Annotated in this window: 50 protein-coding genes, 1 tRNA gene, 1 pseudogene and 1 riboswitch (1 of these 53 running past the window's edge); of the genes and pseudogenes, 25 read left to right on the plus strand and 27 right to left on the minus strand. The window is 57.5% G+C overall.

The window, feature by feature from the left end; genetic code table 11:
• The coding region (locus BUC26_RS00005) for a transposase (RefSeq protein WP_208609660.1) at positions 1–300 on the plus strand (300 nt) is incomplete at its 5' end.
• On the opposite strand, the gene BUC26_RS00010 is transcribed toward BUC26_RS00005, so the two are convergent.
• The 12 genes from BUC26_RS00010 to BUC26_RS00065 all read right to left on the minus strand — a co-directional run bounded on the left by BUC26_RS00010 (position 268) and on the right by BUC26_RS00065 (position 11,163).
• A complete protein-coding gene (locus BUC26_RS00010) occupies positions 268–633 on the minus strand; it encodes a hypothetical protein (protein WP_073372785.1) in 366 nt (121 codons plus the stop codon). The genes BUC26_RS00005 and BUC26_RS00010 overlap by 33 nt on opposite strands.
• A gap of 74 nt (positions 634–707) precedes the next feature.
• Entirely contained in the window at positions 708–986 is a 279-nt protein-coding gene (locus tag BUC26_RS00015) for a Mor transcription activator family protein (RefSeq protein ID WP_073372786.1), read from the minus strand.
• A gap of 19 nt (positions 987–1,005) precedes the next feature.
• The gene (locus tag BUC26_RS00020; protein WP_073372787.1) at positions 1,006–2,286 is read right to left on the minus strand and encodes a tyrosine-type recombinase/integrase; all 1,281 of its coding nucleotides are present in this window, start codon (positions 2,284–2,286) and stop codon (positions 1,006–1,008) included.
• Between the two features lies 1 nt (position 2,287).
• Positions 2,288–2,530 (minus strand): hypothetical protein, encoded by a 243-nt coding sequence (locus BUC26_RS00025; RefSeq protein ID WP_073372788.1) that lies wholly within the window; start codon positions 2,528–2,530, stop codon positions 2,288–2,290.
• Entirely contained in the window at positions 2,527–3,126 is a 600-nt protein-coding gene (locus tag BUC26_RS00030; protein ID WP_143165861.1) for a hypothetical protein, read from the minus strand. Before BUC26_RS00030 ends, BUC26_RS00025 begins: the two co-directional genes overlap by 4 nt.
• A 384-nt stretch (positions 3,127–3,510) precedes the next feature.
• Complete coding sequence (locus tag BUC26_RS00035; RefSeq protein ID WP_073372790.1) at positions 3,511–6,312, minus strand: toprim domain-containing protein; 2,802 nt, start codon at positions 6,310–6,312, stop codon at positions 3,511–3,513.
• The gene (locus BUC26_RS00040; protein WP_073372791.1) at positions 6,309–6,827 is read right to left on the minus strand and encodes a hypothetical protein; all 519 of its coding nucleotides are present in this window, start codon (positions 6,825–6,827) and stop codon (positions 6,309–6,311) included. Before BUC26_RS00040 ends, BUC26_RS00035 begins: the two co-directional genes overlap by 4 nt.
• Before the next feature lie 228 nt (positions 6,828–7,055).
• Positions 7,056–7,265 carry a helix-turn-helix transcriptional regulator gene (locus tag BUC26_RS00045; protein ID WP_073372792.1) on the minus strand — a complete coding sequence of 70 codons (210 nt, stop codon included), beginning with the start codon at positions 7,263–7,265 and terminating at the stop codon, positions 7,056–7,058.
• 188 nt (positions 7,266–7,453) lie between these two features.
• A complete protein-coding gene (locus BUC26_RS00050) occupies positions 7,454–8,482 on the minus strand; it encodes a hypothetical protein (RefSeq protein ID WP_073372793.1) in 1,029 nt (342 codons plus the stop codon).
• A gap of 114 nt (positions 8,483–8,596) precedes the next feature.
• Positions 8,597–9,778 (minus strand): tyrosine-type recombinase/integrase, encoded by a 1,182-nt coding sequence (locus tag BUC26_RS00055; protein ID WP_073372794.1) that lies wholly within the window; start codon positions 9,776–9,778, stop codon positions 8,597–8,599.
• 165 nt (positions 9,779–9,943) lie between these two features.
• Positions 9,944–10,033: transfer RNA gene (locus tag BUC26_RS00060), tRNA-Ser, on the minus strand.
• A gap of 137 nt (positions 10,034–10,170) precedes the next feature.
• The gene (locus tag BUC26_RS00065; RefSeq protein ID WP_073372795.1) at positions 10,171–11,163 is read right to left on the minus strand and encodes a sirohydrochlorin cobaltochelatase; all 993 of its coding nucleotides are present in this window, start codon (positions 11,161–11,163) and stop codon (positions 10,171–10,173) included.
• A gap of 116 nt (positions 11,164–11,279) precedes the next feature.
• Positions 11,280–11,466: riboswitch (cobalamin riboswitch) on the minus strand.
• A 214-nt stretch (positions 11,467–11,680) separates the two neighbouring features.
• Between BUC26_RS00065 and BUC26_RS00070 the strand changes: the two genes are divergently transcribed.
• The 11 genes from BUC26_RS00070 (at position 11,681) to BUC26_RS00120 (ending at position 23,698) form a co-directional block, all read left to right on the plus strand.
• Positions 11,681–13,375, plus strand: coding sequence for a uracil-xanthine permease family protein (locus tag BUC26_RS00070; protein WP_073372796.1), 1,695 nt, complete (start codon positions 11,681–11,683; stop codon positions 13,373–13,375).
• A gap of 20 nt (positions 13,376–13,395) precedes the next feature.
• Positions 13,396–14,589 carry a rhodanese-like domain-containing protein gene (locus tag BUC26_RS00075; protein ID WP_073372797.1) on the plus strand — a complete coding sequence of 398 codons (1,194 nt, stop codon included), beginning with the start codon at positions 13,396–13,398 and terminating at the stop codon, positions 14,587–14,589.
• 2 nt (positions 14,590–14,591) lie between these two features.
• The gene (locus BUC26_RS00080) at positions 14,592–15,554 is read left to right on the plus strand and encodes an ABC transporter substrate-binding protein (protein ID WP_143165862.1); all 963 of its coding nucleotides are present in this window, start codon (positions 14,592–14,594) and stop codon (positions 15,552–15,554) included.
• Entirely contained in the window at positions 15,544–18,009 is a 2,466-nt protein-coding gene (locus BUC26_RS00085; RefSeq protein ID WP_073372799.1) for a SpoIIE family protein phosphatase, read from the plus strand. Before BUC26_RS00080 ends, BUC26_RS00085 begins: the two co-directional genes overlap by 11 nt.
• Positions 18,006–18,332, plus strand: a complete 327-nt coding sequence (locus BUC26_RS00090) for an STAS domain-containing protein (protein ID WP_073372800.1) — start codon at positions 18,006–18,008, stop codon at positions 18,330–18,332. The genes BUC26_RS00085 and BUC26_RS00090 overlap by 4 nt, the downstream gene beginning before the upstream one ends.
• Before the next feature lie 148 nt (positions 18,333–18,480).
• Positions 18,481–19,425 carry a metal ABC transporter solute-binding protein, Zn/Mn family gene (locus BUC26_RS00095; RefSeq protein WP_073372801.1) on the plus strand — a complete coding sequence of 315 codons (945 nt, stop codon included), beginning with the start codon at positions 18,481–18,483 and terminating at the stop codon, positions 19,423–19,425.
• Positions 19,426–19,431: 6 nt separating this feature from the next.
• Complete coding sequence (locus tag BUC26_RS00100; protein ID WP_073372802.1) at positions 19,432–19,935, plus strand: hypothetical protein; 504 nt, start codon at positions 19,432–19,434, stop codon at positions 19,933–19,935.
• Positions 19,925–20,686 (plus strand): metal ABC transporter ATP-binding protein, encoded by a 762-nt coding sequence (locus BUC26_RS00105; RefSeq protein WP_073372803.1) that lies wholly within the window; start codon positions 19,925–19,927, stop codon positions 20,684–20,686. The genes BUC26_RS00100 and BUC26_RS00105 overlap by 11 nt, the downstream gene beginning before the upstream one ends.
• Positions 20,686–21,942, plus strand: a complete 1,257-nt coding sequence (locus BUC26_RS00110; RefSeq protein ID WP_073372804.1) for a metal ABC transporter permease — start codon at positions 20,686–20,688, stop codon at positions 21,940–21,942. The genes BUC26_RS00105 and BUC26_RS00110 overlap by 1 nt, the downstream gene beginning before the upstream one ends.
• Before the next feature lie 534 nt (positions 21,943–22,476).
• Positions 22,477–22,884, plus strand: coding sequence for a (deoxy)nucleoside triphosphate pyrophosphohydrolase (locus BUC26_RS00115; protein ID WP_073372805.1), 408 nt, complete (start codon positions 22,477–22,479; stop codon positions 22,882–22,884).
• Between the two features lie 325 nt (positions 22,885–23,209).
• Positions 23,210–23,698 carry a ferritin-like domain-containing protein gene (locus BUC26_RS00120; RefSeq protein WP_073372806.1) on the plus strand — a complete coding sequence of 163 codons (489 nt, stop codon included), beginning with the start codon at positions 23,210–23,212 and terminating at the stop codon, positions 23,696–23,698.
• Positions 23,699–23,775: 77 nt separating this feature from the next.
• On the opposite strand, the gene BUC26_RS00125 is transcribed toward BUC26_RS00120, so the two are convergent.
• The 9 genes from BUC26_RS00125 to BUC26_RS00165 form a co-directional block, all read right to left on the minus strand.
• Positions 23,776–24,450 (minus strand): YrbL family protein, encoded by a 675-nt coding sequence (locus BUC26_RS00125; protein WP_073372807.1) that lies wholly within the window; start codon positions 24,448–24,450, stop codon positions 23,776–23,778.
• Positions 24,451–24,453: 3 nt separating this feature from the next.
• Positions 24,454–25,056: a TetR/AcrR family transcriptional regulator gene (locus tag BUC26_RS00130; RefSeq protein ID WP_073372808.1), complete on the minus strand. Its 603-nt coding sequence runs from the start codon at positions 25,054–25,056 to the stop codon at positions 24,454–24,456.
• 81 nt (positions 25,057–25,137) lie between these two features.
• The gene (locus BUC26_RS00135; RefSeq protein ID WP_073372809.1) at positions 25,138–26,301 is read right to left on the minus strand and encodes a sodium ion-translocating decarboxylase subunit beta; all 1,164 of its coding nucleotides are present in this window, start codon (positions 26,299–26,301) and stop codon (positions 25,138–25,140) included.
• Between the two features lie 16 nt (positions 26,302–26,317).
• A complete protein-coding gene (locus BUC26_RS00140) occupies positions 26,318–26,707 on the minus strand; it encodes a biotin/lipoyl-containing protein (RefSeq protein ID WP_073372810.1) in 390 nt (129 codons plus the stop codon).
• Between the two features lie 35 nt (positions 26,708–26,742).
• Complete coding sequence (locus tag BUC26_RS00145) at positions 26,743–27,129, minus strand: OadG family protein (protein ID WP_073372811.1); 387 nt, start codon at positions 27,127–27,129, stop codon at positions 26,743–26,745.
• A gap of 13 nt (positions 27,130–27,142) precedes the next feature.
• Positions 27,143–28,690 carry an acyl-CoA carboxylase subunit beta gene (locus BUC26_RS00150; RefSeq protein ID WP_073372812.1) on the minus strand — a complete coding sequence of 516 codons (1,548 nt, stop codon included), beginning with the start codon at positions 28,688–28,690 and terminating at the stop codon, positions 27,143–27,145.
• A gap of 403 nt (positions 28,691–29,093) precedes the next feature.
• Positions 29,094–30,107, minus strand: a complete 1,014-nt coding sequence (locus BUC26_RS00155) for an arsenic resistance protein (protein WP_073372813.1) — start codon at positions 30,105–30,107, stop codon at positions 29,094–29,096.
• Positions 30,104–30,580 (minus strand): DUF302 domain-containing protein, encoded by a 477-nt coding sequence (locus BUC26_RS00160; protein ID WP_073372814.1) that lies wholly within the window; start codon positions 30,578–30,580, stop codon positions 30,104–30,106. The genes BUC26_RS00155 and BUC26_RS00160 overlap by 4 nt, the downstream gene beginning before the upstream one ends.
• Before the next feature lie 480 nt (positions 30,581–31,060).
• A complete protein-coding gene (locus tag BUC26_RS00165) occupies positions 31,061–32,473 on the minus strand; it encodes a sigma-54 interaction domain-containing protein (RefSeq protein ID WP_073372815.1) in 1,413 nt (470 codons plus the stop codon).
• A 254-nt stretch (positions 32,474–32,727) separates the two neighbouring features.
• Here BUC26_RS00165 and BUC26_RS00170 point away from each other — a divergent pair, with 254 nt between their 5' ends.
• The 5 genes and pseudogenes from BUC26_RS00170 (at position 32,728) to BUC26_RS00190 (ending at position 34,503) form a co-directional block, all read left to right on the plus strand.
• Positions 32,728–33,006, plus strand: coding sequence for a B12-binding domain-containing protein (locus BUC26_RS00170; RefSeq protein WP_073372816.1), 279 nt, complete (start codon positions 32,728–32,730; stop codon positions 33,004–33,006).
• Complete coding sequence (locus BUC26_RS00175; protein WP_073372817.1) at positions 32,979–33,404, plus strand: sensor histidine kinase; 426 nt, start codon at positions 32,979–32,981, stop codon at positions 33,402–33,404. Before BUC26_RS00170 ends, BUC26_RS00175 begins: the two co-directional genes overlap by 28 nt.
• Positions 33,401–33,883 (plus strand): hypothetical protein, encoded by a 483-nt coding sequence (locus BUC26_RS00180; protein ID WP_073372818.1) that lies wholly within the window; start codon positions 33,401–33,403, stop codon positions 33,881–33,883. Before BUC26_RS00175 ends, BUC26_RS00180 begins: the two co-directional genes overlap by 4 nt.
• 36 nt (positions 33,884–33,919) lie before the next feature.
• A pseudogene (locus BUC26_RS00185) lies at positions 33,920–34,333 on the plus strand (response regulator); the annotation flags it as partial.
• Positions 34,312–34,503 carry a hypothetical protein gene (locus BUC26_RS00190; RefSeq protein ID WP_073372820.1) on the plus strand — a complete coding sequence of 64 codons (192 nt, stop codon included), beginning with the start codon at positions 34,312–34,314 and terminating at the stop codon, positions 34,501–34,503. The pseudogene BUC26_RS00185 and the gene BUC26_RS00190, both read left to right, overlap by 22 nt.
• A 124-nt stretch (positions 34,504–34,627) precedes the next feature.
• Here BUC26_RS00190 and BUC26_RS00195 read toward each other — a convergent pair whose 3' ends face one another.
• Positions 34,628–35,293, minus strand: a complete 666-nt coding sequence (locus tag BUC26_RS00195) for a response regulator (protein WP_208609662.1) — start codon at positions 35,291–35,293, stop codon at positions 34,628–34,630.
• Between the two features lie 656 nt (positions 35,294–35,949).
• Here BUC26_RS00195 and BUC26_RS00200 point away from each other — a divergent pair.
• From BUC26_RS00200 to BUC26_RS00235, 6 genes are all read left to right on the plus strand, one after another.
• Positions 35,950–38,001, plus strand: a complete 2,052-nt coding sequence (locus BUC26_RS00200) for a methyl-accepting chemotaxis protein (protein WP_073372822.1) — start codon at positions 35,950–35,952, stop codon at positions 37,999–38,001.
• A 116-nt stretch (positions 38,002–38,117) separates the two neighbouring features.
• Entirely contained in the window at positions 38,118–40,070 is a 1,953-nt protein-coding gene (locus tag BUC26_RS22580) for a chemotaxis protein CheA (protein ID WP_244155744.1), read from the plus strand.
• A 75-nt stretch (positions 40,071–40,145) separates the two neighbouring features.
• Positions 40,146–40,601, plus strand: coding sequence for a chemotaxis protein CheW (locus BUC26_RS00220; protein WP_073372823.1), 456 nt, complete (start codon positions 40,146–40,148; stop codon positions 40,599–40,601).
• A gap of 2 nt (positions 40,602–40,603) precedes the next feature.
• Positions 40,604–40,999, plus strand: a complete 396-nt coding sequence (locus BUC26_RS00225) for a response regulator (RefSeq protein ID WP_073372824.1) — start codon at positions 40,604–40,606, stop codon at positions 40,997–40,999.
• Between the two features lie 54 nt (positions 41,000–41,053).
• A complete protein-coding gene (locus BUC26_RS00230; protein WP_073372825.1) occupies positions 41,054–42,847 on the plus strand; it encodes an MEDS domain-containing protein in 1,794 nt (597 codons plus the stop codon).
• A 177-nt stretch (positions 42,848–43,024) separates the two neighbouring features.
• On the plus strand, positions 43,025–43,723 hold the full coding sequence (locus tag BUC26_RS00235; RefSeq protein WP_073372826.1) for a PilZ domain-containing protein: 699 nt from the start codon (positions 43,025–43,027) through the stop codon (positions 43,721–43,723).
• A gap of 31 nt (positions 43,724–43,754) precedes the next feature.
• Here BUC26_RS00235 and BUC26_RS00240 read toward each other — a convergent pair whose 3' ends face one another.
• Positions 43,755–46,373: a PAS domain S-box protein gene (locus BUC26_RS00240; protein ID WP_073372827.1), complete on the minus strand. Its 2,619-nt coding sequence runs from the start codon at positions 46,371–46,373 to the stop codon at positions 43,755–43,757.
• A 98-nt stretch (positions 46,374–46,471) separates the two neighbouring features.
• On the minus strand, positions 46,472–49,210 hold the full coding sequence (locus BUC26_RS00245; protein ID WP_073372828.1) for a CheR family methyltransferase: 2,739 nt from the start codon (positions 49,208–49,210) through the stop codon (positions 46,472–46,474).
• 343 nt (positions 49,211–49,553) lie between these two features.
• Between BUC26_RS00245 and BUC26_RS00250 the strand changes: the two genes are divergently transcribed.
• Both BUC26_RS00250 and BUC26_RS00255 read left to right on the plus strand, forming a co-directional pair.
• Positions 49,554–50,495 carry an epoxyqueuosine reductase gene (locus BUC26_RS00250; protein WP_208609664.1) on the plus strand — a complete coding sequence of 314 codons (942 nt, stop codon included), beginning with the start codon at positions 49,554–49,556 and terminating at the stop codon, positions 50,493–50,495.
• Positions 50,496–50,658: 163 nt separating this feature from the next.
• The gene (locus BUC26_RS00255) at positions 50,659–53,070 is read left to right on the plus strand and encodes a PAS domain S-box protein (protein WP_073372830.1); all 2,412 of its coding nucleotides are present in this window, start codon (positions 50,659–50,661) and stop codon (positions 53,068–53,070) included.
• Between the two features lie 36 nt (positions 53,071–53,106).
• On the opposite strand, the gene BUC26_RS00260 is transcribed toward BUC26_RS00255, so the two are convergent.
• The 3 genes from BUC26_RS00260 to BUC26_RS00270 all read right to left on the minus strand — a co-directional run.
• Positions 53,107–54,303 carry a multidrug effflux MFS transporter gene (locus BUC26_RS00260; RefSeq protein ID WP_073372831.1) on the minus strand — a complete coding sequence of 399 codons (1,197 nt, stop codon included), beginning with the start codon at positions 54,301–54,303 and terminating at the stop codon, positions 53,107–53,109.
• 90 nt (positions 54,304–54,393) lie between these two features.
• Positions 54,394–56,958: an adenylate/guanylate cyclase domain-containing protein gene (locus BUC26_RS00265; protein ID WP_073372832.1), complete on the minus strand. Its 2,565-nt coding sequence runs from the start codon at positions 56,956–56,958 to the stop codon at positions 54,394–54,396.
• Between the two features lie 314 nt (positions 56,959–57,272).
• On the minus strand, positions 57,273–57,671 hold the 3' end of the coding sequence (locus BUC26_RS00270) for a YbgA family protein (protein WP_073372833.1). 561 nt of this gene lie beyond the right edge of the window; the window shows 399 of its 960 coding nt (coding positions 562–960); the start codon falls outside the window, past its right edge; it ends in the stop codon at positions 57,273–57,275.

Genomic DNA, 57,671 nt, shown 5'->3' on the forward strand with positions numbered 1-57,671 from the left:
GCAACCCCGCAGGCAGCCAAGTGGCGCTTGAGCAATTTTCTACTGTGCATGGCAGAGACCGATTTGACCAGATCACCGGTGTTAAAGCCGATCATCTCCGCAATCGAAACAGTGATCAGGCACCGCCAGGCGATTGAATCACGGTGGCAGTCGGGCCACAGCAATGCTCGCCTGGAAGGCTTGAATAGCATTTTCCAGGCAGCCAAAGCACGGGCCAGAGGGTATCGGAACCCACAGACATTTATCAGCATGATTTACCTGATCGCCTCACCGGTTGGTAATCTGCTCAAATCCACTTGAAACGACGAAGAGCCAAATTTTAATACCTTCAAGCTCGGAAAGTATTTGAGCAGTGGAGCACTCCAACTCTTTTTTTGCCTCCAGGTCCCCACTGAGGTCGCTCTCAACACTTTTTATCGCAGCCTGCAGTTCTGCGCGTTGGCCTTCAAGGTCAATGATGCCCATCATAAACACCGGGTCTTCTGCCCGCGTATTCAACAGTGCCAGCTTGGTTTTAAGCTCATCAAGGTGTGTATCGAGAGAGTCAATGCGGTCAAACTCCACCATGTGTTCTTGATTTTTTTTCAGTTCGGACTCCAGGTAAAGTTTTCTTTCTATACTTTGAGCTTTCATTTCTTCCTCCGCTTGTCCTTTTTTTTAAAACAACCTTGGCACTATTACCAAGCCTTAAAAAAGAGAGATATGAATCAATCTGATGACCCAAGAATTATTTCAACACTACGGGTCGATAAACGGTATTTTCTAGCCAAAAATAGTACACTTTCTCCATTATCATACTCATTGCGAATCTTGTTATTTCTTTTTTTCCTAAAGAGTTGATCAAGGCTTCGTATATAAAGCGAGCATCCACGAAATGAAATTGCGAGTTTGATAGCATTTTCAATCCCGACAATTTCAGCAATAGATTTGAGCTCACCAGGCAATTCATCAATTGCTATTTCACTTGCTATTTCTTCAACATTCATAAACACAACTCCTTGGCTGTCATTTATTCAAAGGACTGTGCATTCCCGGATGATCTTTATAGCTTTGGGCCGAGTGAACATAAATCATTGTGGTATTTATGTCCTGATGACCAGCAAGTTTCTGAATATCATGGAGCTTGACGCCCGCTCTTGCAAGCAAGGTAAATGCTGTATGCCTTAAAGCATGAGGACTCAAAGTCTTCTGTTCCCTGCTGATAGAAGCTTTTTGTAAATATTTTTTAACAATATTTTCCACAGCCTTAACCGATAGTGGCCGATAATTGCGAGATCTCTTTATAACAAATTCGCCATCATTTCTGTCATAAATGAACGGCAAAAAAATTGGCATCCCTCCAGAGCACCTGACTCCATGATTTTTGACTGTTTCAAGCCAATCATCGAAAGCCCGAAGAGCTCTGCCGTTTAAGATAATGGCAGTCTTCGGTCGATTCTGAAAACGTCCTTTCCTATCAATCACCCATACTTTTTGTTGCCCTTTCACCCGTTCCAGCTCCAGGTTGTTGTGTTGCAGCCGGGCTATTTCGTTGGCCCGCAAGCCATAGACCAAAGTGATTAGAAGCATTGCATAATCGCGTTTTCCTATCGCTGTTCTCTTGTCAACCGCCCTTAAGAGCTTCTCTGCCTCAACCGTTGAAAGAACGCTGTAATACCCTTTATCCTTCTTTGGAAAGATCAGCTTGAGCTCTTTAAATACAATTGGATTTTTGAATTTTCTATTTTCACGCTCGACGAACTTAAAAAAGCGATTTAGAGCAATAAATTTATTCCATATGGTAGAGTCCTTACACATTCGTTCCATTCTCAAATAATCACGATACGTGGCAACTTCAGAGCGCGTAATTTCGGCAAGATCTTTGCCAGCCCAGGAAAAAAATAGTTTCACTTGATTTTCATAACTACGCTTAGTGTTTAGTGTGTTTTGCTCAGCAATAAACAAGGCAAGCATTTTTTTAAACTCATCGCTTTTAATTCCCCGGTGAGTTTTGAAATCGCCAAGCTTGCTGATGGGATTTGAAAACCCCTTTACCTGACCTTCGATAAACTTGAAAAAGCCATTCAGAATAGAAAATTTTCGTTTCGTTGTGGCCGGGGTGTGTTCTTCGGCAAGTTTTTCCTGGTACTGCCTAAGAAGCTCAATTTTCACGTGCTCAAGAGAGCTGTTCTTGAAATCAAAAAACTGCTTGATCTCGGAGCGGTATACGCGCTGACTGCCTCCATGGTATTTCTTGAGGTATTTCTCAAAAAGGCGCTTGCCCGTGCCGCCATCAATAAAGGACATGTCAACCCCTGTCGGCACCCTTGGCGTGCCTTTCGATACCTTTTTCAGCACAAATATTGCTGATCGTGGTATCGCTGAGACCGCTGATTTCCGCTAATACCACTTGCGCCACCCCCCGCTGGCGAAGCGCAACTATCTTAGCGTTCCGCTCAACTCTGAAAGGATTATCCTTTTGAACCTGCATGACTTCTTCAGCGCTCAATAGATCGACAAGCTTTTTCGCCTTTTTCGAATAGTCTTTCATTGCTTCGGTCCCTTCCCTTGACTGGTGGCGTCTCGTTCATTCCTGCCTTCAACCATCCGCGTCAAAATATGATAGGTTGCCCTGGCCTGTTCTCGGTCCAATGACCGGATATCTTTTACCTTCCGGTATTTGCGCAGCCAATTTTTTATGCGCTGTTTATCCCATCCCAGGTCCTTGAACAGCAGGCGGATATCCCGGACATGATAAAAACTCGGTAAGCTCGACGTATCCCCTTCGATCTCATTCGAGAAGCGCGGCCGGGCCGGAAACCGCCGTTCGGTTTTCCCTTGCAAGCGGTCAATCAGAAAGATTGCCTCCTGTTTTGATAAGGCCGTGATACTGGCAATGCCGATCAGCTCGGAAACGAGGGCATAAACCCCGGCTTCACCTCCGGGAAATGGAGCGGAATGGAGCTTTTTTATCTGTTCGTTCGTGATTGACTCGAAGAGCTTAATGGGCCTTTTCATGGCTTTTTTCCTGGAAAAAACAGGTAGTGGCGTATGCTCAGAACATTTACACCCTTTACACCCCAGAGGGCTTATCTTTATGATATATCGTTGTTTTTTCGGGGTGTAAATGTCTCTGAGGATGTACACCCCGGCCGATTTTATTTGCCATTTCCTTATTTTGTTTCAAAGCCTTAAGCCCTTCATATACCTTTGCACCCCCAGAAAGAGGATGTACACCCCCTCGGAGGATGTACACCACATGTACACCCCCATTTACACCCCCCCTTTACACCCTTTAAATATAATAATTATAGTTAGATAGTTAATTATGGTGTAAAGGGTGTAAATGTTTTCATATATACGCCACAGTTTTTTTCAGAATCAGCCCTTTTTGTACCACGCTTGTAGTGGTTTTGATAATCATTCCTTGCCTAGCAAACTGTTACCATCGGCTTTTTTGGCCTGACCTTACCTCTTTTTTGGTCAAAATCGGCTGACCCTTCCCTCTTTTTCTAAAACGGATATCCGCTATCATTTTGCCGAATGCCTAACAAATCGCCTAACAAAATGATGTTTCCGTGTCCCCCGATTGATGACGGCGCTTCGTTTAACCGTCCAATCTGCTCGTTCCAATATTTCCAGGGAATCACCTATCCTGGCCCCAAGCTGAGAAGCTGACCGGAATTGATTGGTAATACCCCGTGTTTTTGCCAGATAGTCAAAAGCCCTATACAACTCGCCGGTGGTCGCCTCGAAAATGATTTGCTCAGTCATCCCGGAAGAGTTCTTAAAATCGGCAGCCTTGAGCCCGTATTCCAGTTCAAAGCCGGTGGGCCGAAACTCATATTCAGAAAGCAGCGCCTCAAGCCCGTACAGAATTTTGTTGCTCTCCCGTTCTGTGGCGTAAGAGCGTTCATTCTGTGCCACTATCCATTCGTTGAGGATCATTCTCGCCACTGAAGAGCCTTTTACGTGTCCTGGTCGCGGAATGTATTTGACCACCTCGACAAGGATCAAATAGAGCATGGCGTAAAGCTCATTCAACCTTGATTTTGAGTGGTTCGGGTAATCCGTCCGGATTACTTTCAAGGTGTCGGCCTTTTTCTCTGCGATGTTCGGCAGGATGTCATGAGCGATGATCTTGAAAACGGCGCTCCAGATCAGGTCCCTGGCCTCCCGCAGATCGGCTTCAACGGCCACCGCCTCTTTGAATGCCGGGTTATGAAACCGCTTGTCAAAAAGGATTTCGTTTGTTCGCTCGATCAGTTCCGGCTCAACAAAAGGCTCAATTGAGGTCACGAGAAGCTGAGTGCATGACCGCTCGTAAACGTTGTCAGAATCGCTCCCTGCTTTTCGCTTTTGCCGGGTAATGCCAGTGGCCGCGGTCAACAGAAAATCGCGCTTGCCGCCGCGCACAGCGTCAGATTCGAGGTTATCCGAGATGGTCAGCGGGGAAATCGCGGCCTCGGAAAAATCGGAAGCCGCCGATCCGGTGGTTACGCAATCCTCGCCGTAGATGACGGTTGAAAGCATGGAAGCGGCCGAAGTCTTGCCACAGCCTTTGGTCCCGGAAAACTTGGTGATGCCCCTGGCTTTGATATATTGCAGCAGCACAACATTGAACAGCAGACAGACGACAAAGTAACGATCAGCATTGTCACAGGCGAGATTGTCAAATATATGAGTCTTCAAGCTCGTCATGCCTTTTCGGATATCGGCGTTCGGTATGAAGCGGAGCGGGTGCATTTTCGGCGAGCTCCGGAGCAAAACCCGTTCGGCGTTGGTGCCGTTCGGAACCACTTCTATTTTTCCAGGGCCGATTTTGAGGAGGTTGTTGTACTCGCCGCACAGGTTGAAATAGACCGTGCTTTCCTTGAAGTTCGTGAAAATCCAACCCGGAATAGAGGTGTGATCGCCTTTCAGATAGGCTTGGCTTTCTATGTTCTGGATGATCAGCCGGGCACCATTGGTGGCGGCGTTTATCCCCGCCTCATGGTAGAGCAGGGCCTTGAACGGCGTGTTGTTGCCGATCTGGTAAATCCAGTTGTTAAAGTAGAGATGGCACGCTTCACCGTCGATGAAGAATTTACCGCTGGCCCGGAACCACTCGAAACAAATTTTCCCGTAGGTGTCGAAATCAAACTTGCGCTCTTGCCCTGGCTCGCTGATCCAGGTCGAATAAATATCTTTCAGCGAGCGCAATGGCGGAAAATACCGTTCCGCCCCTTTGAGCAAAGCCTTGAGCGCCGTCACTGGCTCCTTTTGGCCCTTCAGATGGTCGTCGATATCCTTGGCCTCAGGATCAAAACGAACGATCCGCACTTCAACGGCCTGCTCTTGCAGCAGCTTGGCCAAGGTGCCCGGCAGGCACAGCTTTTTGAGCGCCGAACAAACTTTGTCGGTGTAAGTTCTGCCGGCGTCGTCATTGTCGAAGCAGAGATACAGCGTTTTCCCCGGCGCCCAATCGGTCAGGTAGTCAAGCTGTGCCCTGGATATCTGGCCGTTGATGGCGGCAACGTGTTGATAACCGCCCCGGCCATGCACTGACAGCAGGTCGTTTTCCCCCTCAACGAGCAGAACCTCTTTCCCTTTGAAGGCGGGCATGTTGAAGAAAAGGCAACCAGCCCCCCAATGCTCGCCGGGCAGCCGGTACGTGTATTTCTTGCGCCGGTCCTTGGTGGTAAACCCGGCAACCCGGCCCTGAGGGTCAACGTGCGGATAGACGAACAAGCCGCCGATGAAGAAGTCACACAGCGTGCCGTCTTTGTTCTTGACGAGCCCGGAGCCGGTGAGCTGGTCCTCGGCATAGCCGGCGCTTTTCAGGAGTTCATGCAGCCGGCCGTCAGCGTAGCCGACCCGGAAGGCGGCAAGCGTCGCGTCCGTATGCCGCCGAACCTTCTTTTGATAACCGAGTTCCTGACTGTTGCTGAGCAAGGCGTCATGGTAGTAAGCGGCAGCCGCTTCGAAAATGGCGGACTGCTCCGTAGTGCCATCTTTCTCTTTCGCTGAGCGCGTTGTTTTCCTGGTCGCGCCTGCCGTCAGTTCGTAGCCGTGATGCTTGGCCAGGATTTTCAATGCCTCGGCCTTGTCGCACCGGTCGAAGAACTCGATAAAATCGAATACGTCACCGCCGTCTTTCTCGGTCGGGCACTGGTAGCAGTGCCAAATTAAGGCCGGCACTGTAATACGGAAGCAGTCATGCCCCCCGCAAAGAGGGCATGGTGCAATATCAACGGTGTGAGCGCCGACTTTTTTGGAGGTTCCCCCGGTACGGCCGACGATGTAGTCAACCAGGTCGGTCTTTTCCTTGAGCAGGGCGAAATTATCGGTCATGACGCCACCGTCAGCCCTTTCTTGCCCTGTCTGGAGGGTGCCGCCTGCATCAAGTCATGCTGCAGAATGGCTGCTTTCAATTCCTCGGCGGCAGGTTTGAACTCGTTGTCTCCCTCGATAACCGTATCAAGGTCTCGGATAGCCAAAAGCAAGGTTTTTCTGGCGTGCTGGGCGCTTTCGATGGCACCACCGACGACCATCTTCAATCGGGTAGCAGAAAGGCGTAACAAATACTCGTTGCTCTTCTGGTATTGCTCTGCGCAAGCCTGCAACACCCGCTCTTGCTTCTCCAGATAGAGGCTGATCAGCAGGTAAAGCCCGTGTTGCAGCTCGTCAATGTCAGCTTTGTGCGACTGGTTAAACGTGCTGCTGTCGAACTCTGCGAGACGCGCGGTTCTGAGCAATGTGCCAAGCGCACGCAATGCCGCATTGTCTTCGGTTATGATCTCTTGAAGATTAAGAGGGGTAAGGGTGCTGTGGTTGCCGTGTGCTGCTCCATCCTGATTACTAGGCATGGCGTATCCTCCGGAAAATAAAAATGCCCAGACTGTTACCAAGCCTACAACGGCTTCGGGGTCCTCGCGGATACCCCACAGTCTGGGCACATTCAATTTCTGGGAGTCGTGCAAACAAAAATTCCCGGTTTAAGGCGTACGGGAGCCGCCGTTGTAGTTTGGTTCTGGCAGAATACGGCACTTTATTACCAGGCGCAAGCCTTTTGCGCAGGATCACGGCCGGTCGCCTCACGCCGCCATGACCTCACGCTGTGCTATCCGTTCTTCAATCCAGGCGTCTATTTCCTCGGCAACCCAGGCCACCGACCGCCCGAGAGAAACGGACTGCGGAAAGCTGCCCTCCTTCATCCTGGAATAGATGGTCGACCGCTTCAAACCGGTTCGCCGTTCGACCTCCGGCCTTCTGAGCAAGGCTTTACTTTGATTCTGGCTTCGCATGTTTTACCCTCCAATTCCGTTCCGTAGAGAGCCCAGAACGTCCATGTTTGGCTTGGAAGGTAAAGGGGCTTGCGAGAATGGTCAAACCGCCCTGGTCATGAAGGGAGCAGCAGAAAAGCGTCAAGAAAACGTCGGGAAAACGGCAAACCGGTTATGATCGTTTCACCGGATGACAGTAGCGCATCAGGTCATCTTTTTCTTTTTTTGCGGGGTTCTGTCATTTTAAACAGGTGGGCGTCAATATCTTCACGGTAAGCGATTACCCGCTTACCGTCATATCTAACAGCAGGCGTGTACTTGCGTTGCGCTGTAGACACCGATTGTCCGGTATATGCCGCAATCTCCTTCCAACCAATAAGGGGCTTGCCGACTGGCTGCACGGGCGGGCTACCTTCGATTATGTCTGCCTGCTTTTCGTTTGACACGGCGGGACTGCCGAGAGCCCCGGCAGTTTTTATCTCCGGGAAAAACTCCTCTATAAGCACTACCGACGATCTTTTGAGCAACAGATCGTCCTTTGAGATTTCCACTTGACACGCAACATTCATTTTGAGTTCTCGGTTAAACTCGGTTGGAACCTGCGCCATCAAGTTTTCATCAAAGAGGATTGAGCAGTTTGCTTTGCCTGCTCTGTTGTGAGCAAACCCCTTCACACTGCTGCTGTCCGGCATCAAATAGGCAGTAACGAGCAAATCATAACCACATAAATCGGTTATTTTTTTGGAGAGGTCGTCTCCGGCTCTATCCCCGTTGAGACGAAACACGCGTAACTCAGGAAAAAACGCCCAGAAATGGAGAAAATTACCCGGCTGTTCAGAGGGATTGTCCGACAAAAAAGCCGTGAATGCTTCTTGGCGACTAACAGACGGGTATAGCGCTTCCCATTGTTTTCTTATCGTCTCCATATGCCAGTCGGAAAGTGTTTTTTCTGGCCAACAATCTTTCAAAATATCTATCAGTTTGTCTGCTTCACCGGACCCAAACCAACAATCCTCGAAAGCCGCATTAACTTCTTCTGGCAGCTTATCTTCAGGCCATAATTCCTCAAGCAATACTCTCAGAGAAGCATGAGGGAGGCAGTAGGGGATCGGGTCAAGTTCTACGTCATGCCATTCAAAGATTTGGTCCTCGGTGACGTTCGGCCAGCGCTGCCCGGCAAGCTCGGATAATTTAAAAAAACGCTTCGACAATGGAATAGGTGTTTTGAGAAAACCCATGTGTCAACCTCCCTATGGTCAAGCCCTTGCCGTATAACCGAACAGGCAGGCCGTCAGGGTCACGGCTTTTCGGGAGCGACCCTAGCCTGTCCAGGCTCGAAACCTTCATTCAGATCATTTCAGGGCTGCCAAGCCGTCAAGGTAATCAGCCCACGCCTGCATCATTTCCCGGCGTTCCGGCAAATGCTCAGCGTAATTGTAAGCAGCCTTCACGCTGTTTTTTTCCACGTGGGCAAGCTGCCGCTCGATAACGTCAGACTTCCAACCTTGCTCGTGAAGTAAGGTAGACGCCATCGCCCGGAAACCGTGCCCGGTCATTTCGTCCTTGCTGTAGCCAAGCCGCCGCAACGCGGCAAGGATCGTGTTTTCACTCATGGGGCGATCGCCGGTACGCAAAGAAGGGAAAACGTAGCGCCCCGCCCCCGTCAATGGCTCGATTTCGCGCAACACGGCAACAGCCTGACGGGATAGCGGCACGATATGAGGCCGCTTCATTTTCATTTTCTCGGCGGGTATTTTCCACTCGGCTAAATCAAGGTTCATCTCCGACCACTCAGCGTGCCGAAGCTCCCCAGGGCGAACAAAGGTCAGCGGGGCAAACTGCAGGGCGCACCGGGTAGCGACATGCCCTTGATAGCCGGAAATGGCGCGCAGCAGCTCGCCAACCTGTTTCGGGTCGGTGATGGTCGCCATCGACTTGGTCTTGTGGGAAGCAAGCGCCCCGCGCAGATCCGCGCTCGGGTCCCGCTCGGCAAGACCGCAAGCGATAGCGTAACGAAAGACCTGGCTGCAGACCTGTTTTACTCGGTGGGCAAGCTCAACTGCCCCGCGTGCTTCAATGGTTCGCAACACCTCCAACAATTCAGGAGCTGTGATTTCGCTTACCGGCCGCGCTCCGAGCCTTGGAAAAATATTGCCCTCCAATCGGGAGATAACAGTAACCGCATGGCTGTCCACCCACTGTCCCCGTTTTTTCTCGAACCATTCACGGGCCACAGCTTCAAACCGGCTTACCGCCAGCATGTCATTTTTTGCCTTGGCTGCCTTGCGATATTCGCCGGGGTCGATCCCGTCAGCAAGAAGTTTTCTCGCCTCAACGAGCCGGTCACGCGCTTGAGACAACGACACGTCAGGATAGACGCCCAGGGCCAGCGTTTTTCGCTTGCCCTGGAAGCGATAATCGAAGCGAAAATACCGCCCTGTCTGATTAACGAGCACATAGAGCCCGCGCCCATCAGTGAGCTTGTAAGGCTTCTCCTTTGGCCGGGCATTCTTGATGACGGTATCAACGAGCATTTGACGGTATCCAATAAGACGGTTTTTGCGGATACCGTCTATGATACCGTCAAATGTCGCTGGCTGTCAACGGTATTTCTCGGAACTCAGCGGACCGAAAAATAGAGCAAAACTTGATATTTTCTTTTGTTTTTGAGAGCTTTTGGAATCCCTCGGAAGCACTAATGGCGGAGGAGCAGGGATTCGAACCCTGGGTGGAGTTACCCCCACAACGGTTTTCGAGACCGTCCCGTTCAGCCGCTCCGGCACTCCTCCGCGTCTGGCGCACTCGCTATTTACGCCATCGGGCACTCCTTTTTCAAGGTAAAAAACGATTTTACATATATTTCAAACAGTTTCAACAGCTGCCCAACGATGTAATCACAGGAGCCGAGGTCACACCGAAACGAACATCACTTCAAGATGATGTTCCGCTCTTTGGCGACATCGGCGATATGATCGACGAATAATCGGGCAAAGGCGTCGTTTTCGCCGAGTCCGGTCAGTACCGGCTCGACGGTGAAACCTTCCGCGGTCAGGATGCTCTGCCAGGAATCGGCTTCCGGGCCGGCCATATCGTTGACGGCATGGTCGCCGGCGACGATCATGAACGGCTTGAGCATTACTTTTTTCTCGGTGCCGGCTTTGATTGCGGGCAGCAAGTCGCTCAGGGATGGGGAACCTTCGACCACGCCGACATAAGAGACGACATCGGGGTAGGCCTCGCGCAGTTTCTGCTGCACCTCGCCGTAGATGCCGGTGGACCAGTGCTCGTTGCCGTGGCCCATGTAGATCAGGGCTGCGCCCGCCTGCCGGGCTTGCTCGATATCTGCGGCCAGCGTTGCCACCACCGCGTCGATATCGTCGTGATAGGGGTAGCGGTCACCGGGCATGCCGAGTGCCGGCCGACCCATAACCAGCTGGTCGAACGGCCGCCACCGCTCCTTCATGGTCCGGATCGAGGCGAGGGCGTTGACATGCTGCAGCAGGTCGTGGGATTGTTCCATGAAGAACATGTGAGTCGGCTGGACGATGATCCGCCGATACCCGTCTTCCTGCAAATCGCCGATGGTAGCAATGACGTTTTTCACGGCCAGCACCTCTTCCGGGATGCCTTTGTCGAGCCAGACCTGTCGTTCAGCCCGGCGTTTTTTCCAGATCGAACGGATGATGTTGGAAGTGAAGGTGATCCGCACTTCAGTTCCCGGATAGGCGGCCCGAACCGTATCGGCAATGGTGGTGATGGCACCGATCGCCCCGGGCACCGTGGTGCCGAAATAGGCCAGGACAATGGCCGTGTCGTCCTCTTGGCCGTTCTGACCGTGGCCGGCGGCCGCGACCGGATTGGCGGCAACCAGCAACACCCACGAAACAATCAGCCACAGTACTGCACATCTTCTCTTCATAGCTCTCTCCTTGGCTCGTAACCGGTCCGGAGAAAAAAATCCCCGGACCATGATGATGATCCGGGGATGCCCTGGTTTACCCTCGTCTCGCATGCGACAGCCCGTGTCCGCGGGGATGTCGAACCTTCTTTCAGGCAGGTCTTCTGACTTCCGGATCTTTCGTGACGCCGCGCCTTCCCGATGCCGTGGCAGCAGTGGCCTATCTGCAGCGCCCGTCCCCGGTTACAGCGGCGGGCCCGTCCTCGATTTGCACGAGGTTCCCTCTTCATCCACTCATGTGGAACCTGAAAGTCTGGTCCCAGTAATTACCGGGAAGCGTCGATCATGTCAATACCGGCGAGACCGGCCTTTCGCCACGATGCTGTCGTGTCGCCGCGCGTCTCGCCGGCAACGCGGTTTTGGGCAACGGGCAAAAAAAGCACGGAAAGCTGTTGCTATTTCAAGAAGATCTGCGATAGACTTCGAAGCAACGGCAGCGCCCGGCGCTCCCCCTATAGCACGAGGAAGATGCGGTCTCATGAAACCTGCTTCTCTACTCTATGGCCTTGATGCCAAGCCCCCGGTTCCGGTCACTATTCTGCTCGGCCTGCAGCACGTCTGCATTATCGCCATCGGCCTGGTATTTCCGGTTATCCTGGTTCGTCATATCGGCGGCAGCGAGGAGCAGGCCCGCTTCATGGTCAGCATGTCGATGCTGGCCGGTGGTGTTGGCGTCATCGTCCAGAGTCTGCGCCGCGGCCCGGTCGGTTCGGGTTTTTTGATTCCTGCGGTTTGCGGTCCATCGTTTCTGGCCGCATCGCTGCTCTGCGTGAAGACCGGCGGGCTCTCCCTGGTCTTCGGTATGACCATGACCGCAGGTCTCGTCGAAGCCGCCTTTTCCCGGGTCCTGCACCGCCTGCGGGTCCTCTTTCCGCCGGAAATTACCGGCATTATCGTCGCCATGGTCGGCATTTCGGTCATTCGGGTCGCCGGCATCAACCTCTTCGGGCTCCAGAACGGCACCTACAGCCCTTCTGCGGTCATCGTCGGTTTCACCACCCTGGCGGTGATGATCGGTCTCAATGTCTGGACCCGGGGCAACCTGAAACTGTTCTGCATCCTGATTGGCATGACGGTCGGTTATCTGCTCTCTTTTTTCGCCGGCATCCTGACCGTCGAGCAATTGAGCGCTGCGGCCGGCGCCCCGCTGGTCTGGTTTCCGCTAGCCCACCATCCCGGCTGGAGTTTCAGCTGGGCAATGGTGCTGCCGTTCGCCGTTGCCGTCCTCTGCTCGTCGCTGAAGAGCATCGGCGACATTACCACCTGCCAGAAGATCAATCAGGCCGATTGGAAGCGTCCCGACATCGTCTCCATCAAGGGGGGCATCCTGGCAGATGGTATCGGTTGCTTTTCCGCCGGACTGTTCGGCGGTATGGGCCAGTCGACCTCGTCGACCAACATCGGTCTGTCCATCGCCACCGGGGCGACGAGCAGAGTCATCGCGATCAGCACCGGCGTCCTGCTCATTCTCCTTGCCTTTCTGCCGAAACCGGCAGCTATTTTCGCCATCATGCCGGCACCGGTGATCGGCGCCACCCTGGTCTTCGCGCTCGGGTTCATGGTCGTCGCCGGCTTCCAGATCATTATGTCCCGGATGATCGACTCCCGAAAAACCTTTGTCATCGGCCTGTCCATCATCTTCGGCCTGATGGTCGACATGCTCCCTGAGGCCTTTGCCGGCCTGCCGGACTGGCTGCAGCCGGTCTTCGCCTCCTCCCTGTCGGCCTCGGCCCTGTTTGCCGTGCTGCTCCATCTGATCCTGCGCATCGGCATCCGCTCGACGGCCCGCCTCGAAGTGGCGTGCGATGGCTCCGGTGCCGTTGCCGTGCTCGATTTCTTCCAACGCAACGGCGGCGCCTGGGCGGCACGTCCTGAGGTCATCGACAAGGCCGCGGCGGCGACCAGCGAATACTGTGAGCTGGTCGGCACCGATCAGGCCGGACGAACCGCCGCCATCAGCGCCCACTTCGACGAGTTGAACCTGCAAGTCGTCATCGAGCATCCCGCGCCGGCTCCCCGGTTGCCGCAGCAGGCGCCCCCTGCCGAGCTGCTGGTCACGCGTCCAGATCTGTTTGGCGAGCTCGCCGGATTCATGGTACGATCCTATGCCGACAAGGTGCGCAGCAAAACCGACGGAGACCGGGTAACCACCACCCTGTCTTTCGAGCATTGACAGAGTAAGACGGCCATGGCATGACCCACCCTCCCTGCTCCTGCACAAACAGCCCCGCCGCTTCGTTACGAGCGGGCCTCCTGCTGCTGCTGACGATCTGCCTGGCGCTGGTCGCCATCGCCGGTCCGGTCCGGGCCGGTGGTTCCTCGCCGTTTCGCGCCTTTTTTCCGGATGTGGCGACCATCTCGACCACCGAACTGCACGAACGGCTCTTCACCCTGACGCTCATCGATATTCGCAGCCGTTTCGAATTCGAGGTAGTGCATATCGCCCGCTCGATCAATCTTCCTCTGAAAGACGGCAGCTTCGCCGAGCGGATCGAGAGGCTCAAACCGGTACAGGAGAAGATCACCATGGTGCTGATCGGCAACGACCCGGATTGCTCGCGAGCCTTCGAGGCCGCGTTGCTGGCGCGGGCGCGCGGCCTTATCAATGTTCTCGTCTACGATGCCGGGGTGTACTCCTGGCTGCACGCCTATCCGGATCGCTCCCGGCTGATGGGCCGGTCGCCGGCCCGGCTGGAGGAGGTCCTGCCGCTGATCAGCCACCAGTCCCGGCTGGTATCCATCGAGCGCTTTAAACGGCTGGCCGGCGAGCCCGGCGCTGTCGTCATCGATATCAGAAATGTCTATCAACGCCGCCGCGTACCGGCCGGACTCGAGGTGCGCAACATCAGCCTGGAGGCGCTGCTCGCCGCCGTCGGTAACCGCATCTGGGCGAACCGACCGTTGCTGATCTTCGACGAGGATGGCAGCAGGACCCGATGGCTGCAGCTGTTCCTGCGCGCTGGCGGGTTTTTCGATTACGCCTTTCTCGACGGCGGCATGAACGCCCTGCCGCCGTCCGCGCAAAAATCGCTGGACGCCGGCGACGACGAATCGATCTCGATTAACCAGGTGCGCTTGCGTGAATCACTCAACGATCTCTGGGAACTCGGTCAAGCGAACGAATTTTTGAGTTATATCCTCTCCTGCCTGCGCCGGGAGAACATCGCCTTCGTCCCGGCCGGCGAGGCGACCGCCCACCTGGGCATTTCCCGGGAACAGCTGCGCATCTTATCCGAAGAGTTGGCCAGGACCGGACAATTGCGGTTTTTCGAGACGAACGGCAATTTCGTCTACCAAGTCGATCCACTGCTCGCCTGGAAGGGAGCACAAAAAGGGATGGTCTGGAACGAGCGCGTCAACCAGTTCCACCAAGACTCCAGCCAGTGACCATGACCAGGTTTGCACTGCTGCTCATCACGTTCATCCTGTTGCCGCCCGGCACGGCGCTGACCGCCACCCGGCTGGCCCTGCACTGGCAACCGCAGGCCCAGTTTGCCGGGTTTTACCTGGCCGAAGACAAGGGCTTCTACCGGGAAGCGGGGCTTGACCTGACCATCCTACACGGCGGGGCCGACAGCGTCCCGGCCGACCGCCTCAGCTCCGGCGAGGCCCATTTCGCCACGATGTTCCTGGCAACAGCGCTGGAACGGCGGGGTGCCGGCATTCCCCTGGTCAATGTCTGCCAGCTGGTCCAGCGCTCCTCGCTGCTGCTGCTCACCAGGAAGAAAGATGCCATCACCGACATCGCCGATCTGGACGGTCGCCGCGTCGCCGTCTGGGCCAACGAATTCCAGCTGCAGCCATGGGCGCTGTTCCGGCAGCATGACATCGATCCGCTGCTCGTACCGTTCAGCGGCTCCATGGAACTCTTCCTCAAGGAAGCGGTATCGGCGACCCTGGCCATGTGGTACAACGAATATCACACCGTGCAAGCCGCCGGCTATCTTGAAGAAGAACTGCAGCCCTTTTTCTTCAAGGACACCGCCTTCGATTTTCCGGAAGACGGCATCTACTGCCTGGCCGAGACCGTCGAAAACGATCCTGAGACCGTCGCCGCGTTCGTCTCGGCCACCCTGCGCGGCTGGCGCTACGCCTTTGCCCACGAAGAGGAGGCACTGGCCAGCACCGAAGCCCGGATGCGGGCGGCCAACCTGGCGTTTTCAGCCACCCATCAGCGCTGGATGTTGCGCACCATCGAATCCCTGATAGCACCCCCCGACGGACCTGATGAGTTCGGTCGGCTGAGCCGCCGTTCCTTCGATCCGGTCGCTGCCGCCCTGCTGCAGGCCGGATTCACGGACCGATTGCCGTCTTATGAGGTCTTCGTGCGGAGCATCGATTATGTCGATTAAACCGGGCATCACCTTCAAGGCGGTTTCCCTGTTCCTGCTGTTGTCGGTCTCCATCCTGACGGCAGTTCACCTCTACAGCTACCTGGTTTCACGGCGAATCATCGTCGATATGGCCGAACAAAACAGCCGTGGTATCGGCGGCACCATTGTGCACCAGATTGCCGCCCGGATCACCCCGGTGGAAACGATTATTCGCAATATCGCCGCTACGCTGGAGAACCCCGACCTGTCCGACGAGGCGATTTTCGAGTTGACCAGATCGATCGTCGCCAGAAACGAAGCAATTTTTGCCTCCGCCGTCGCCTTCGAACCGTATGCCATGATCGACGACCAACTCTACTTCGCCCCGTACAGCTACCGATCGGGCGATCAGATCGTCACCAAACAGCTCGGCGGCGCCGATTACCGCTATTTCCACCAGGACTGGTATCAATTGCCACGCCTGCTCGACCGAGGTGTCTGGACCGAACCCTACTATGATACCGGCGGCGGCGATATCCTGATGGCCACCTATGCCGTTCCCTTCTATCGGACCCACAAAGACGGTAGCCGGCAGCCGGTCGGTGTGGTGACCGCCGACATTTCGCTGGCCTGGCTGCAGCAATTGCTCGCCGGGATCGAACTATACGACAGCGGTTATGCGGCGCTGCTCTCGAGCAGCGGCATGTTTCTCTACCATCCCGACCAGCAGCTCGTGCTCAACGAGACGATCTTCTCCCTTGCCGAGTCCCTCGGCGACCGGGAGCTCTGGGAAATAGGCAAGGATGCGATCGCCGGCGGCTCCGGGTTTCTGGAACGGGTCAGCTACCAGAACCGACAACCGAGTTTTTTCTACTATCGCCCGCTACCGGTGGGCGACTGGTCGCTCTGCTTCCTGTTTCCCCGAGCTGAAGTGCTGCGCGACATCACCGGACTGACCAGGACGACGCTGGTCATCAACCTGCTCGGCTTTCTCGTGCTCGCACTGGCGATCACCTGGTTGACCAGGCGGCTGACCCGGCCGCTGATCAACCTGTCGCACGCGGCCCGCTCGATCGCCGGCGGCAACCTTGAAACACCCATGCCGACGCACGGCGGCAACGATGAGTTGGGCCAGTTGACCGTCTCGTTCAGCGAGATGCAGCGCTCCCTGCGCGACCATATCGAGCAGCTGACGGAAACCACCGCCTCCAAGGAACGGATCGAGGCGGAACTGCGCATCGCCCGCAACATCCAGATGAGCATCCTGCCGAAGCTCTTCCCCCCCTACCCCGAGCGCAGCGAATTCGATATCTTCGCGTCGATCAAGCCGGCCCGTGAGATCGGCGGCGATCTCTACGACTTTTTCTTCCTCGACCAGCACCATTTCTGCTTTTTGATCGGCGATGTCTCGGATAAAGGTGTGCCGGCGGCGTTCTTTATGGCCGTCACCAAGACCCTGCTCAAGGTCGTCGCCGACCAGTACCCCGATCCCGGTGCGATCCTGACCAAAGTGAATAACGACCTGGCCGAGGGCAACGAGTCCTGCATGTTCGTCACCCTGTTCATCGGCGTGCTGGATCTGCGCACCGGGCGGCTGGTCACCGGCAACGCCGGTCATAATCCGCCGGTCCGACTGGCTGCCGGCACCGAGCCGGCCCTGCTGCCGTCGCCGCAGGAACCGCTGGCCGGCGCCATGAGCGGTATCACCTACACGTCCCAGGAAGTACTGCTGGCGCCTGGCGATTTTCTCTTTCTCTACACCGACGGGGTGACGGAAGCGGTCAGCGCCGACGGCACTTTTTACGGCGAAGAGCGGTTGCTCCGGGAAATCTCCGCCGCCGGCGCACAGCGTGCCGAGCAACTTGTTGGCGCAGTCGATCGGTCGGTTAACGACTTCTGCAGCGGTGCAGAGCAATTCGACGACATCACCATGCTCTGTCTGCGCTTCATTGCTCCCACCGATCGAGAGACAACCGCGGCAACGGCCGACGAAAACGCCGCCTCGGCAACCTTGGCGGCAACCGGAGAGCGTGATACCATCACCGTCGAACTCCGTTTCGGCACCAAGCTGACGGCCCTGGACGATCTGGTAGGCGGCCTGGCGCCCCTGAAAACCGACGGCCAGCTGACGGAGCGAGATCACTACCAAATGCGCCTGGCCCTTGACGAGTTGATTACCAACACCGTATCTTATGGTTTTGCGACCGGCACCGGCAGCGGTATCGAGGTGACGATCACACTGTGGCCGGGCCACCGCTACCGTATCGTCTACCGTGACGACGCCCCGCCGTTCGATCCGGTGACGGTCTCCGTGGACCCGGAGCAGCGCAGTACCGAGGCGGCCAATTTCGGCGGTCTCGGCATCTCGCTGGTCACCACCATCATGGACGCGATCGACTATCGATGGAAAGACGGCCACAATGTCATCACCATGACGAAAAACCTGACCGATAGACCAGACAACGACAACCAACATCACCGGGAGATGGCATGAAGTACACCTGGACCTCTGAAGCCGACTGCGACATTCTCGAAATCTCCGGCAATCTCGATTCCAATTCGGCCCCGGCCGTAAGCCAGTGCCTTGACGAGTATTGCGCCGGCACGCCGCGCAACTTGATCATCGACCTAGCCCAGGTCGACTATATCTCCAGCGCCGGCTTGCGGGTGGTCATCAAGGTCAATCACACCCAGACCGCCACCGGCAAGAAGGTCATGCTCTGCGGCCTGAAAGAATACGTCCGCGAGGTGTTCGACATGGCCGGGCTCAGCCGAATCCTCGATATCCGGGACGATCGGCAGGCCGCTCTGGCGTAATCGCCGACGGTAACGATACCGCCGGAAAACGCGCTGCATAGTTTTTCATTTGCAAACCTTCGCTCCCCGTTTATGCTTGACGGGTGATTCATCTGCCGGCTGGGAGCTATCCCGCCGATTGCCAGCCCCCTTCCGGAGTCCATTGCCCATGGTGCAAATGCTATCGATCGCGACCAAGCCGATACTTGCAGTTTTTATCCTACTGCTCGGAATCATCGGCCGGCCGGCGATCGTGCCGGCCAACACAGAGCTGCCGGTGATCGTCGCCTCCACGACGCAGATCGCCGATTTCGCCCGGCAGATCGGCGGTGACCAAGTCGTCGTCAGAAGTATCCTGGCGCCCGGCGCCGATCCGCATACCTACCTGCCGACGCCAAACGATGTGGAAATCGTGCTCGGTGCCGATCTCTGCCTGGAAAACGGGCTGCACCTTGAGGGCAAGAGCTGGATGGCAACGCTTGCCCGGGATGGTGGCAAACCGCTCGTCACCGCAACCGACGGAATTCAGCCGCTGTTGCTCGAGGGCAGCGGCGAGAAGATCTCCGATCCCCATGCCTGGCTGGTGCCGCGCAACGCCGCGGTCTACGTCAACAACATCGCCGACGCGCTGATCCGACTCGCCCCGGACAACCGGGAATTCTTCGATGCTCGGGCCGAACTCTACCTGCACCAGCTGCGGGTGCTCGATGCCTGGATCCGCCAGCAGGTCAGCCTCATTCCGCCGTCCCGACGGGTACTCGTCACCACCCACGACGCCTTCAACTATTTCTGCCGGGAATATCGCTTCAACCCGAAAAACGACTTCCTGTCCATCGCCCCGGTCGGCTGGTCGACCGGCGGTGAAGTGGGCGCCGGTATCACGCCGGAACGCCGCCGCCGGGTCATCGAATCGATCCGGCAATCCGGCACCCGTGCCCTTTTTGTCGAAACCACGGTCAATCCCAAGCAGGTTCGGGAGATTGCCCGCGAAACCGGCATCGTCATCGGCGGCGAGCTCTATTCCGACTCGATGGGCCCGTCGGGCTCCGCCGGGGAAACCTATATCGGCATGATGCGGGAAAACGTGCTGATGATAGTCAACGCCCTGCTCTGAGCCGCTATGCGCTTTATTCTCGTCATCCTGATCTGGATTGTTTTCGTCGGCGGCCTGTTCACCTACACCAGCCACCGCGCCGATCTTTCCGCCGCGCCCGCCGCTCAGCCCCCCGCCCTGGAGAAACAGCCCGGGACGCGCATCTCGCTGGAGCTGACGCCGACCTTTTCCGGCACGGCTGATCCCTTTGCCCGGCGCAGCGATACCAGGCCGGCAGCGCAGCTGACCGTCCGGATCAACGGGCAGCTGCTCAAGCCGTCCCCCGGAGAGCTGCACCGCGGGCGGCCGCTGCTGATCGAACCGCAGACCTCGCTGCATGTCGGCACCAACGAAATTATGGTGGTTGCCAGTCCGCCGCTGGAAGATGACCTGGCGGCACACGGCATCCGGGTCCGGATCATGGACGGGCGCCGGCCGATCGCCGACCGCACCATCTGGGCCGAGGGCGGCGCGCTTGTCTCCGGTGTCGTCTCCTTTGATCTCGATGCGGGAGGTCCCGATGGCCGCTGAAAAACGCTGGGTTATCGAAGTTGAGCACCTGACGGTCAGCTATCAGGCCCGGCCGGCCCTGCTCGACGTCAGCGTGCGCATCGAGGGGGACCAGCTGGTCGGCGTGATCGGCCCGAACGGCGCCGGTAAGTCGACGTTTATCAAGGCCATCCTCGGTTTCGTCAAGCCCGATATCGGCAGCGTCCGGATTAACGGCCGGGACGCTCGAACGGTCAAGGGCGAGGTCGCCTATGTGCCGCAGCGCGGCACGGTGGACTGGGATTTCCCGATCACCGTCGAGGAAGTCGCGGTCATGGGCCGCTACCAACAGATCCCGTGGTACCGCTCGCCCACCGCCGTCGATCGTGAGGCGGCACGGGAAGCACTGGCCATGGTGCGCATGGAGGATCTGAGCCATCGCCAGATCGGCGAGTTGTCCGGCGGCCAGCAGCAGCGCGTCTTCATGGCCCGAGCCCTGGCCCAGGGCAGTGACATCCTGCTGCTCGACGAACCGTTCGCCGGCGTCGACGCGGCCACCGAGCGTGCCATTCTCGACGTGCTGGAGCGGGCCAAACAGGCCGGCAAGACGCTGGTCGTCGTGCATCACGACCTATCGACCGCCGCCGAGTATTTCGACAAGCTGATCCTGATCAAGCAGCGTCTCTACGCCTACGGGCCGCCGGGCACGGTGCTGCGCGAGGATCTGCTCAGCAAAGTCTACGAAGGCCGCCTGCGGATCTTCAGCAGCGTCATCGACCAGGAGGGGGCCTGATGCTCTACGACCTCTTCATTCTGCCGCTGACCGAACCCTATTTCCAAAAGGCCCTGATCGGCGGCTGCATCGTCGCCATCGTCGCCGGGGTGGTCGGTTGTCTCGTCGTACTGCGGCGCATGGCTTTTCTCGGCGATGCCTTGTCCCATGCGATGATAGCCGGCGTCGCCGGCGGCTATCTGGTGATGAAGCTGCTTTTCGGACTGGAGGCCCACGCCCCGGGCATGTTGCTCGGCTCGCTGCTGGCCGCGATCGCCACCGTCGCCCTGATCAGTTTTGTGGCCCGGATTTCGCGGGTCAAGGAAGATACCGCCATCGGTATCATGTACACCGGGATCTTCGCCCTCGGCGTCGTCGTCGTCTCCATTTTCCGGCACTACATCCACATCGACCTGATGCATTTCATCATGGGCGACATCCTCGGCGTCGCCGATACGGATCTCTGGGTCAGCGCCTTCGCCGGTGCCTTCGTGCTCAGCCTGCTGATCCTGTTTTTCCGGCACTTCCAACTGGCCACCTTCGACCCGGTGATGGCCGCCTCGATCGGCCTGCCGGTACTGCTGCTCGATTATCTGCTGACCACCTGCGTCTCCCTGGTCGTAGTCAGCGCGGTAAGCATGGTCGGCGTCATCCTGGTGGTCGGCCTGCTCATTACGCCGGCCGCCACCGCCTACCTGCTGAGCGACCGACTCGACCGAATGATGTGGCTGGCCGCCCTGTTCGGCACTACGAGCATTATCGGCGGGCTCTATCTCTGCGTCTGGCTCGACTCGGCCGGCGGCGGTGCTATCATGCTGTTCTGCACCCTGCAATTTCTCGTTGTCCTGACAGTGGCTCCGAAATACGGTCTGCTGGCCCGCTGGCTGCGCCTGCGCAGCCTCATTCCGCAGCAGGTGGTCGAGGACATCCTGACCACCATCCTGCGCTACGACCGGCCGACTCCGCTATCGATCATCCGCACCTACGTCGAGAGCGGCAAAGGGTTGCAACGGGCACTGTCGCGCATGGTCCGCGACAATCTTCTGGAAGCGTCCGAAGACGGCTACCGGCTCACCGCCGCCGGGAGACAGGAAGCGGACAAGGTATTGCGCGCCCATCGCCTCTGGGAGGCATACCTGGCGACCATCGGCACACCTGCCAGGGAGGTCCATTCCACCGCGCACCAATTGGAACATCTCGGCGGTGAGGCCGTCGAGTACCTCGACGAAAAGCTTGGCCAGCCGAAGGTCGGTCCGCACGGCAACCCCATCCCTTGATTGTCAACCGTCCCGGTCGCCGATCGACGGGTGCAAAACATCCTTCCCCCTTACATAAACCTGACAATGGAGCCTTTTGCAAAACTTAGATTTTCGTTCAAAATCAAGGCATGCGAAAAATTTTACCACAGGCATATAGTTGATATTCCGAGGATAAAATTTTGAGCATAACGCAGAGTTTGGGCGAAAAGATTGTTTTACAAATGGCTCAATGGTTATTATTTACATGGAACTCAGTTCCCTGGACCGGTCGGTTTTATCGGATGCTGCAGCGCCAAGGACCGACAGGCCGGAGAATCAGGCCCGAAGGGTTGCGGACAGAATGTCCGCAACCGGAAGCAGGACCGACCAGCCCGTTCGCTACGCCAACACGCCGTAATCTGCACACCTCGATGCGGTGACGGAGTGGTTGAACGGTGCAGGCAATTTTGCCACTGCAAAGGAAAATCATGATCTGTCCCCGCCACTGTCTTCTGCAACAGCGTCTCGTCTGCCGCTACGCCGGCCCAGCACCGCCAGACTGGGAGACCGCCGATGATAGCCGTTGATCCGCCGGTCAGAGTGGTCGTCGGCCTGCTCTTCAACGACACGGGGCGTATTCTGATCGCCCGGCGTTCGACCGATAAACGCTACGGTGGTCTCTGGGAATTTCCCGGCGGCAAGGTTGAGCCCGGCGAATCTGACCCGGCTGCCCTGCGACGCGAGATGCGCGAGGAACTCGACGCGCCGATTATCATCGCCCGAGTGTTTGCCGGCTATCGCTTTACCTTGGGCCACCTCTCGGCAGAGTTCATTCCCATTTCCGGCTCCATCGACCCGGCCGATATCACGCTGCTGGAGCATGACGCCCACCACTTTATCACCGCCGACGAGATCGCCGGATTCCCCTTTGCCCCCTATGACAAGCGAGCCATTACGATGCTCAGAAGCGGTCTGGTCTGACCGTTATTCTAAAATACCAGCTCCCGGATAATGCAGCATATCTCACTACAATAACAGACATTATAATCAACCAAGAAGACACAGGGCACACAGCAGCTATTGGCGATGCTCTTACATTCTGACCAGAAAGCCGTCGATCAAAAGCACTGATACTTGTTTTCATACCGTGAATTCACTTGTGGTAATGGCAAGATGATTATAAAGTGGACCAAACAGCAAAACGACAGGCTGCCCTGAATACCGGCATTTCCGACCAACCTCCGCGTTGCATGGAGGTACGAGGTTTTCACGACGGCCGACACTATCCACCGGAGAGGAGGTCTCAATGGATCCGTTTGCATTTTCCATTCAGATGGAAAAAGACGCCGAAGCGCTGTATCGCAAAATGGCTGATAATACCCCGGCTGCCGGGGTGAAAAAGGTCCTGCTGCTGCTTGCCGAGGATGAAGTGAAACACCGCAAGGCCATCGAGCAACTGCAGAAGAGGATGAACGTCGAGCCGCAGGAAGGCGTGGCGCTAGATATCAAGACCGTCTTCGACGAGATGAAGCAGGACAAGGATTTTACTTCATTGTCCGAAGACGCGGTTGAAGACTACCGCAAGGCCGTCGAAATCGAGAAACGGGGCATCGCCTTCTACCAGGAAAAATTCGCCGAGGCGACCGACCCGACCAGCAAAAAGCTGTTCGAGGCCCTGATGAAACAGGAAAGCTACCACCTGAGAACCTGCGAGAGTTTGCTGGACATGGTCCAGAAACCGGAGTGGTGGGTGGAAAACGCCGAGTTCAACCCGAGAGACAATAACGAGTATTAACTCGCTTCCAGCCTTCCGCATGCAGGCAGATCGTGTCTGCATGCGGATCCTCTTTTTGTCCCGCCCAGCAGCCTTCTCTACAGACCGTCGCGTTGTCGGTGGTGCTGTCGCGCCCGGTAGCGATCCCGGTGCTCGTGAAAAAATCGAATCCGCTCCAGCAGCTGCCGTGTTCTCCGCCGCATTTTCCGCCTGGCAAAAAATCCGACATAGCTTGACAACGGGATGAATTCGTTATTGTCAAATCGGCCTTTCAGATCCAGCGCAACGGCTCGATAACCGCCGTCCTGTTCCAGGACCAAGGCGATGTTTTTCGGATTGAGATCAAAGAGGCGGATATCTCGTTCAAGCAGGTATCGGCCAAATATCTCGGCGACGGCCAGAACCCGCGTAATATCGCACGCATCGTCAAAGACGATGATATCGTAGATGGACCGGGCGATGGTGCCATGGGCATCACGAATACAATCGCAGACCAGCCCGGTGCCGCGATCGGTGGCGACAAAGCCGTGGCAATGACTGATGCAGGACAACCGGCCATGTCGGCGGATCAGATCCCGGTACCCTTGCCACTCCTTGCGATTGGCCGACTGATCGGCATTCCCGGTGCCGGCCGGCACCTTGATCACCAGGGACCGATCGGTGGGATGACGAAAACAGAGACGCCCCCGGCCGCGATTGATCAGCAGCTCGTCACTGAGTACCAGCGGTTTCTCCACGTCCGCGATGATCTGCCCTTCCTGTTCCCCGGCCACGGCTTACTGATCCTCGACGCGATCCGGATTGGCCATGCCGCGCCAGACCATATCGAACATCACCGCCGCCTGGCCTGCCAGACTTTCCTGGCGGCCACGCAGGATCCACATGAAGAAACTGCGCTGGACAAATCCCATCAGAAAATCGAGCAGTGCGCCGGCTCTTACGTGCGGATTAAGCACTCCTTCCCGCTGGCCCTGCTTGAGCACCTCGATCATCAGACCCATCATCCGCGGCTGGGCAAAGGTCTGATCGGCCATCCAGGTGTTCATCGGCAAGGTCATGAAGACGATGCGACCGAGGCCGACATGGTGCTCGTAATAGTCGAGCTGCAGCCAGAAGACCTTGCGCAGCTTCTCCTTCATGTCCTCGATGCCCTGCAGGTGATCGACAATCCGGTCGGTGAGTTTGCCCATCCAGATATCGACAAAAGCGAACACCAGCCGCTCCTTGCTGCCGTAGTGCTTGTAAATCGTCGTAAAACTCACCCCGGCCTTGCTGGCCACATCACGGATGCTGGCCTGGTGAAAATCGGCGTTGGAAAAAACGTCCAGCACCGCCCGCTCGAGACGTTCATGGACATCGGGGTGAAACGATCTACTCATTGGGCCTGATTGACTGATCTGGAGAAAACTACCTGTAATTCGACTATATCGGATCGTCTTTTACCGCAAATCCGCCGTCTGTCAATGACCAAAAAGCGACAACAGTACCCCGGCCGAAACGGCAGACCCGATGACCCCGGCAACATTTGGCCCCATGGCATGCATCAGCAGGAAATTGGTCGGATCCTCTTTGCTGCCGACCACTTGCGATACCCGGGCGGCCATCGGCACCGCCGAGACACCGGCCGAACCGATCAGTGGATTGATGCCGGTCCTTGAAAACTTGTTCATCACCTTGGCCAGCAAGACGCCCGAGGCCGTGCCCATGGCAAAAGCGATTACGCCGAGCAGGAGAATGGCCAGGGTCTCCACCTTGAGGAATTGCTCAGCTGTAGCGGTCGCCCCGACGGTGACCCCGAGAAAAATGGTGATGATGTTGATGAGCGCATTTTTTGCCGTGTCCTCGAGACGGCCCACCACCCCGCATTCCCGAAAGAGATTGCCGAGCATCAACATGCCGACCAGGGTTGCTGCGGCCGGCACGATAAGGCTGACGATGATGGTAACGATGATCGGAAAGAGAATTTTCTCCTTTTTCGAAACGTGCCGCAACTGGCTCATCCGGATACTCCGCTCCGCTTTGCTGGTCAGCATCTTCATGATCGGCGGCTGAATGATCGGCACCAGAGCCATATAGGAGTAGGCAGCGATGGCGATGGCCCCGAGCAGGTGTGGCGCCAGTTTGGACGACAGAAAGATCGCGGTCGGACCGTCGGCCCCACCGATAATGCCGATCGACGCGGCTTCCTGAGCGGTGAACAGCCCCGAAGCGATAGCCCCGATAAAGGTGATAAAGATGCCGAACTGCGCCGCCGCGCCGAGCAACAGTGACCGCGGGTTGGCGATGAGCGGCCCGAAATCGGTCATGGCGCCGACCCCGAGGAAGATCAACGGCGGAAAGATACCCAGGTGATCGCCCTGGAACAGGTAGTAGAGCAACCCGCCCGGTTCAACGGTGTGAACCGCTGCCGCGGTGATCTCCAGGACCGGCGGCTTCATCAGGCCGGCAAAGGGGAGATTAGTGAGCAGCACGCCAAAAGCGATCGGCACTAACAACAGCGGCTCGAAGCCGCGGACAATGGCCAGATAGAGCAGCAGGCAGGCGACCCCGAGCATCAGGATCGCTCCGAAACTAAGACCGTAGACGCCGGTCGTCCGACAAAATTCCAGTAAGGCCGCACCCATGGCTGATCCTCCCGGCTCAGGTCAGGACAACCAGCACGTCGCCGGCGTTGACCGAGGCCCCTTTGACCACTTTGACCTCGCCGACGACCCCGTCGGCCGGTGCTACCACCTCGTTGGCCATCTTCATCGCCTCGAGGATGAGCAGGGTCTGCCCCCTGGTTACCCGGTCGCCAGAACTCACCTCGACCCCGACGATGGTTCCCGGCATCTGGGCAATGATGGCACCGGTCGGTGATACTGCGGCCGCCCGGCTGACCGGCCGGGCCGCCGGCGCTGCAGAACTTGTCCCGGCTTCCCGCGGCGCCGGAACTGCGGCCACCACGTCAGCGGCGGCCCCAGCCCCGGCGATTTCTTCGATGGCTACTTCAAATTCACTACCGTTGACCACCACCCTGAATCGTCTCATTGCTCATCCTCCAACCGTCATAACTCGTTATACGGTCAATCACCGCTGCGTAATCGTTCGATCAAACCGACCCGCCCCCAGGCCGGCGCCGTGTCCTCAACCCGTTTGATTTCCCTGACCACCAGACTGTCCGGCGACGTCCTCAGCACCAGGGCCAGCGCCGCGGTGATCGCGGCGACGGTGTCGGCACCGATTGCCTCGGCTGACGGTTCTTTTTCCGTTTCAGTCGGTTGCTCAACGGCCGGTTGATCCGTTAGTCTGCCAAGCAGCACGATAACGCCATGGAGCACTATCAGGGCAACAAACGTGACGCCCATACCGAGCACAGTAGCAACCAGTCCGGCCAGCATCTTGTCAGCAAAGCTCAAGCTGCCGATGGTCGCCGGGTCACCGAATTTTGCCAGCAATTCGCTGATATCCATCTCCCTCTCCTGTTTACAACGGTATGTTGCCGTGCACCTTGGCCGGGCGACGCTCCCGTTTGCCGGCAAGCATGACCAACCCATCGATGACCCGCTGCCGTGTCGTCCGCGGCTCGATCACATCATCAACGAAACCACGCTCCGCCGCCTTGTACGGCGTGGCAAACTCCGCCTCGTAATTTTTCAGAATCTGTTGCTTGGCCGCCTGCTTGTCTTCGGCCCGATCGAGATCCTTTTTGAAAATGATGTTGACCGCTCCCTCCGATCCCATGACTGCAATTTCGGCGGTCGGCCAGGCAAAGACGAGGTCGGCCCCGAGTGATTTCGAGCACATGGCCACATAAGCACCACCGTAGGCCTTGCGGGTAATGACGGTCAGTTTCGGTACGGTCGCCTCGCTGTAGGCGTAGAGTATTTTTGCACCATGACGGATAATGCCGCCGTATTCCTGCGCGGCGCCGGGCAGAAAACCGGGCACGTCGACAAAGGTCAGCAACGGTAGGTTAAAGGCGCTGCAGGTCCTGATAAAGCGGGCCGCCTTATCACCGGCGTTGATGTCGAGACAGCCGGCCATCACCGCCGGCTGGTTGGCGATAATCCCCACCGGACGACCGTCGATCCGGGCCAGGGCGGTGAGCAGATTGGGTGCGAACAGCGCCTGGTATTCAAGAAATCGGCCGTCGTCGACAAGCAACTTGATGATTTCATGCATGTCATAAGGCTTGTTGGGAGTTTCCGGGATTATCGTATCAAAGGCCTCGACCATCCGGTTCGGATCGTCGCCAGAAGGCGCCCGCGGCGGGTTTTCCATATTGTTGCCGGGCAGATAACCAAGCAACTGACGGATAGCTGCCAGACAGTCGCGATCGGACTCGGCGATGAAATGGGCATTGCCGCTGACCTTGTTGTGGGTCAGCGCCCCACCGAGATCCTCGGCACTGACTTGCTCCCCGGTCACGGTGCTGATCACCTGCGGGCCGGTAATGAACATCTGCGAGGTCCGGTCGACCATGAAGATGAAGTCGGTCAGGGCCGGCGAGTATACTGCGCCGCCGGCACAGGGCCCCATAACCGCTGATATTTGCGGGATAACGCCGGAGTAAATTGCGTTACGATAAAAAATCTCGCCATAGCCGGACAACGCGTCCACCGCCTCCTGGATACGGGCACCACCGGAATCGTTGAGCCCGACGATCGGCGCCCCGACCTTCACCGCCGCATCCATCGCCTTGACCACCTTGCGGGCATGCATCTCACCCAGCGCCCCGCCGGTAACGGTGAAGTCCTGAGAGAATGCATAGACGAGCCTGCCGTCAACCCGACCGTAACCGGTAACCACCGATTCACCCTCAAAGCCGAGTTTGTCCATCCCGAAGTTGGTGCAGCGACAAGCGACAAAGGCGTCAAGCTCGACGAAGGAGTTGGCGTCGAACAAGTACTGCAACCTCTCGCGGGCAGTCAGTTTTCCCTTTTCATGCTGCTTGTCGATCCGCTCCTGTCCGCCGCCAAGCGAGATTCTCTGCCGTTTCCGGCGAAGCTGGTCAATCTTGTCAGTTGGCATAGAGGCTTCCTCTCAACAAATAACTCGTCCGCACGTCACGACGACAATGCCTATACGAACAGTTGTTACTCTTTTATTTAATTTATTAACTTTTAATATTGTTGTGTTTTTATATTATAAATTTTAGTAAAAAAAATATTCTTGTAATGATGTTACTCTTTGTTACCGTAATCGGCCAGTTTTTGTCAACAAAAAAGATTTGACCAGAGCAGCATCAATTCATGTGATGATGAGCGTTGATCGATACTGGAGAGCGATTATATAACGTATAGTTGGAGGATAACGATATTCCGCTTTCCGGCGTGAGCACTTGCAAACAGCGGGTTGAGCGACACCCTACAGGGAGGGCGGGTCGCCTCGGCAATCAGAAACGACCCGCGCGGGGGGAAGGAAGGGGAGAAAATCAGCGTGACACGGCAACGGCAACCTGCTTTTTCGCGGGCGCCTGGCCAAAGATCCACGGCACCAGTCGGATGTACCAGGCCGCCGACTGAATCTGAAAAACATATGCCAGCGCGATCAGCAGCGCGATGGTCGAACCGTCGCGACCGAAAGCCGTCATCGCGATCGCCAGAGCGATGGACAGATCACGCATGACCACCCCGAAGACCATGGCAATGGCGTCTTCCCGGGTGAAGAACAATTTTCCGATCACTGACAGTACCACGTAATTGAGCAGGTAAAAGACCACCAGCGGCGCGGCGATAACCAGCAGGTCACTCGGGTCGGCAAGGATAGTCTTGGCCTTCAGGGCCATCGCGACAAAGGCGATCATCGTCACGCCCAGTGCCGAGAACGGTGGAAATAGCGGCTTGTAGACTTCGGCCCAGGCCTTGGCACCATGCTTCTTGACCAGATACCGCTGCGTCAGCAAACCCGCAATCAACGGGACAAAGACAAACAGGCAGATCTGCTGGAACATGTGCAACATGTCGACATGCACGGTAGCTCCCATGAATACCCGGGTATACACCGGTGCTGCCAGCGCGCCGATGATCAGGCCGAAGACCAGCATCTTGGTGGCCGCTTCCTTGTTGCCGCCGGCAAAACCGGTCCAGGAAATGGTCATACCCGAGGCCGGCAGCACCCCGATCAGAAACAAGCCGACCGCCCACAGGCCGTACTTCATCTCTTCGCCCTGCAGGAACAATCTGCCGAGGCCGTACACGACTAGCGGCACGAGTAGAAAATTGATCACCTGTGTAGTCACCTGCAGCCGGAGATCATGGCCGGAAAAGATGCTGCGCACCTGGAGGGTGGCCATCATCGGATAGACCATGACAAAGGTTATCGGGATGATAAAGGTCTTCAGCGGCGCGGCATCAAAGAGAAAACCGCCGCCCACAAGGCCGAGTACCATCGCGATCGGGATGGCCCAGACCAGATTTTTTTGCAGAATGCGTAATAGCTTGATCATACTGACACCCCTTGCCGGTTCTCCGGCGTAAAATCTTCAGGCGCCGCAGAGACCTCTGAGCAGGCGGCAGCCTCGTCGATCATCGCAATAATCTTCTGATAGGTTTCGGCCAGTGAGTCGGGAAACGTCGGACAGTTTACCAGGGAGGCGATTGTCTCCCGGCAATAATGATGAAACCGCACCTTGGTCGCCTGTTCATCGCTGAAGACCATGACAAACTTGGGCATCAGGATGGCTCGCTCCGGATTGGCCTGCAGGCTGCCGGCTGCCTTGTCCGGCTTGCAGACCTGCAGCATATGCAGGTCGAAACCTTCATCAACACCGGCACCATGGTCTCGAAAGGCACGGGCCATGTCCATGTGGCTCTCATTAGCCACGATAAACCCCTGGCGGCCGGCAACATCTTTGAAGTCGGCGGCAAAACGGGCCGGACTTTTCTTCGTTTCAGCACAATAGAGATGATCGGTGGTCATCGTCCTTCTCCTTTCAGCATGATCTGTGACATGATGTCACAATGAACAATAAAAATCGGCTCATGGCGGAAGGGCGGGCCGGTCCTGCCTCCAGCTGCTGCGCTGCGGCCTGATCGGCTGGCCTCCGAGGCCGGCAGACAGGCCATCCATGGCCTGGCCGCCGGCTACGGACGTCCTGTCCGTAGCCCTACGGGCCTGATCCTCCGGCCCGCCGGGCCTTCGCGATGCAGCCTCCGACAGAACCGGCCAGCCCGGGGGAATGATTACTGATAAACAAAAACTATGCCCATGCCTGCCGACACCAGAAAATAACGGCCCTATTCCCGTTAACCATTAGATATAGAAAAACAAATAGAAAACAGGAGAAAGCCCTGGAAAAGGCGAAGCGGAATGGCACGGAGAAAAAAGAACGGCTAAGTAACGTTACTAACGTTACCTGTAACGTTACTTGGCGTCAGGAATTCAACTCGGAAGGTGTGCTCAGCTGGTCGTCGTCTCGTGTCGCTGCAAGGGGATATTCCATTTTTTCATATATTTCCATATAGCCGTTCGGCTCAGCCCGACCCGGCGCGCCACCTCGGCCTTGTTCCACCCACAGCTGTCAAGCAGTTCGATCAATACCACTCTGGTCAGCAGCGGCCGACCACTGCTCGCCGGTCCGGTCGAACCTCGCAGAGTGGTGGGCGGAGGCGGACCGTGGCGCAGCTCGACGGGGAGATCATCGACATCGATCCGGTCGCGGCCGCACAGCACGAAGGCGTGTTCGATGGCATGTTCCAGTTCCCGTACATTGCCCGGCCAGTCGTGGTCGAGAAACAACCGCATCACCGCCGGGGCGACATCGACGATATGCTTGCCGGTCTTCCTGTTAAATGCATCGATAAAATGGCTGATCAGCAGCGGGATGTCTTCACGGCGCTCCCGAAGCGGTGGAATAACGATGGGAAAAACCTTCAGCCGATAATAGAGGTCCTCGCGAAAACGGCCCTCCCTTACCAGGGCGGCCAGGTCCCGGTGAGTGGCGGTGATGATGCGGATGTCGATCGACCGACGCCGCGATTCACCAACCCGCTCGATCTCACGCTCCTGCAGCACTCGCAGCAGCTTGACCTGAATGAGAGGACTCAAATCGCCGATTTCATCGAGAAACACCGTGCCGCCGGCAGCCTCCTCGAAACGACCGATACGGTCGCGCAGGGCCCCGGTGTAGGCGCCCTTGACATGGCCGAATAATTCACTCTCCAGCAAGGTCTCACTGAGCGCACTGCAGTTCACGGTAACGATCGGTTGCCGGCCGCGCGGGCTGCGAAAATGGATAGCGCCGGCAACCAATTCCTTGCCGGTACCGCTCTCGCCACGGATAGCCACGGTTGCTTCGCTGGCCGCCGCTGCTTCGATGGACCTGAAGACGCCGCGCATGGCCGGGCTTTTGCCGATAATGTTATCAAGCCGGTGTACCTCGCCGAGCCGCAGCGCCGCCTCTTCGGCGCGCCGCCGCACGCGACTGAGTTCGGTCAGGTCGGTGATGGTCTCGACAATGCCGAGAATTCGGCCGTTGTCGTCACGCACCACGCTGGCGTTTTTGATGACCGGTACGTCATGACCGAGTTTGTGGCGAACCTGACATTCCTTGGCCTCGGCCGAGTCCCGCTCGAAAATTCGGCAACGCCGGATGTCGGCCGGACAGCTCGTCCCGAAACAGCGACTGCAGCTGAGAATCGCGCAGGTCCGGCCCACCGCCTCGGCCGCAGAATAGCCACTGATCCGTTCCATCGAGCGGTTCCAGGAGGTAATCCGGCCCTGCTCGTCCATGGTGAACACCCCGTCGGCCATCGAATCGATAATGCGGCCAACGAAGCGCTGATCAAGACTGTTAAGCTGTGCTACGTCCATATCGTCCGTGATTACCGAAAGCGTTGCGCACCCCAACGGTTGCATCACCCCGGCCGACAGCCGACCGGGCAGATGCGGTTTTCCCGGCGTTATGGATCAACCGGGTCGCACCGTAAAATCAAACCGGAGCAGCGCAATAATTTGCGCTTCTTTGCCATGCAAACTATACTCCAATCAGTTTGCCCCGTAAACACAGGGCCGCCAGTACCACATGCGGTCGGAATGAAATGACGGAAAATGTACATAAGTGCTCAATGATCAGCGAAGACGTCTACGATCGGTATCTCGAGGCCTTGCTGCGCGGCGACAGCTGCACCTGCCTGAAGATAATCGACGGACTGCTCGACGAGCAGGTTCGGCCGATTGTCATGTATGTCGATCTGCTGCAACGATCGCTCTACCGGATCGGCGAGTTATGGGAACACAACCGGGTCTCCGTGGCCACCGAACATCTCGCCACCACCATCACCGAACGAACCCTGGCGGCAATCTATCCGACTCTATCATGGCCCGAAAACGGGGCATCTCGCTGATCGTTCAGCAACCGCCGGCACCGATCATCGCCGAGATCGATCACTACAAGATCGAACAGGTCTGCAACAACCTGGTCGCCAACGCCATCGAACACGCCCCGGATCACTCCGAGGTGCGCATCAGACTGGCGCAGGTCGGCACCAACTGGCAGGTATCCGTAACGGATTGCGGCCCCGGACTCGACAGCGACGAGGCCGCCGCGCTTTTCCTTCCCTTCAGCCGGGGGAAAGCCGGCAAAACGGCAACATCCCGCTCCACCGGGCTGGGCCTGGCCATCTCGAAAAAAAACGTCACCGCCCACGGCGGCACCATCCGGGTCGACAGCCGACCGGGACATGGTGCGTGTTTCAGTTTTTCCATTCCGACCCACCAAGACCATCAGGAGAAACAATCATGAACCGCGAGGAACTGATCGCCGACGCCGCGCAACTCAAACAACCGTCTGCGGAGGCGACCGCCGCCTTTTCGGAAAAGCGGGAAGTGCTGGCAGCCGCGGTCAATCGCACCATGGCTCAACGCCCCGATCTGGAAAAACTGGTGGGTCCTGCCGGCCGGTTGATGAGCGAGGACAACAATCGCAACTTTTCGCTGTTCATGGAATCTCTGTGGCAGGGCTACCGTCCCAAAATCCTGGTCGACACCGTGCTCTGGGTCTTCAGGACCTATCGTTCCCACGGCTTCGCACCGATCTATTGGCCAGCGAACCTGGACACCTGGCGGGAACACCTTCGTGCCGAGCTATCGGCACCGGTCTTTAGCGAAATCGGCCCGTTCTACAGTTGGCTGATTACCCATATCCCCTTTTTCACGGCCTTGACTGATATCGATCCGATCGACACGTCAATGCCTGTATCGCAAAACTTTCATGGAACCTGAGACGATGCCTGCCGATCTTACCATCTTGTCGTCGATGACACACCGGACCTTTTGTGGGCGACCACCCGCGTGCTCCGCTCGGTCGGGGCCACGGTCCACGAAGCCGTCGACGGCCAAAGCTGCCTGACGACTGTTCGCCAACACCTTCCCGACCTGGTACTGCTCGACGTTGAGCTCCCGGATCTACTCGGCTATGAAATCTGTCGGCGGATCAAAAACGACGAATCGCTCAAGGCCGTCTACGTGGTCATGCTGTCGAGCTCAATGACCACCTCGGACGATCAGTCGGAAGGCCTGGAAAGCGGCGCCGACGGCTATATTACGCGGCCGTTGCCTAACCGGGAACTGCTCGCCCGCGTCGAGTCGGTCGCGCGGATCATCCGGGCCGAACGGGAGCGCGACCGGCTGATCAGCAAACTGCAGCAAGCATGGAGACCATCAAGACCCTGAGCGGCATGCTTCCCATTTGCGCCAGCTGCAAAAAGATCCGCAACGACACCGGCTCCTGGGAGGAGGTGGAATCCTACGTCAAACGCCACTCCGACGCCGAATTCACCCACGGCATCTGCCCTAACTGCGCCAGGAAACTCTACGGCGATCTGTATGATGAGGAAGAGTGAAGCGCTCCCCATTGAGACTCAGGTAGATAACACGGTCCGCTCAAGACAGGCACGAAGCAGTCAAAACCGACTCGGCAGATGTATCCATGATTATCCCGTTAATCGCCGTGTCTTTCGTGTGGGGTCAACCGCCCAGAGAGGTCGGCTCGCCGACCGGCTCGGACCCAGGCGACTCAGGCAGGGCGGCGGCAAGTGCAGAGCGGATCAGCACCGTCATGTCTTTTTTGAGCAGCGGCTTGAAAATCAGGCCGTGCAGCCCTGCTTTCTTGACCTTTTCCTCATTGATGGCAGCACTATAACCGGTACAGAGGATAATCGGCAATTCAGGTTTACGGGCCAGCAACTTGCCGGCCAGTTCCAGACCGGTCATGCCGGGCATGGTCTGATCGGTGATAACCAGGTCGAAGCGCAGCGGATCAGCGCAAAAAAAATCATAGGCGCGCTGTCCGTCCGTCACCGAAGTCACGGTATAGCCATAACGCTCGAGCATCTTGGCGGACATCTCCAGGAGCAGCCGCTCATCATCGACAAAGAGAATCCGCTCCGTTCTGCCCGGCAAGGATTCGCTGTCCTGCGCCGGTATGAAACTCTGTTGCCGGGAGCAGGACCAGAAGACATGGAAGGTGGTGCCCTGATCCACTTCGCTGTCCACGGTCAGAACACCGCCGTATTCAGCGACAATACCGTAGACGATCGACAGGCCCATGCCGGTCCCTTTTTCCTTGTCCTTGGTGGTAAAGATCGGATCGAAAATCTTCAAGTCATCCAGAAGAGCTGCCTGCGGTGTCACGCATGCCGGCAGCGGCACCGGCCGAGTTGACCGACGCTTTCAATGCGATATCCATCACGCTTCGCCAGGAGCGTGATCGGCTTGAAACATGCGGTGGCAAACATACCTCCCATTGTCGCAACGAGCTGCGCCCTGCACGTTTGCCTGTATCCCCGTGGCTTTCATCTGGGCTTCTCGCTTTTTCGCCGCGGAAAACCCAACCGCCGGTAACGATCTAGACCTGGACAATCATGCCTTGGGAGGTAAAATGACCACTCGCCTGCCGCCATATCTCTCTCATATTTCTTGGCATCATTCCGCTAAAACTCTCCACAACGAAAAGACAAACCGTTCACCGACAGTCTCCTCAAGCAGCTGGCATAGCTCCTCCTTTAACGGTACCTGAATCTTGCGAGGATCGGCAGGACGCCAATGTCCTGCGCTTCTTATTTTCTCTCATTAGAAAGTGAGCTTACATCAAGTACCGCTCAACATAGACATGGAATTACAACTTTTCCAAAAAATTGAGTTTTTATGATGTTTAAGATAATATTCAGGTAGCCCGTCCGACAATCTGCTGTTGGCAGTGAGAAGTTTAGCTTTGGTGCTGGCTAAGTCAAAAATATTTTAAATTTTCCACGGTGCAGCAATAACCCTCCTCGGCAAGGTGACGCACTATGAAAAACATCAATCTCGGCGTGAAATTGCTCGGCGGTTTTCTGCTCACCGCCCTGATCATCCTCGTGGTAGGCATCCTTTCCATCGTTCAGCAGGACAAGCTTGACCATGAAACTGAGCAGCTTGGCACGGAACAGCTGCCGGCGGTCGAGAATATTCTCACCGTCAAAAGCCAGACGGCCACCATCGCCGCTTCGATGCGTACCCTGCTCACCCCCTATGCCTCGAAAGAGCAGCTCGAGCTTTCCCACCAGCACCTGCTCGAGGCACGAAAGATCTATGCCGCGGCCAGGGATGAGTTCGCCGCCCTGCCGATCATGGGTGAGGTCAAGGCGGAATGGCAGGAGTTTTCCACCTCTATCAGCCAATGGGTCGGGGTCAACAACCAAGCGGCCGACATCTCCAAACAGCTGATTGCCATGGATATGACCAACCCCGACCAGATGAAGCTGCATATGTCCTCGTTTGAGCTGGCCCACAATGAGTTGCTTGTCAACACCGGGCAGCTAATGCTTCTCAACAGAGACTTTGACGGGGGCACCGATCATACGGCCTGCACTCTCGGTCGGTGGATTGCCAATATGGACACCACCAATCCGGAGATTATCGCCCTGGTAGAGCAAATAAAACCGGTTCATGCCGAACTGCACAATACTGTCGCTGAAATCAAAGAACTGGCCGGTCGCGATGACCATTACCAGGCCAAGGATCTCTACGAGAATAAGCTCCTTCCCGCCTCGCGGCAGGTTTTTGATTACATGCGCCAAATGTCGGAAGTAGCTGATGACGCGGCGGAAAAATTTGCCACCATGAGCACCCTGCTCCTCGAAAAAGGGGCGGCCCACCAGGCGAAAACCTTTGCCGCCATCGACCAGATGGTGCAGATCGCTGACAATGCCGCCCGTCAGACAGTTGAAGGTGCCCATGGTATTGCCTCCACCGGCCGTATGATCACCATAATCTGCTTGGTCGTCGGGGTGGTTTTGGCAATTTTCTCTGGTTTCCTGCTCACCCGGGGGATCACCGGTCCGGTGCAGAAAGTCATGCATTTTGTCGAGGTTCTGGCCGGTGGTGATTTCACCTCCAAGCTGGAGATCGACCAGGAAGACGAGATCGGCAAAATGGCCAAGGCACTCGGCAAGACGGTGGATGAACTCGGGGCGATGATCAAGCAGGTCGTTGCCGGCGTCAACACCCTCTCCTCGTCGTCCACTGAGCTCTCCGCCGTTTCCTCCCAGTTGTCGTCCAATGCCGAGAACGCCTCGGCCCGTTCGACCGGCGTCGCCTCGGCGGCCGAGGAAATGACCACCAACATGAGTTCGGTATCGGCAGCGATGGAACAATCGGCCAGCAACGTCGGCATGGTCGCCACCGCCACCGAGGAGATGTCCTCCACCGTCGGCGAGATCGCCCGGAACGCCGCCAAGGCTAAGGACATCTCGGAGCAGGCTGTCGACCAGTCGCAGAAGACCTCGGTGAAGATGAACGAACTCGGCCAGGCGGCCAACAAGATCGGCACCGTCACTGAGGCGATCACCGAAATCTCCGAGCAGACCAACCTGCTCGCCTTAAACGCCACCATCGAAGCGGCCCGAGCCGGCGAGGCCGGCAAAGGGTTTGCCGTCGTGGCCAACGAAATCAAGGAACTGGCCAAGCAGACCGCCGACGCCACCATTGACATCAAGAACCAGATCGAGGAAATGCAGCACACCACCGACGGGACGATCACCGATATCAAGAATATCACCGAGGTCATCAACGAGATCAACGAGATCATCACCACCATCGCCACCGCCGTCGAGCAGCAGTCGGCCGCCACCTCGGAAATCTCGGAAAACGTCGCCCAGGCCGCGGCCGGTATCGCCGAGGTCAACGAGAACGTCGCCCAAAGCTCCATCGCCATTGGCGATATTACCAGGGATATCGGTGAGATCAGCTCAACTTCCGAGGAGGTCAACCAGGGCAGTCACAACGTCAAGGAAAGCGCTATCGAACTCTCCCGGCTGGCCGAACAACTCGACGGTCTGGTACGCCGCTTCAAGGTTGCCTGAGCCGATCACACTGCCAGGATAACAGAGATAAGCAACGTCAAATGATGACGATGGGGGAGCCCCCCGCTCCCCCATCACTAGACAATGCACACCGGGCTGAACGCCGCGGAGACCCTATGATGAGCGACCAGAAATTCCAAGAACCCTTCGATCCGGCCAGAGAAGAATTGATCGACACTTCGGCCGTATTTTCCGGTGAGGAGTCGACCGGGGAAAAACCAACCGATGAAGAAAGCGGCGTCGACTCGGCCGGTCGGCAGACCTCGATCCGGGTCCATGTCAGCCTGCTCGACTCGCTGATGACGCTCGCCGGCGAACTGGTACTCAGCCGCAATCAATTGCTGCAGACGATCAGTTCTGGCGGCCTGAAAAGCGCCGAGGCGGTGGGTCAGCGCATCGACCTGATCACCTCCGAACTCCAGGAAGCGATCATGCTCACCCGGATGCAGCCGATCGGCAACGTCTTCGGGAAATTCCCCCGCATCGTCCGCGATCTCGCCGCACAGCTCGGCAAGCAGATCGATCTGTCGATTTTCGGCAAGGAGGTCGAACTGGACAAGACCATCATCGAGGCGATCGGCGATCCGCTCACCCATCTGGTGCGTAACGCCGTCGATCACGGCATCGAACCACCGGAGCTACGCCGGCAGCGAGAAAAACCGGAGGTCGGCAGCGTGGTGTTGCGCGCCTTCCATGAGGCGGGACAGGTGGTGATCGAGATCGAGGACGACGGCGCCGGCCTCGACAGCGAGCAGCTGGCAAGCCTGGCTCTGCGGCAGGGATTGGTCACTGCCGAACAGGTCCAGTCGATGTCGGACAAGGAGAAGATGAACCTGATCTTCCTGCCCGGCTTTTCCTCGGCCGATACGGTGACCGACGTTTCGGGTCGCGGCGTCGGTATGGACGTGGTCAAATCAAATTTTGACAAACTCGGCGGCCAGATCGACATTACCTCGGAAACGGGTAAAGGCACTGCGATTTCCATCAAACTGCCGCTGACCCTGGCCATCATACCCTGCCAGGTGATCTTGACCGAAGGGGAGCGTTATGCAATTCCCCAGGTAAACCTGGAAGAACTGTTGCGCATCCCGGCCCACTTGGTCAAAGAGCGCATCGAAATCGTCGGCAGTGCTGAAGTGGTGCGGCTTCGCGGCAAACTGCTGCCGCTGGTAAGACTGGCCGACGCACTCGGTGTCGAGCGCACCTATACCGACCCGGACGACGGCAGTGTCAAGATCGATCGCCGCCGGCGGATCGCCGACCGGCGCAGCAAACAATCACCGCTCACCACTGCACCAGCCGCTCCCGAGCAAGATGCAGATCAGCATGCACCACCGGTGCGACGCGAGTCGCCGGACAGGCGAATCGCCACGGACAGCGCCCTCAATATCGTCGTGGTCTCGGCCGGCCCGATCACCTACGGGCTGATCGTCGATCGACTGGAAGACTCCGAGGAAATCGTCATCAAACCGCTCGGCCGGCACCTGCAGCAGTGCCAAGGGTATGCCGGGGCAACCATCATGGGTGACGGGCGGATCGCATTGATCCTCGATGTGGCCAACCTGGCGACCATGGCCCACCTCAGCTCGGTCGATGGCAGCGACCGGGCGACCGAGGTTCAACAGGAGACCGAAAGCCAAATTGCCACTGCCGAAGACAGCCGGTCGGTACTGATCTTTCGCAACTCGGAAACGGAGCAATTCGGCATCCCGCTCGACCAGGTGGAGCGAATCGAAAAAATCAAGCGCAACGATATCGAGTATCTTGGCGCCAAACGGGTCATGCAGTACCGGGACGGCAGCCTGCATCTGATCTGCGTTGACGATATCGCCCAGGTACAGCCGCTGGCCGAGCGGGATGACCTGCTCGTCATCGTCTTTTCGTTCGGGACGCACAGTATCGGCCTACTGGCCTGCGGCCCGATCGACACCCGTGATATTGCCGCCCGCGCCGACGAGGAGACCTTGCGGCAACCGGGCATCGCCGGTTCGACAATCATCGGCGGCCAGACCACCCTGCTCGTCGATATCAACGAAATGGTCGGCCAGCTCTATCCCGAATGGTTCTGAAGAGGAACAGAATAGCGCCTCAGCGCCTCGGCTAAACCAGAGCAAACGAACCCCTGCCGCCACGGAGGATATACCATGGCCACAGCATCATCAACCGGTTCCCGACAATCAATCGAGCTTGCCACCTTTGCCATCGGCGAGGCATTGTGCGGCATGGATATCCTGCAGATCCAGGAGATCAACAAAATCATGCAGCGCACACCGGTACCACAGGCTCCCGACTATGTCCTCGGGGTACTGAACCTGCGCGGCAAAATCGTCACCATCATTGACCTGGCCAAAAAACTCGGCCTCGGAGAAACCGACTCAACCGACAACGCGCGCAATATCATCGTCAACTCCTTTGACGGCAGCGCCGGCTTTCTGGTCAGCCGCATCGGTGACGTGGTCGAGGTCGCGCTGGATAAGCAGGAAAAGCCGCCGGCCAACATGCGGGGCATCCAGGGAAAGTACTTTTCCGGGGTTTTCAAAACCGATTCCTTGTTGATCGGCATGCTCGATATCGACAAGGTCCTTCATCCAGACGAATAGCCATGAAAGAGCCGCCACGGAAGGCACGGGCAAAACGTATCCTGGTCATGGACGATGAAACAACGAATCGCAATCTGGTCTGTGACTTGGTCAGAATGCGCGGGCACCTCTGCTGCGAAGCGGCCGACGGCCGGGAAGCCACCGAACGGTTCCGGCAGGCCAGACAAAACGGTGCCCCCTTCGATCTGGTGTTCATGGATCTATCCATACCAGGTGGCATGGGAGGCGTTCAGGCAGTTCGGGAACTGCTGCAGATCGAGCCAACCGCCCACGTTATCGTGACCAGTGGCTCGGGCGCCGATCCGATCCTGACCGACTATGCCCATTACGGGTTTTGCGGTGCTCTCAATAAGCCGTTTCGAATCAGCGAACTCCATAACCTGATTGAACATTGTTAAAACAGCCGAGACGACACGGACCACCAGAAAGAACATCCCGCAATAAACCCACTCATGCACGAAACGAAAACCATCGAAGCCCTGAGAGCAGGCGATCATCTCTGCTGTATCTTCGAGTCCGAAGCGGAGCACCGCGCGCTGGTCACTCCGTACATCCGTAGCGGTCTGGAGAGAAACGAACGCGTTCTCTATATCGTCGATACCCGGACCACAGCGCAGATCCGCCGCTATCTCCAGCAAGACGGCATCGATCCGGAGCCATATTGTGCCTCCGGCCAATTGCTGATCTTGCCCGCGGAAGAGACCTATCTGCTGGGCGGCTCCTTCGATCCGGAGACAATGCTCACCCTGCTCCGGCAGGCAACACGGCAGGCAGTGGAAGACGGCTATGCCGCTCTGCGCATAACCGGAGAAATGACCTGGATGCTCAGAGGCGCACCGGGCTCGGAGGGGCTGATCGAGTATGAGGCGAAGCTGAATCGGATTATTCCGGGCAGCGCTGCGCTGGCCATCTGTCAGTATGATCGCCGCCGTTTTTCCCCGGATCTGCTCAACGCGGTTATCGACACCCATCCGTTTGTCGTTATCGGACCCGAGGTGATCGAAAATCCCTACTACATCCACCCGGATGTTTACCTATCCGAGCAGCGTCCGGCCCTGAAGCTCGAGAGTCGCCTGGAATCACTTCGGCAGCACCAGCTCTCCCGAGATCAATTAACGGACGCCTACCGCTATTCTCAAGAGACGTCTCTTCGTCTCGACGCCGCGCTCAAGGCCGCGCGCATCGGCCTGTGGGACTGGAATCTGACCGACGATACCCTGCACGTGACGCTGGAGTGGGAAGCTGAAAATGGCCGCGGGCTCTGCGAGGAAGTGCTTGATCTCTCCGACTGGCGAGCCCGTTTACATCCCGAAGATCTGGAACAGGCCAGAATCGTCAAGGACGAAGCAATCGCCGAAGGCAATGGCTCCTACGATCTCGAATATCGTCTGTTGGCTCCCGAAGGCAGCTATCACTGGTTTTTCGCCCGGGCATCGATCCATCACGACGAGGACGGTCAACCAACCCGAATCATCGGAGCGCACATCGACATCAGTCGGCACAAGGAAATGGAAGCCCGCTATCGACAGGCACGCAGGCTCGAAGCCCTCGGCCGTCTGGCCGGCGGGGTGGCGCACGAATACAACAATATGCTCGGGGTTATTATCGGCCAGGCGGAAATGGCGCTGGAAGACGCGAGCCCCGGCAACCCGCTGCGCTATCATCTCGAACAGATCATGACCGCCGCCACGCGGTCGGCGAACCTGACCGGTGAGATACTCGCGTTCGCCCAGCGGCAAACGGCAGCGAGCGAAACAATCGATCTTAACGATATCATCAACGGTCTGCTGCCGATGATGCGGCAACTGATCGGTGCGAGCGTCACCCTATCCTGGCGCCCCGGCGCTGCGCTATGGCCGATCGTCATCAACCCGGACCAGATCGGGCTGATTCTCTCCCATCTGTGCAGCAATGCCCGGGACGCCCTCGCCGGGGTCGGCTCGGTCGTCATCGAAACCGGCAACGAGGAAATTGACAGGAGCGCCTGCACCCATCGATCCGACGCGGTTCCCGGCGGCTACGTGGTGCTCTCGATCAACGATAATGGCCCGGGAATGGACCAGAATGTCCTGGAAATCGTCTTCGAGCCTTTTTTCACCACAAAGGAAGTCGGCCAGGGACCGGGGCTCGGCCTGCCCACGGTACACGGCATCGTCATGCAGAACGACGGCTTCATCGACGTGATCAGCACTCCCGGTGAGGGAATGACGTTTCGCCTCTATTTCCCGGCCCATCACCGGGAGTAAACCATCAGACGTAAAAGAGATGGCTGTACTGCACAAGCACCGATCACGACAGTGACAATAATCATTGAAACGATACTGCCGAACGTGGTTATGTAACCTCTGAAATTCTCGGCCCTCCTCAACCTTTCGGCACGCCCCGTTGCCGCGGGACAACTCAGAAAACCAGCGGAGACGCCGGTGAGCAACGGAACACAACGTCTCAAAGTCGATGCGGATATCGGCAAGAACCGTCTCTTTTTCACCGTCGCCGGCACCATTCAGCGGGGTGATCTGGACCGGCTCTACACCGACACCCGTTTTTGCGTCGCCGATCTTGCGCCTGGTTTTGACGTGATCACCGACCTGAGCCAGTGCCATCTCGGCCACCTGAGTGCTCTGCCGACCTTTCGCAAGATCATGCAATACCTCGTCGCCCACGGTGTACGCGATGTGGTGCGGATCATGAATCCGGACAAACTGATCCACCGGCAGATCGTTAACTACGCCGCCCGGGTCCCCGGCTACCAGACCATGTACGTCGCCAGTTACCAGGAAGCGGAGGCGGTGCTGGAGCAATCCCGGGAACGCAGTACCCTGCGCTTCCTGCTGCCGGAAACTACCATCACCCTGATGGTCGATGACCGGGAACAACCGGCGGGGTTGATCAATATTTCCGCCGGCGGTTGTGCCGTCCGCCCGGCAGCGAAGCTACCCGCCGATTGCCGGCTGACAACAAAGCTGTCGCTGTCCCGACGCGACGGGACGGTCGAGGAGTTCACGCTGCCGTCCCGGCTGATCAGGGAGATGGAAGATGGGGTGGCAATTGCCTTCGAAACGCTCGCCGATAATGACCGGGAACGGCTGAACACGTGCCTGGTGGAGGCCGTGCAACGCTGACACGCTGGCCTCCTGCTTGACCGGCCGCCACTTACCGCTCTTCTCCGTCGCAACTGCCCCCATCGGGACGAACATCGGCCACGGGCAGAAAGACCTTGAACACCGATCCTTTGTTAACGACCGAACGAACCGTGACGCCGCCGCCGTGCATGCGGACGATGCCGAGCACCAGCGGCAACCCCATGCCTCTTCCGGTGAACTTCTGAGTATAAAACGGATCGAAGATCCGCTCCAGGTTTTCGGCACTGATACCACAGCCGGTATCGAGCAGACGGATACAGGCGTGAGGGTTGTCAACGGGCTGCCAGTCCACCGGAAAACGATGATCACCGGCAATTTCGCCGGGAGAGACAACCGTCAGCGTCAATTCGATCGAACCGCCATTACTGCCCAACGCTTCGACCGCATTGGCAAAGAGGCTGTCGAGCAGCCGCCGGACCAGATCCCGGTCGGAGACCACCGGCACCGGTTGGTCCGGCAGACGTATAGTGAGTAGTACCTCCTCGGTCAGATTCTGCTTGCATGCCCGGCCATAGTCCTCCAGCAGCGGTACCAGATCGACAGGCGGAAAGGATCGCGCCGTCGAGCTCTGACCGAGATAGATCAGCATATTGGTGCCGAGTGCGGCCAATCGCCTGGCGGCATCATGGGCGGCACCCAGAACGTTTTTCAATCCCGTGTCGTGCTGTGGCAGATCGGCTAGGGCGACTTCGAGGTTGCCGAGGATAACGGTCAACATATTGTTGTAGTTATGCGCTACCGCGCCGGCCATTCGGCCGAGACTTTCGTTTTTATGCAGTTGCCGGTTGATGGTCTCCAGCTCGCTCTGTAATTCACGGCGGCGCAATCGACCCAGATAGGCAAGCAGGATCGGGGCGACCTGATCGGCCACACCTTCGAGCAGATCCAGATCCTCCTGGTCGTACCCCCCCTCTTTGTTGGCCAGGATGAAATGGCCGATCGCCTCGTCACGCTGAACAATCGGCACGGCCAGCACACTGTGCAGTTCAATGTGCCCGGCCGGCACCTGCAGCCCCTCGTTGGCCAGCAATGAACGGCGTTCGAGCAGCGCCCGTCCCCATACCCCGCCCCACTGAGCGTGCGGAAAAACAATGCTCTTCTCCTCCACCTGGCATTTCTCCCAGACATGACGGGTCATGGTCGGGCAGACGAGATCGCCGTTATCGTCGATATAACCGAACAACCCAATCGAGCTGGCGAAGGCCTCCAGCAGCAGGTTCAGCACATCGTGGAACAGATCGTCGTCCGACGCGGTCAGGAAAATAGTGGCAATCCGGTGGTTGAGTTCAAGGATCCGACGCGAGCGCTGCAATTCCTCCTGGGTCTGTTTTTCTGCATCGATATCGTCGATAAAGCCGAGATAGCGATCGTCATTTACCTTGACCGCGGAAACGGAGAACCAGCGCTCGCTGCCATCCTTACAGCGCAAACGGACCTCCCTCTGGACCTGCCCCTGCTCCTTTACCGTTTGAAAATGCGTGAGACCTGCTTCCCGGAACGACGGGGCCAGCATCTCACCAATCTCCATGGCAAGCAGCTCGCTCTCGGCATATCCGGTCAACGAGCAGGCGGCTGGATTAACCTGCTGATACTGGCCATGCCCATCGGAGACAAAGATGCCATACGGCGCATTGGCAATGTAGCTGCGAAAACGCTGCTCGCTCTCAACGATGGCATCTTCGGCCTTTTTTCGATCGGAAATGACCCGGAAAAATACGCTCAGACCGTCCTGGAAGGGAGCGACATTGACCTCATACCAACGGTCATGGGGAGCAAAAAAGGTCTCAAAGCTCCGTGCCCGTTTCTCGAGCAAAACCCTACGGTATTCCGTCTCGAAAACCGATGCGCACGCTTCCGGAAAGACCTCGAACAGACCGCGTCCGATTACCTGTTGCCGGTCGGCTCCGAGTACCTGCTCGGCAGCACTGTTCATGTAACGAATTTGTAAACCGCCGTCCAGCGAGAGAAAGCCGTCGGACATGCCGGCAAGGATCGCGTCCAGCTCCCGGCGGCGACCCTCGATTTCCTTCTCGATGAGCTTTCGCTGGTGGATATCGGTCACCGTCACCAGCAGACCGTCCCCGGGTGACTCGTCGGCAACGCTTCCTATCTCGCCGGAAAAGGCCCTGATACTGACAAACCGCGGGCCGCCCGGGCCGTCGAGACGGACATCGAGTTGCTTGTCGGCCGGATTCTTGCGAAACGAACGAAGCCGGGCCAGGAAGATCGAGCGATCTTCTGCCGCCAGATAACCGGCCAGCGGCGTTCCATCAACCGCCTCTACCGGATCGCCGACCATGCCGGCGAAGGTCTTGTTGGCCTTCCTGATCATGCCGGCAGTATCGATAACCACATAGCCGACCGGCGCATCGTGGTAGAGCCGCATGTAGCCCCGACGACTCTCCTCCAGCCGCTTCTGGGTCAGCTGCAACTCATCGTTTTGCAGCTCCAACTCGATCTGGTGGACATGCAGTTCTTGCAGCACCTCATGCAAATCGGCGCTTTGTGCCGGCGAAGCCGCACCGGCAAAATCATCGATCAACAATTCCGCCCGCCGGCGCAATTCGTCGCTCCGCATGGTGCGCGGCGTCGTTGTATCCGGTCTGTCCGTTGCCTGTTGCTGCTTCATTGCCTTCTTTTCTCCTGCCTCAATCATCACTACGGTGCAGAGCACCTCTCAGCGCTCCGCCAAACTGCTGCCAACCGGCGGCGAGGACCTCATGCATCCTACTCTTCCTGCTTAGCCGGCATCGACTGGCGGCCGTATTTTTTAAAACTGACGACCAGTCGATCGTCCGGAATGCGAAACGCGTGGACACGAAAATCGCCGGCCAATCGTTCATCCTGGTAGCTGACCCGATCCAGCACACAGGTCTCACCGGTTTTGACAACCTTCCTGAAACAATCGACGAAGTTATGCTGCTCAGACGCCGGCCAGATATCTTCAAAGCTGCTGCCAAGCCAGTCATCGACGGCAAAACCGACCAGGCGTTCCGCTTCCGGATTACCGCTTTCCAGGACGAAGCAGCCCGATTCATCGAGCCGATAAACAAGCAGCCCGACCGGGATATTTTCACTGATATCCTGGGCTACCAATTCACTGCGCCGCAAATCATTACGGACGGTGCGCAACTCGGTAATGTCGACAAAAGTCAAGACAACGCCGGAATAAGTCTCCGGGCCGATATGATAGGGCAGGATTCGGGTCAGATACCAGCGACCGTCGCTGGTCTCGACATGGACTTCCAGGGCCTCACTGGTTCTCTGCACCTGCTTGGCCGCCGCCAGCGGGTCAAAACCTGCCAAGCGGTGGGAAATATGGGTGAACGGCCTGCCGATATCTTTTTCGAGAATATTGAAGATTTTCGCAATTTCCGGCGAGTATTTGCGAATCTCGAGATTCTCATCGATGATCAAGGTACCGATACCCGAACTGGTCATCAGGTTGTCTACATCATTTGACAATTCCGTCAGCTCGATGATCTTCTTCTGATGTTCGGCATTGACCGTGTAAAGTTCCTCGTTGGTAGCCTGCAACTCCTCGATGGTCGCCTGCAGATTTTCCTGGCTGAACTGCAGTTCCTGCTCCAAGTCCCGAATCCGCTGCTGGGCATCCTCATTGAGATCGTAAACTTCAGCACCTTCCCGCGGTGGACTGCTTTCCCGACCGGTATCCTCGAGAAACACGGCCACCAACGGTTCCTGGTTCTTACGCTGTGGCAACAGGGTCAGGTGCATGCGCAGGGACTGTTTCTCGCCCCGGTGTTGGATCCGCACGTTCGAGTAGGAGATCTCCTCTCCGGTGCGAAAGACTTTCTGAATGCCCGTGGCCAGAGGAATCGCCAGCTCCCGGGCGGCCAGTTTGGTGATGTTGTATTCCGCCGGTCCGGATGGAACGGAAAAGCAGCCCTCGGTGTTGCCGACGATGTGAACGACTTCCAGCTGTTGTTCGTTGACGATCACCGACAGCGGCAGGTAACGTTCGACGGCCACGACCAGATACTGGCGCAGCAAGGCCAGCTCCCCGTCGCCGTCACGGTCTCGGCCTGAACGATAACCGCTAGCCGGCCGCTTGAAGTGATACCGCCCCGGGCCTTTGCCGGACACTTGCAGCTCGTCGTGCCGCAGCGATTGATTTCTGCCGCGTGATTCATAGATACGAAACCGCTGGTGCAGCGGTTTGAAATAGTCGGTCAGATCTCCGACCGTCTCACTGTTGCCGAGGAAAAGGCAGCCCTTGCGGTTGAGCGAGAAGTTGAACATCTCCAAGACCTTGGTCTGTAGCACCGGCTGCAGGTAGATGAGCAGATTGCGGCAGGACGCCAGGTCGATATTGGTGAAGGGCGGGTCGTTGATCAGGTTGTGTTGAGCAAAAACCACCATCTCGCGAATGGTCCGCGTCACCTGGTAGGAATCCTCACGGTGATAAAAATACTTGCCGAGGATCTTGGCTGTCAGGTCGGCGGCGATGCTCTCCGGGTAAATGCCGTTGCTGGCCCGCAGAATCGCGTCCCGGTCGATGTCGGTGGCAAAGATCTTCACGTCGCGGCTCACTTTGTGTTCGGCCATTACCTCACGGAACAGGATGGCCAGCGTATAGGCCTCCTCACCGCTGGAGCAACCGGCCACCCAGCAGCGTACTTCCCGGTTCTGGGCCCGCTCGACCAACCCCGGCAGGATAAGGGTGCGCAACTCTTCCATCGCCTCCGGGTCGCGAAAAAAACTGGTCGCCCCGATGAGCAGCTCGCGATACAGCGCCATTACCTCGCCGGGATAATGCTGCAGGTAGCGCGCGTAATCATCGAAGTTGTTGATCTGGTTGATCGACATCCGCCGCTCGATGCGCCGGCTGATGGTACTCGGCTTGTAAAAGGTGAAATCGACCTTGGTCTTGGCGCGCAGTTCGGCAAAAAGCCGGGTCAATGCATCGGCATCCTCGAGCAGCGCATCGGCCGGTTTCTCTCCGGAAATATAGGGATGGGCGATATAAGCCAGCAATTCCTGGGGCATCCGGTCCGGCGGCAGGATAAAGTCGGCGGTGCCGGTGGAGATTGCCGCCCGCGGCATGCCGTCGAACTTGGCGGTCTGCTCATCCTGGACCATGACCATGCCGTTATGTTCCTTGATCGCCCACACCCCCCGGGCACCGTCACTGCCGGTGCCGGACAGGATAATGGCGATAGCCCTTTTACCCTGATCTTCGGCAAGCAATTGCAGAAAGATATCGATGGGCAGGCTGATCCCCTCGTGATCCGAGCGATCCTTGAGCAGCAGTTTGCCGTGGAAAATGATCAAGTTCTTCTTCGGCGGAATCAGGTAGACATTACCGGGCCTGACCTCCATACCGTCCTCGGCGCGGTTGACTTTCATCTCCGTTCTCTTGGACAGCAGCTCGACCATCAGGCTCTTGTAGTCGGGCGACAGATGCTGCACGACGATAAAGGCCAGGTTGCTGCGCGCCGGCATGTTGGTGCAAAAAAACTCTCGATAGCCTCCAGCCCTCCGGCAGAGGCGCCGATACCGACGTAGTGAGTCGGCAGTTGCTGTGAACTGTCCGTTATCGTGGCACCCTTTCTTAAAACCGGCGTTCGGGCCGGCAACCATGGGCATGAAAAAAACATGAATATCTCGAGAGGACCAATGTCAACAGCCGCCCCCCGACGGTGCTCCATCACTTCACGACAGTCTGCCAGAAATCGGCCGAAAAGAAAAGCTGATGATCGACAATATTCAGGAAAGATTCCCACAATGGAGTGAACGCGGACTTGTTTTCCTGCGTCAAACAGGATAAATCTTGCATGACAGGGGCGTGACCGCACAATGCGGATGGTACCTCGACCAAATTGAACACTCTACCCCGACACCGATGAAACCGGCACCCTCTCTCCATGATCGCCTGCTCGCTGAGATTTCCGCCTTTATCCGCTCTACCGACAACTCGCTGGCAAATGATGCCGGTGATCCGGCCTTTGCCGAACCGCTGGTCGGCTTCGCCCGTGGAGACGACCCGATCTTCGCACGATACAAAGACGTCGTCGGCCCCTTTCACTGGACGCCGCTGGAAGCCTTTCGTGAGGCATTTCCGGACCGGACGATCGAGGCCGACGAGATCACCGTGATCTCCTGGATCCTGCCGCATACCGAACGTACAAAACACGACAACCGGCGGGAAACACTCTATCCGTCAGAATCATGGGCCCGGGCCCGTTTTTTTGGTGAGACCGTTAACGACGCCCTACGCCGCCGGGTGGTCGATTTTTTCCTCGGCGAAACCATCGCGGCACTGGCGCCGGTCCTGCTGCCGACCTGGTCGAGGAAGGATTCGGACCGCTTCGTCTGGGCCTCGACCTGGTCGGAGCGTCACCAGGCCTATGCCGCCGGGCTCGGCACCTTCGGCCTGTGTGACGGGCTCATTACCCCGAAGGGCAAAGCCATGCGGGTCGGGGCGGTGGTAGCGGCCACCGCCGACCTGCCGGTATCGCCTCGGCCCTACGACGATCATCATGCCTATTGCCTCTTTTATTCGACCGGCACCTGTCGTGCCTGTATCGAGCGCTGCCCGGTCGGCGCCATCTCCGAGCAGGGTCATGACAAACGGCTCTGCCGGGACCACGTCCATCGCACCGCCAACGCCCACGTCAAGGAGCAGTACGGCTTCGACGGCTATGGCTGCGGCCTCTGCCAGACCGGGGTCCCCTGCGAATCCGGCATCCCCGTTGCTAAACAGGCCGGGGCGAAACACCCGTCGTGACCACCTCCGGGACGTGCGTTGCCGGATAGTTATTTTTCCTCAGGCCGCGGCAACGAATCTTTGCATTGGTGTCGAAAATTTGCGACACTAACAGCTACAGGCCGATGCACTCGGCCGATCCGGACGATGATCGACGACCACCAACCTCGCTGAACGAGTCATCGTGAAAGACGCGCCACCACACGAATCAAACCAGGCAAACCGGCAGAACGAAGATCATTTTCGTCGCATTATCAATGTACTGCCGCAATTTGTCGCCTATGTAAATCCCGATCTCACCTATCGTTATGCCAATCCCTCGTCGCAGGCCTTCTTCGGCCTGCCACCCGAACAGCTGGTGGGCAGGAAGACCAGGGATATCATCGGCGCCCGGGCCCACGACGCCATTCAGCCGTATTTGGAAAAAGTCCTCGCCGGCGAGACGTCGCACTATCAGCGGGATCTTGTCTATCCAGACGACAAGGTGCACACCATCGACGGCTGGCTGATCCCCGATCTGTCGGAGAGCGGCGAGGTTCTCGGCTATTACGCAATTCTCTACGACATCACCCATGTCAAAACGGCCCACGAGGCCCTGCGTGAAAAAGACGCAAAGATGCGCAGCATCTTCCGGGTCGCGCCGATCGGCATCGGCATCACCAGCAACCGGACCATTGTCGAAGTCAACGACCGGCTTTGCCGGATGCTCGGTTATCGACAGGATGAACTGATCGGCCACAATTCCCGCCTGCTCTACGGCAGTGACGAAGAGTATGATGCCGCCGGAGCCGAGCGACGGCGACAAATCTGGCAGCACGGCAGCAGTTCGGTTGAAACGAGAATGGTGCGAAAAGACGGCGCAGTCATCACCGTATTGACCAATGCAACGCCGATCGACCCGGGTGCCCCTGAAACAGCGGGCATCATCTTCACGGTACTCGATATAAGCAACAGGAAACAGGCGGAACAGGCGGTCAAAACTCAATCAAACACGCTGGATGCAATCTTCAACAGCACGCCGAGCATGCTCGTGCTCGTCGACGAAGAGGGCCGGGTGGAGAAAATCAATCGCCGGGCGGTCGAGTTCTTCGGCAGCGACCAGGAACAGGTCACCAACCGGCTCTGCGGTCTGCTGTTTCGCTGCATCAACGCGGTCGGACCCGATGCCTGCGGCGCCATGGCGGCATGTCCAAGCTGCCCGATCCGCAGCCGTTTCTCGGAAACCTTTCGCAGCGGCACGCCCTTCCGTGAGGAGGAGGGCGAGATGACCCTGCGCCGCGGCGATCATGAGGTTACCTATCAATTGCTCATTTCCACCGCCGTCATCACCATCGAACAGATCGACAAGGTGCTCATCTCGATCACCGATATCTCGGACATCAAGCGCAAGGAGGCGGAGCTGACCCGCCAGCGCATCGCCCATGAGCAGCTGGAACAGCAATATCGACAGGCCCAGAAAATGGAGCCGGTGGGCCGCCTCGCCGGCGGTATCGCCCATGACCTGAACAACCTGCTGGCACCGATCCTCGGTTACAGCGAACTGCTGGCGACCGACCTGACCGAAAACGACCCGCGCCGAGCCGCCGTGGAACAAATCCTCTACGCCGGCCAGCGCGCCCGTGACCTGATCAGACAGCTGCTCGCCTTCAGCCGCAAGCAAACCCTCACCTTTCGCAGCATCAACATCAACGAGCTGCTGTCGCAGTTTCACCGTCTGCTGCGCCGTACCATCAGGGAAGATATCCAGATCAACCTGCACCTTGCCGACCCCCTGCCGAATATCCAGGGCGATACCGGCCAACTCGAACAGGTGATCCTCAACCTGGCGGTCAACGCCCAGGACGCAATGGTCGGCAGCGGTGAACTCAGTTTCCAGACGGCACTGGCCGTGCCGGACGACGCAGAGCGCGCCGAGATGGACCTTGGACAGGCCGGGCCCCACGTACTGTTGACCATCACCGACACCGGCATCGGCATGGACGGCGACACCTGCGCCCAGGTCTTCGAACCGTTTTTCACGACCAAAGGCCAGCACAGCGGCACCGGCCTCGGCCTGTCCACCGTCTACGGCATCATCAAACAACACAAGGGAGCGATTGGCGTCACCAGCAAACCGGGACGAGGAACGACGTTCACCATCCACCTGCCGGCAACCGACAGGAACCTCAACCAGGTCGAAGAGGAACGAGAGGCTTCGCACCCCCAGGTCCAGGGCAGTGAAACCATCTTGCTTGCCGAGGATGATCTCAACCTGCGCGCCATGGTTGAGACGGTTCTCCAGAAACACGGCTACACCGTACTCCCCGCAGCAGACGGCAGGCAGGCGGCGGAGCTGGCTCAGAGTTATCCGGGCCGGATCGACCTACTACTCACCGATGTCGTCATGCCGGAAATGAACGGCCGGCAGCTATACGAGCGTCTGGCCGGACAGTACCCGTCCATCAAAGCGCTCTACATGTCCGGCTATACCGCCGAAGTGCTGACCGACGAGGGTGCTCTCGATCATCGGACGGAGTTGGTCCAGAAACCGTTTTCGGTCATGGATCTGCTGGCCAGAGTCCGCGCAACGCTCGACCGGTCCGTATCATCCGGTTAAGCGGACCGATGTCAAACGGCCCCAGGCCGCAGCCATTCACCGATTCACCTCTTTCTGCACGTTCTCCTGGTACGGCATCTTCAGTGGATAGAAACGATTGATCAACAGCCAGCCGACTAGAGTTACCGTGGCCGACGACAGGCCGAACCAGCCCAGGATCGTCACCTTGTCAGCCCATCCCAGGGAAATGAACCACATGGAGCAGGCGCCGGTGATGAAGTAGGTAAAGACCATCAGCGAGGATGCCGAGCCGACATCGTACTCGACCTGCTCCAGGATCAGGTTGTTACTCGGTGGTCGACCGAAGGCGAAAAAGAAGGTAAGCAGCCACATCGGCACGGCCAATCGAAACGGTTGCGGAAGCATATCGCCGAGCAGGAACATCGAGCACAGCAGCATGCCGCCGTAACTGACCAGCAGCAAGTGGGACAAGGCAAACCGTTTGACCAGCCGGGAAAAGACGAACGGGGCAAGCATGAAGGCGGAGGCATTGAAGCCGAAGAAATAGCCGTATTGTCGCTCCGTATAGCCGAGCGAGGTAATATAGATATCCGAAGAGGCTGCAATGAACGCGAAAAACGGGGCGCCGAGACAGGCAAACACCAGGGTCAACAGGGAAAACCGGTGATTATCGATCAATCGCCAATAACCGCGATACACCCGCCACATCGACTCCTGAACCGGCTCTCTCAAGGATTCTTCCATCCGCACCACCCCGAGAACGGCAATCAAGCCGAGCAGTGCCTGGATCACGAAGACCAGGCGCCAGGACGACAACTCGATAATCCAGCCACCGATCACCGGGGCGATCATCGGCGCCGCCGCAACGATAATGCCGAGTTGGACAAAGATCCGTTGTCGCAGCCGCCCGTCAAACCGATCCTTGCAGATCGCAAAAGCGATCGACGAGGCCGCGGCGGCCCCGGCGCCCTGCAACACCCGGGTGGCGATCATCACTTCGATCGTTGTGGCCAGCGCACAGAGCAGACTCGCGCCGATATAGACGAGCAGTCCGATGAGCAAAGGGGGCCGCCGCCCGTACCGATCGGAGAGCGGACCATAGATCAGCAGAAACAGGCAATAGGTGACAAAAAAACCGACCAGAGTCAGATTGACCGTGGCCAGCGGCACCTGCCATGAGTTTACCAGCAGGGGAATTGCCGCCAGATACATATCCGTCGACAACGGTGGAAAAGCGGCCAGCAGGGCGAGCAGACCAATCAGTTTCTTCATTCAATTTCCTGCAGACAAAACAACCGGAAAGCGATACGCCCGGCATGAGTGAGTGGTGGACATGAGAGGTAATACCGAAAAAACAGCGGCTCAGTTAATTTCTTTGACCCGCTGCAGGAGCCGACGAGCCTTTTCCAGTGAATCTGATGCATTGGTATGGTTTGGGTCGAGACGCAGGGCTCTCTCCCAGGCCGCTATGGCGCCTGTCAGATCCTCTTCGACGAAGAGCTTCACTCCGTGCTTAAACTGCTCCTCAGCCTTGACGGCCAGTTGTTGCTTGACATCGGCAATTGCCCGTTGGATCCCCTCGTGCGTCGAATCAACCTGCAGGAACATCGCCAACGCCTCCAGATAGCCCCCTTGGGCGGCAAGCTCCTGACCGCGCCTAAACAATGCGGCGTTGGCCTGCAGCCGGTCACGCGCCTCCTTCTGCCGTTGCTCTGTCCGCACCTGCTCGATCAGCGGAGAGACGTTCTTGAAGGCCGGATCGACACGGGTCAACGTGGCAATCGCCTCGTCGTATCGCTCCTCGTCCCAATATCGTTCAGTCAAACGCACCAAAGACAGGTTAAGAATATAGGAAGCCTCTTCATCACCGGGATTGTCACTAAGGATCGATTCGGCCACGGACAGCACCGCTTCGTACTCCTTATCGGCAAAGAGTCGGCGGGCGACCCTGATCTGCTTACTGTAATCGAGCAGGATCTTTGAAAACAGCGTGTCTAGATCGGCAAGCACAAGAATCTCACCGACTTGAGGCTCATCCTGACGCCCGCCGTTTGCCAGGAGCCGGACGGCAAAGGCGTAGTCGGCCGAACCGTAGACCGACTCGGCAATGGTGGCAAAGGAATCGCCTTCGCCCACGGTATATTCAATCGTCCGCTCGGCCTGATACCTGTTTTTCAGGTAATCAAGGGCCGTCTGATTCTGCGGATCAAGCCGCAACGCCTCGAGAAAAGCCTGCCGGGCTCCGTCACCGTCTTTGCGTTCAAACAGGTCCACTCCCTGCCGGGCATAAACCGCGGCAATCTCCTGTAATTGCTTGGAGAGAAAGGTTATTTTCTCATCGACCAAAATCTCGGCCTGCCGCCAATAGGTCACGGCTTCCTGGTAGCGTCCCGACCCCTCGTCCCGGAGCGCCTGGAGTTGAGCGGAGGCCGGCAGCAGCACCAGCGATTGTTCGGCCAGCACCGCCGCTGTTGCATCATCCCCCGACTGCGGCCCGGGAACGGCACAGCCGGCCAGTATCGGCAGCACGGCCAGTAAACAGCAGAGGGTTCTGACGACACGAAAAACCTCGACGAGCTGCTCCCGGTTCTTGATCTTCTGCGGAGGCAGTGCTTCGACCTCGGCGAAACCATCCAGATCCATTGTACCGTCGCTGTCGACGATAATCTCCCCGGCGCCGGCCAGGCTGTTCAGCGACGAGGCGACGTTGACGCTGTCGCCGATGACCGTGTATTCCATTTTCACCGACGAGCCGATGTTCCCTGCCACGACGATGCCGGAAGCGATACCGATCCCGACCGAGGAGAGTAGCGGGTTGCCCCCTCCCGCCGCACGGGCCAGCTGGCGCTGCATCGCCACCGCCGCCCGGATGCAGCGCTCCCGGTGGTTGGGATGGGCGACCGGGATACCAAAGACGGCCAGTACCGAATCGCCGATAAACTTGTCGACATAACCGCCGTGACTGAATATCACCTCGGTGGCAATCGCGAAAAAATCGTTGAGCTTTTCCACCACCTCTTCCGGCTCTCTTCCTTCAGCATACGCGGTAAAGCCACGAATATCGGCAAAGAGAATCGATGCCTCGCTGCGCTGCCCCTTGAGCCAGGCTTGGCCTGGACTCCTGGTGATCAGATCGAGGACTTCCGAGCCGACGTATTTACCGAACGACTCCTTGATCATCGCCTGTCGCGACAATTCCTCGCCCATGCGGTTGAAGGCCTGCCCGAGGCGCCCCAATTCGTCGTTGCGACTGCTGTCGACCTTGAAGTCGTAGTTGCCTCGGGCAATCTGCGACGTGGCCTGGACCAGCGCCGAGAGCGGCCTGGTGAAACGCAGGCTGTACATGACCGCGACAATCATTCCGAGACCGATGATGATCAGTGTAGCAGCAACGAGAAAGGCGCGTTCGTCGACGAACAGCTGTCTGATAAAATTCACCGACAACCCGACGTGTACCTCCCCGAGTTGCTTTTCCTGGAACAGGATCGGCATGCTCAAATTGAGGACCGGCCTGCCATCAGGCAAACGATAGTTGAAATAGGTCACCGCACCCTGCTGCACCCGTTCACCGGCGCGCTCGAACGGTTCAAACCGGGTGTCGACTTTTTCATGGTCGGTATGCGCTTTGATGATATCTTCGGTATCGACGATCATCGCATAAAAGTGTCCGTCGACCGAAGCGACGTTGTTGATCAGGGTACTGAGCGTCAACGTATCGTCGGTGAGCAGCGGTACTTTGGCATTATCGGCAACGTAGCTCAGGCTGACCGAACCGAGCTTGACGATGTGATCATAGAGGCTCGTGCGCTGGCGCTCGATGATCACATAGCTGAGGATACCGATCGATACTGCCAGCACTACCATGGTGGCCAGGGAAAGCTGCAGCCAGATCGGAATTCTCGGCGAGGGAATGGTTTCGCTTTTCACCGTGTTGTTCTGTCTTCCAGATGTCCGCTCTAAACAATACCGGTTCGGTCCAATCTCCGGGTTAAGTGAGAACCATGCGCCCCCGAAGCAGCACCTCTAGACCTGCACCTAATTACTCTCTTTAATCCTGATTTTAAACGGAAATTAAAATTATTCAAACTAGCAGGGCGGCCGAGCCAATCCCCTTGGCGAGTCGCCGAACGGTGCGCACCCCGAGAATGCCGACCCGGCAGGCATGGTTCCCGTCTCGTCAGGCCAAGAGCTATCATAGCACGTTCACCGCCCCAGGGGAACAGATCGGCCGTCAGCGCCCATCAGGCATGATTACGCAGTTTCAGCTCAATCGGATGCGGATTGAGATACCATTGATTCTGCAGATACGGCTCGTCATATTTCCGGATATAGTGGTTGAACAGGGTCAACGGCACAATGAGCGGCACGTGATTGGCACGAAACTGATCGATGATCTCCAGGAGTTCCTGTTTTTCGTCGCCGCTAAGCAGTTTCTTGAAATAGCCCATCATGTGCATCATTACGTTACAATGTTTTTTCACCGTCGGTTTGAGCTTCATCGCAGCCATCAGAAGTTCCTGGTACGCGGCAAACAACGACCGCGGCTCACTGCTGCCGGCCCGGGCGACCAACCGTCCGAGTTCACGATAATGCTGTTCGCTATGCGACCGCAACAACAGCTTGTGACTGGTATGAAAGGC

The organism is Desulfofustis glycolicus DSM 9705, assembly GCF_900130015.1.
Classification (GTDB): domain Bacteria; phylum Desulfobacterota; class Desulfobulbia; order Desulfobulbales; family Desulfocapsaceae; genus Desulfofustis; species Desulfofustis glycolicus.

Coding starts and splice junctions, on each gene's coding strand:
- BUC26_RS00010 (WP_073372785.1), bottom strand. CDS start 633: ATGAAAGCTCAAAGTATAGAAAGAAAACTTTACCTGGAGTCCGAACTG.
- BUC26_RS00015 (WP_073372786.1), bottom strand. CDS start 986: ATGAATGTTGAAGAAATAGCAAGTGAAATAGCAATTGATGAATTGCCT.
- BUC26_RS00020 (WP_073372787.1), bottom strand. CDS start 2,286: ATGTCCTTTATTGATGGCGGCACGGGCAAGCGCCTTTTTGAGAAATAC.
- BUC26_RS00025 (WP_073372788.1), bottom strand. CDS start 2,530: ATGAAAGACTATTCGAAAAAGGCGAAAAAGCTTGTCGATCTATTGAGC.
- BUC26_RS00035 (WP_073372790.1), bottom strand. CDS start 6,312: ATGACCGATAATTTCGCCCTGCTCAAGGAAAAGACCGACCTGGTTGAC.
- BUC26_RS00040 (WP_073372791.1), bottom strand. CDS start 6,827: ATGCCTAGTAATCAGGATGGAGCAGCACACGGCAACCACAGCACCCTT.
- BUC26_RS00045 (WP_073372792.1), bottom strand. CDS start 7,265: ATGCGAAGCCAGAATCAAAGTAAAGCCTTGCTCAGAAGGCCGGAGGTC.
- BUC26_RS00050 (WP_073372793.1), bottom strand. CDS start 8,482: ATGGGTTTTCTCAAAACACCTATTCCATTGTCGAAGCGTTTTTTTAAA.
- BUC26_RS00055 (WP_073372794.1), bottom strand. CDS start 9,778: ATGCTCGTTGATACCGTCATCAAGAATGCCCGGCCAAAGGAGAAGCCT.
- BUC26_RS00065 (WP_073372795.1), bottom strand. CDS start 11,163: ATGAAGAGAAGATGTGCAGTACTGTGGCTGATTGTTTCGTGGGTGTTG.
- BUC26_RS00070 (WP_073372796.1), top strand. CDS start 11,681: ATGAAACCTGCTTCTCTACTCTATGGCCTTGATGCCAAGCCCCCGGTT.
- BUC26_RS00075 (WP_073372797.1), top strand. CDS start 13,396: ATGACCCACCCTCCCTGCTCCTGCACAAACAGCCCCGCCGCTTCGTTA.
- BUC26_RS00080 (WP_143165862.1), top strand. CDS start 14,592: ATGACCAGGTTTGCACTGCTGCTCATCACGTTCATCCTGTTGCCGCCC.
- BUC26_RS00085 (WP_073372799.1), top strand. CDS start 15,544: ATGTCGATTAAACCGGGCATCACCTTCAAGGCGGTTTCCCTGTTCCTG.
- BUC26_RS00090 (WP_073372800.1), top strand. CDS start 18,006: ATGAAGTACACCTGGACCTCTGAAGCCGACTGCGACATTCTCGAAATC.
- BUC26_RS00095 (WP_073372801.1), top strand. CDS start 18,481: ATGGTGCAAATGCTATCGATCGCGACCAAGCCGATACTTGCAGTTTTT.
- BUC26_RS00100 (WP_073372802.1), top strand. CDS start 19,432: ATGCGCTTTATTCTCGTCATCCTGATCTGGATTGTTTTCGTCGGCGGC.
- BUC26_RS00105 (WP_073372803.1), top strand. CDS start 19,925: ATGGCCGCTGAAAAACGCTGGGTTATCGAAGTTGAGCACCTGACGGTC.
- BUC26_RS00110 (WP_073372804.1), top strand. CDS start 20,686: ATGCTCTACGACCTCTTCATTCTGCCGCTGACCGAACCCTATTTCCAA.
- BUC26_RS00115 (WP_073372805.1), top strand. CDS start 22,477: ATGATAGCCGTTGATCCGCCGGTCAGAGTGGTCGTCGGCCTGCTCTTC.
- BUC26_RS00120 (WP_073372806.1), top strand. CDS start 23,210: ATGGATCCGTTTGCATTTTCCATTCAGATGGAAAAAGACGCCGAAGCG.
- BUC26_RS00130 (WP_073372808.1), bottom strand. CDS start 25,056: ATGAGTAGATCGTTTCACCCCGATGTCCATGAACGTCTCGAGCGGGCG.
- BUC26_RS00135 (WP_073372809.1), bottom strand. CDS start 26,301: ATGGGTGCGGCCTTACTGGAATTTTGTCGGACGACCGGCGTCTACGGT.
- BUC26_RS00140 (WP_073372810.1), bottom strand. CDS start 26,707: ATGAGACGATTCAGGGTGGTGGTCAACGGTAGTGAATTTGAAGTAGCC.
- BUC26_RS00145 (WP_073372811.1), bottom strand. CDS start 27,129: ATGGATATCAGCGAATTGCTGGCAAAATTCGGTGACCCGGCGACCATC.
- BUC26_RS00150 (WP_073372812.1), bottom strand. CDS start 28,690: ATGCCAACTGACAAGATTGACCAGCTTCGCCGGAAACGGCAGAGAATC.
- BUC26_RS00155 (WP_073372813.1), bottom strand. CDS start 30,107: ATGATCAAGCTATTACGCATTCTGCAAAAAAATCTGGTCTGGGCCATC.
- BUC26_RS00160 (WP_073372814.1), bottom strand. CDS start 30,580: ATGACCACCGATCATCTCTATTGTGCTGAAACGAAGAAAAGTCCGGCC.
- BUC26_RS00165 (WP_073372815.1), bottom strand. CDS start 32,473: ATGGACGTAGCACAGCTTAACAGTCTTGATCAGCGCTTCGTTGGCCGC.
- BUC26_RS00170 (WP_073372816.1), top strand. CDS start 32,728: ATGATCAGCGAAGACGTCTACGATCGGTATCTCGAGGCCTTGCTGCGC.
- BUC26_RS00175 (WP_073372817.1), top strand. CDS start 32,979: ATGGCCCGAAAACGGGGCATCTCGCTGATCGTTCAGCAACCGCCGGCA.
- BUC26_RS00180 (WP_073372818.1), top strand. CDS start 33,401: ATGAACCGCGAGGAACTGATCGCCGACGCCGCGCAACTCAAACAACCG.
- BUC26_RS00190 (WP_073372820.1), top strand. CDS start 34,312: ATGGAGACCATCAAGACCCTGAGCGGCATGCTTCCCATTTGCGCCAGC.
- BUC26_RS00200 (WP_073372822.1), top strand. CDS start 35,950: ATGAAAAACATCAATCTCGGCGTGAAATTGCTCGGCGGTTTTCTGCTC.
- BUC26_RS22580 (WP_244155744.1), top strand. CDS start 38,118: ATGATGAGCGACCAGAAATTCCAAGAACCCTTCGATCCGGCCAGAGAA.
- BUC26_RS00220 (WP_073372823.1), top strand. CDS start 40,146: ATGGCCACAGCATCATCAACCGGTTCCCGACAATCAATCGAGCTTGCC.
- BUC26_RS00225 (WP_073372824.1), top strand. CDS start 40,604: ATGAAAGAGCCGCCACGGAAGGCACGGGCAAAACGTATCCTGGTCATG.
- BUC26_RS00230 (WP_073372825.1), top strand. CDS start 41,054: ATGCACGAAACGAAAACCATCGAAGCCCTGAGAGCAGGCGATCATCTC.
- BUC26_RS00240 (WP_073372827.1), bottom strand. CDS start 46,373: ATGAAGCAGCAACAGGCAACGGACAGACCGGATACAACGACGCCGCGC.
- BUC26_RS00245 (WP_073372828.1), bottom strand. CDS start 49,210: ATGCCGGCGCGCAGCAACCTGGCCTTTATCGTCGTGCAGCATCTGTCG.
- BUC26_RS00260 (WP_073372831.1), bottom strand. CDS start 54,303: ATGAAGAAACTGATTGGTCTGCTCGCCCTGCTGGCCGCTTTTCCACCG.